Consider the following 57,671-nt stretch of genomic DNA (forward strand, 5'->3'; position numbering starts at 1 on the left):
TGGATTGAAGTACATCTGTATGTTATAAATACTCTTTTAACTCATTCGCTAAAAATGGTGTTGCATTCAATAATTTTAAGAAGGCATCATAGCTGGCACGTTGCTCTTCATTTGGTTTTTTACCTGTTTGATAGGCTCGAATTAATATGTTTTTAGGTGTATTCTCCATATCGATAAACTCTAAAAGCTGTGCCTCATAGCCAACAAGCGATAAAATTTCAGCTCGAATAGCATCTGTAGCAAGTGCCGCAAATCGCTCTCGAACAAGTCCATGTTGCAACATAATATCGAGAGCAGGTGTATTTAGTTGACGATTTAACTCATGCTGACAGCAAGGCACACTTAGAATGACACTTGCTCCCCATTTCACAGCACGAGCCAAGGCCATATCTGTCGCTACATCACATGCATGGAGTGTCACCACCATATCCACAGCACTTTCATCATTATAATCATTGATATCTCCTACAAGAAATTCTAGCTGATCATAGCCTAGATCCTGTGCTATTCTTGAGCACTCTTCAATAACCTCTTTTTTTAAATCTAAACCAGTAACACGAATGTCTAAGCCTTTTTCAATTTTTAAATAATGATACAAAGCAAAGGTTAAGTAGGATTTTCCTGAACCAAAATCTAAAATCCTCACCTGTCGATCCTGAGGTAAATAGGTTAAGGCATCATCTATAAATTCAATGAAGCGGTTAATCTGTTTAAATTTATCATACTTTTGTTTCTTAACCTTTCCTTCTTCTGTTTGTACCCCCAGTCGAATTAAAAATGGATAGGGTTGATCATCAGATAGTAAATAATTTTTTTTACGATTATGGCTTAGATGGACTTGTTTAGGTGAAGCTGTTTTATCTGATTTCCAAAGGACTTTGTTCTTTTTTGATAATTGTACTTGTACCGTTTCATCTACGAAATCAATATGAGCTTGACGATACTCCTCAAAAAACGCGTCAAGCTTGGAAGGTAAATGAGCCAATAGAATATTTTCATGTTTTAAAATCCGTTCATATTGGTATTCAATTTGTATATGGTACTGATTTTTTAACATTAATGGTTTTAATTTTATACGTTTTATTTCATTTGATTTCATACGTGGTTGACTGATTGTAGCTGTCACAAGCTTTTGTTGCAAAATTTGCTCAGTGAGCAGAGCTTTCATTTCTTCAAATGTCATACATTTTCGCCTACTTTATTGTGTTATAGATGGCACTAGTTTAACACATTTTATAAAAGACAATGGCATCTTTGGTATTCGGAATAAATTTAATAAAAATTCCGAGTATTTATAGGTGGAATTGTATATTCGTGGTATCTTAAATACAGTAATTCTTTTTAAATTGGTGATACTAAGGATTAATAAGGAGGAGAAAATATGTCGGATAACATGTATCAATTATTAGCGATTGTTATTTATATGATCGCCATGCTAGCAATTGGCTGGTATGCATTTGTTAAAACATCTAATTTAACAGATTATATGCTTGGCGGTCGTTCCTTAGGTCCAGCGGTTACTGCGCTAAGTGCGGGTGCTGCGGATATGTCTGGCTGGCTCCTAATGGGCTTACCAGGTGCGATATTTTTATCAGGTCTTGTGGAGGCTTGGATTGCAATTGGATTAACAATAGGAGCTTACCTAAACTGGCTACTTGTGGCACCACGTTTACGGGTATATACACAGGTTACAAATGATTCCATTACTATTCCAAGTTATTTGGATAATCGATTACGTGATCATACGAAGCTTATTAGAATTGCTTCAGGTATCATCATCCTCATATTCTTTACATTTTATGTATCGTCAGGAATGGTAGCAGGGGGCAAGTTTTTCGATAGTTCATTTGGTTATGAATACCATACAGGCTTATTAATTGTGTCAGCTGTAGTTGTAGCATACACTCTTTTTGGCGGATTTTTAGCGGTAAGTTATACAGACTTCTTACAAGGTCTTATTATGTTTTTAGCACTTATTATGGTACCGCTATTTGGTTTATTTGTAACAGGTGGTATAGGTGAAACCATTTCATCTATTAAATCTGTTGATCCAGATCTTCTAAATTTATTACCAGCCACTGCGACAGCAGCAGGGATCATTTCTTCAGTTGCTTGGGGATTAGGCTATTTTGGACAGCCTCATATTATCGTCCGCTTTATGGCGATTAGTTCCGTTAAAGAAACGAAGCAAGCACGACGCATTGGTATTGGCTGGATGATGTTAAGCTTATTTGGAGCTATTGGAACTGCCTTGGTTGGTGTAGCCTATTATCAGCAAAATGCTGGTGAGCTAAAAGACGCTGAAACAGTATTTATTGTACTTGGTCAGATTTTATTCCATCCATTTATAGCAGGTATTATGCTGGCGGCTATTTTAGCAGCTGTTATGAGTACAATCTCTTCTCAATTAATCGTAACTTCTTCAGCACTTGTAGAGGATATTTATAAAGCATTATTTAATAAAACAGCAGACGATAAGCATTACGTTTTTGTTGGGCGTATGGCTGTATTAGTTGTTGCAATTATTGCAGCAATCCTAGCGTGGAATCCAGATAGTTCTATCTTAAGCTTAGTTGGCTTTGCTTGGGCAGGATTCGGTGCAGCCTTCGGACCTGTTATTTTACTTTCTTTATATTGGAGAAAGTTAACAAACTACGGAGCACTTAGCGGAATGGTAACAGGGGCTGCAACTGCGTTTATTTGGGGTAAAGTAGATGCTTTATCAAGTGCGTTGTACGAAATTGTTCCTGGCTTCATTGTTTGTTTAATTGTTGCGGTTGTTGTCAGTATACTGACATATAAACCAAATAAAGAAATTGAAGAAGAGTTCACACGCTCAGAAGCCCTGCTAAAAGAAGAAAGAAAATAGTTGAGATGCGCCTTTCCATGAGGCGCATTTTTTAGGAAAGTTAACGATGATCTTCAAATACGAAAAAGGGTATATTATGGTAAGATGAAGAAAATTTGTCGTAGCGACACCAAGCTTTGGTGGGAGGTTTCTAATGGATAGAATTAAGGAAGTTGATGTATTAATTGAAAAGGCCATACTAGTTGGCGTGAATTTACGAAATGATGAGCACTTTGACTATTCTATGGAAGAGTTACAAAATTTAGCTGAGGCCTTGCATGTAGAAGTGGTTGGGACTGTCACGCAAAATTTGGAACGTGTGACACCTTCCCATTATGTGGGTACAGGTAAAATAGAAGAAATCAAAAATTTTTATGAAGAAGCACAAGCAAACCTCGTGATTTTTAATGATGAACTGTCTCCTTCGCAAATCCGTAATTTGGAGCGTGATTTAGCAACGAAGGTCATTGATCGAACAATGCTTATTTTAGATATTTTTGGAAGGCGCGCAAAAACACGTGAAGCCCAAATGCAGGTGGAATTAGCACAGCTTCAATATATGCTACCTCGTTTAGTGGGTTTGCATGCCTCTTTAAGCCGTCAGGGTGGAGGTACTGGGGGAGGCTTTAAAAACCGTGGTGCTGGTGAGACAAAGCTGGAATTGGATCGACGAAAAATTGAAGATCAAATTGCTAAAATTAAAAAGGATCTAGAGCACGTTAAGGAGCAGAGAGAAACGCAGCGTAAACAGCGTCGTAAAAATGCTCTTCCGGTTGTATCGATTGTAGGCTATACAAATGCTGGGAAATCAACGATTATGAATCAACTGCTTACACAAATAGGACAAGAAGAGCACAAACAAGTCTTTGAGAAGGATATGCTTTTTGCTACCCTTGAAACTTCTGTTCGTCAGATTGAACTACCTGATAAGAAGACCTTTTTACTGACAGACACTGTAGGCTTTGTTAGTAAATTACCTCACCATTTAGTGAAGGCATTTCGCTCCACTTTGGAAGAGGCGCGAGATGCGGATCTTTTACTCCACGTGGTGGATGTTTCGAATACAGAGCACGGATTTATGATGGATGTGACGAACGAAACACTTAAAGCAGTTGGTGTTGAGGACATTCCTACAATCTATGTATACAATAAAGCAGATATAGCAGATGTTCCATATCCTGTGGTAAGTGGAGATAATATTTGGATTTCAGCAAAGCAGGGGGTTGGTTTAGAAGAATTAGTAAAGCTAATTCGTCAACACATCTTCTCGCATTACGTAACGTGTGAAATGTTAATACCTTATGATCATGGGAACGTTGTTTCTTATTTAAATGAGAATGCCTCTGTTTTTAATACAGCCTATGAAGAGGGTGGGACATTATTGTCTCTTGAAGTAAAAGCAGCAGATTACGCAAAGTATCAGCACTATGTTATTAATTAAAAAATGTACTTCCCAAAGCATGCCAAAAGATTTTTGGCATGCTTTTTGTGATTAGAGGGAATAGTAGAATCTAGAACAAAGGTAAAACATGTAGTCAAGAAATTGTATTAATTTTCAAGTAAAGTAAGAAATCTGAATTTTAAATATTTTAGAATAATTCATTGTAAATTTAAAAATCTTTTAGGTATAAAGTGTGAGAAAACTTAGATATATCAAAGGATTTAATAATTTATCTAATAATCAATCAGAATTTATAGAAAAATGACAAATTTTCAACATTTTTTAAAACTCTTGCTAAAGTGTATAAAACGCTTTAGTATGATGAAACAAAGTTTTTTTATCCTTATATTAGGGTAGTTGTGTTTTTGTAGAATAATTTTTTATTGGGAGAGGGTATTGTATGTCTAGTAAAGATGAAGTTGTAAAATCTGTCCCTCAAAATGGTTTTGTTGGACACCCTAAAGGGCTCTTTACTTTGTTTTTCACAGAATTTTGGGAACGTTTCTCGTACTATGGTATGCGAGCAATTCTTATCTTCTTTATGTATTACGAATTACATGACGGGGGCTTAGGTCTAGACCGCGGAACAGCAAACTCTATTATGGCCATCTACGGCTCACTTGTTTATATGTCTGGAATTATAGGTGGATGGATTGCCGACCGAGTTTTAGGAACACGAAAAACCATTTTTTATGGTGGCGTGTTAATTATGATTGGTCATTTACTGCTAGCATTGCCTGGTGGTGTGAGCATGTTATTTGCTTCCATGGCATTTATCGTTATGGGTACTGGTTTATTAAAACCGAACGTTTCAAGTATTGTTGGGGACATTTATGCTGAAACAGATAGCCGTCGTGATGCAGGTTTTTCTATTTTCTATATGGGTATTAATATGGGAGCATTTATTGCACCTTTTATTGTCGGAACAATTGGACAAAAATATAGCTTCCACCTTGGCTTTGGTTTAGCGGGTCTGGGTATGTTTATTGGTTTAATTGTTTATAAATTAACAGAGAAAAAATATTTAGGCTTAGCGGGCTTACAAGTAAACAACCCATTAAAGCCTGAAGAACGTAAAAAAGTCTTTACGCAATTCGGAGTTGCAGCTTTACTTATTATCATCTTGGGTGCTATCGGTATTAAAACTGGTACTTTAACAATGAATGTATTTAGTTTAATCATCACAGCTCTAGGTGTATTAATTCCAACTGCATTCTTTATTTATATGTATCGCAGTAAAAAAACAACAAAGGATGAAAAGTCTCGTCTACTTGCTTATATTCCTTTATTTTTATCAGCTGTAATGTTCTGGGCTATTCAAGAACAAGGAGCAACTATTTTAGCGACTTATGCAGATGAGCGTACACAGCTAAGTTTTGGTGGTATTCAGCTTCAATCTTCTTGGTTCCAGTCATTGAACCCATTATTTGTTATTACAATGGCTCCATTATTTGCGATGCTATGGCTTAAATGGGGAGACAAGCAGCCAACAACACCACGTAAGTTCTCATATGCATTGTTCTTTGCGGGTCTATCATTCTTAGTGATGATGATTCCAGCACACCTGTCTGGTGGGGATACATTAGTGAGTCCTTTATGGTTAGTATTGTCATTCTTCTTAGTGGTTGTTGGTGAGTTATTATTATCACCAGTTGGTCTATCTGCCACAACGAAATTGGCACCACAGGCATTCGCAGCGCAAACGATGTCTTTATGGTTTTTAACAAGTGCAGCAGCACAAGCAATTAATGCGCAATTAGTTAAGGTCTATGAAGTTGTAAGCGAATTCACATACTTTGGTTTCTTAGGTACCTTATCTATTGTAGTCGGGATTATTATATTGGTGCTTTCACCAATTATTTCAAAAGCGATGAAGGGTATTAATTAAATGAAAGATGCAAGTACAGTTATTAAAAAACTGTGCTTGCATCTTTTTTTGTATCTAAATAAAAGTCTATCTAAGAGGCTGAGAGCGAAATATATTATCGTAAGTAGTTATTTTGTTGAATGTGGGTATAAGTTTCTATGTAGAAAATTATCATTTTCGTTATAATAATTTTAATAATATGAAAATTTAAGGGGTTGGAATCTATGAAGGAAGAGTTAGATTATTTGAGGCCAAGATTAATGGAGATTTTTACGTATTTACATGCAAATCCAGAAATCAGCTGGCATGAAGTAGAAACCACCAATTATATAGTGGAGCTATTAACGCAGGAAGGCTTTTCCCCTAAACGATTTAAAAATTCCACAGGATTATATGTTGATGTAGGCAAAGGTAACCCCAAAGTAGGACTAAGAACAGACATAGATGCCTTATGGCAAGAAGTAGATGGTCATTTCCGTGCGAATCATTCATGTGGACATGACGGTCATATGACGATGGCCATTGGTACACTATTACTTTTAAAAGAACTACAGCAATCTATTAATGGTACAATCCGCGTTATTTTCCAACCTGCTGAAGAAAAAGGAACTGGAGCGTTATCTGTATTAGAAGAAGGTGTTATTGATGACTTAGATTATTTATTTGGTGTCCATGTAAGACCTGTTCATGAGCTAGAGGACGGCACTTATTGTGCAGCCTTATATCATGGTGCCTCTCGTTTACTTGAAGGCGAAATTATCGGAGAGGATGCTCATGCTGCAAGGCCGCACCTTGGTATTAATGCCATTGAAGTAGGTGCAACAATCATCGAAGATTTGCGAACCATTCATACAGATCCTATGGTTCCTGTATCTGTAAAGATGACGAAATTCCATGCTGGGGGAGATTCGGGCAATATTATCCCAGGTAATGCCTCATTTACGATTGATATTCGTGCACAGCAAAACAAGGTGATGGACGATTTAGCACAAGGCGTAAAGCGTGTGATCGATTCCTCTAAATTGTTGCATAAAGTACAAATTGAATTACGTACGGTGGCCAATATCGTAGCTGCTGAAGTTGATACAAGTGCTCAATATTTAATGGAGCAGGCAATTATACAGGCTGCTGGATTATCAAATTTAAGAAAGCCTGTTCATACACCTGGAGGAGAGGATTTTCACCATTATGCTGTACAACGGCCGCATTTAAAAACAACCATGCTGGGCTTGGGTTGTGGATTAACACCAGGCTTGCATCATCCGAAAATGAAATTTAAACAAGCAAGACTTGTCACGGGAGTGGAGATACTTACAAGAGCAGTTTTATTAGCTTTGGAGTCAGGGCATAAAAAGGAGGCGTCAGCGTAATGTTAGAGCAAGTGCGAATTCACAAAGTAACGACACCGAAAGAAATTGCAGAGATCCAAAAATTAAATGCTGAAATATGGGGCAGTCAAGCAATCCCCTCCCATCAATTACTAGCTGCTGTACAAAATGGGGGAATCGTATTAGGAGCGTATTTAGATGAAAAGCTAATTGGCTTTAACTATTGCTTCGTTGGCTATCGGAATAGAGAAATGTACTTACATTCGCACATGATTGGTGTAGAAAAAGCATATCGTGAACAAGGTGTGGGTGAATTATTGAAGCATGCCCAACAAGAATATGCAAAAGAGCATGGTTTTCAACTTGTCCGCTGGTTAATTGACCCATTAGAGGCGCGTTTAGCGAATCTAGCATTTCTAAAACTGAACGCCACTAGTTATCAATATGAAAATGATTATTATGGTCCACTTCGAGATGACTTTAATGAAGGACTACCTTCAGATAGACTTGTCGTTGAATGGTGGATCGAGCGTGATCAAATGGCAGATAGCCTTGATGAATTAGAAGAAGTAGCACAGGAAATTGTACCTTGGACATTAACAGTAGACGGATTACCAGTTCTAGATGTAGAAAATACATTTCAGTTAAATCAATCCTTTTATAAAGATGCCTATTTTTTACCGATCCCTCAATCTCTACAGAAAATGAAAGTGGAAAGTCCAAAACTTGCAGAGGACTGGCGTTATAAAATTCGCACAATCTTAACAACATTATTTAACCAAGATTATGCCATCGTACGCATGAAGAAACATCCAGAATATGTTCATAGCTATCTGTTAGTCAGACGCTCCTTATTAGCTTTATAATAATGATAAGGAGTGAACAATGTGAGATTAGAAAAGATTACATTAAGGCATTTAAAAATGCCTATGAAAGCACCATTTACTACGAGTTTTGGCACAGTTGATGAAAAGGAAATGTTACTGATAGAAGCAAAAGATGAATCAGGGACGACGGGGTGGGGAGAAACTGTTGCTTTTGTAGCACCATGGTATACGGAAGAAACATTAAAGACAACATGGCATATGCTACAAGATTTTTTGATACCCATCTTGTTACATAAAAAGATTGGGCATCCAGATGAGGTAACCTCATTATTTGCACCTATTCGGCGAAACTGCATGGCGAAAGCTTCAATTGAGGGTGCTGTATGGGATATCTATGCTCAGCAAACAAAGCAATCACTTGCACAGGCGTTAGGTGGTCAAAAACAACGTATTGAAGTAGGAGTCAGTGTGGGTATTCAACCCTCTATTGCTCAGTTAATTGCATTAATAAAAGGTCATATTGAAGAAGGCTACAAAAGGGTGAAGATCAAGATAAAGCCTGGAGAGGATGTAGAGATAGTACAGGCAATTCGTGCGGAATTTCCAAATTTACCCTTGATGGTTGATGCAAACTCTGCTTATACATTAGAGGATATAGAAATACTACAGCAGCTTGATGATTTTAATTTATTAATGATCGAACAACCATTAGCTACTGATGATATTGTCGATCATGCAGCATTACAGAAAAAGTTAAAAACGCCTATTTGCTTAGATGAAAGCATCACATCATATGAGGATGCCAGACGAGCAATTGAACTTGGAAGCTGTGGTGTCATAAACATCAAGATTGGACGAGTAGGTGGTTTAACGGAAGCAATACGAATCCATGACCTATGTAAAGCAAACCATATTCCAGTTTGGTGTGGTGGTATGTTAGAGGCTGGAATTGGACGAGCACATAATGTTGCCTTAACGTCTCTTAGTCAATTTATTTTACCTGGCGATACAGCAGGTTCTAGTCATTATTGGTACGAGGATATCATTGATCCTGAAGTAAAAGTTAAAGATGGTTATATTGAGGTACCCCAGTCGGTAGGTATTGGTTATAAGCCTAATATGGCTGTGATTGATAAATTAACAATTAGCAAAGAAATCTATCAATAAGGGAGTACTTAGTCGATCATTTAGTATAAGGAAAACGAGGAGAGAACTGATTGAAAAAAAGCTTGCAAATCGGTGGTGCCTATGTGGGGATTATCGTTGGAGCAGGATTTGCATCAGGGCAGGAAATTGTCCTTTATTTTACAAGCTATGGCTTTAAAGGAATATATGGAGCATTGTTAGCTATGGTTGGTTTCTCAATTGTTGGAATGTGTGTTGCTCAAGTGAGCTCTAAGCTTCGCACATCGTCCCATAAGGATTTGATTTATCAAATTTCAGGGAATACTATGGGCTTTGTCTTGGATTTAGTGCTATCACTCTTTTTATTTGGTGTAGCTGTCATCATGTTTGCTGGCGCTGGTGCAACATTTCAGCAAATGTTTGGACTGCCTATTTGGCTAGGGAGTATTTGTATGATCTTGCTTACAGTAGCCACTGTCATGATGGATGTGAAAAGCATCATTAATATCATTGCACTAGCAACCCCCTATCTACTAACCGTTGTCTCCATCATCGCTATCTATGCTATTGCAACGATGGATTTTACCTTTGCAGAGCAAGCTGTTATTGCTCAACAGGCTCAAATAAGTGAGAAAAGTTGGTGGGTAACGGCTTTATTGTACATGTCGTTCAATGTAGGGGTTAGCTTCTCTTTACTGACTGTTATGTGTGGATCCATACGCAATCATAAGGTAGCTGGCATGGGTGGTATAATTGGTGGGATTTTGTTAGGTGCTTTAATCTTACTTGTGAATTTCTCCCTTTTAGCAAAGATGAATATCATTGTTGGATTAGACATTCCGATGCTAGCGTTAGCGAATGAAATTCATCCGATTGTTGGAGTATTAATGACTATTTCTCTTTTGGGAATGATTTATAATACGGCAGTAGGGATGCTATATTCCTTTATGGTAAGGTTTTTCGAGCCTAGTAGAGCAAGCTTTAGGATTGCAGTTATATTTATAGGTGGTCTTGGTTTTCTAGCAAGTCTTGTAGGGTTTACAACGCTAGTAGCTAAACTATATGCAGTGATGGGCTATGTTGGGTTAGTATTAATCATATTCATTATTTCTGCATGGTTAAGAGGCACTAAAAAAATTATCTAATATAGAAATGGTAATTGAGGGATAGATTTTATTCTCAATTACCTTTTTATTTGGATAAAAATATTGTAGAAATAGTGAATTATTTCTGTTGATTAATTTACGGTAATGCTGATATTTCGTTAATTTGGCATATTTTTTAGTTAATCATTAATAAAACGAGAATAATTCTCATTTGCTGGTTGACTGAGAATAAAATCATGCTTATAATGGAAATCGTGAGTAATGATAATCATTTTCACTAATAAGTGAGTTACACACAAAAATGAAATCTACCGGGGATTACTATGAAAATAAGATATCTTTTAACAGCAACTGTTTTGCTGTCTATTGTGTCGCTCTTTATCGGAGTAGTAGATATTAAGCCTAGCGACCTATTAGACTTCCAATCAGAAGAAGCTAGACTATTTTTAATTAGTCGTGTACCTAGACTTGTTGCAATCTTGCTAGCGGGTGCAGGTATGAGTATTGCTGGTTTAATTATGCAAAGCTTAAGTAGGAATAAATTCGTTTCACCAACAACAGCTGGTACATTAGATGCCACACGGTTGGGTGTATTGATTTCCATGATGTTCTTTACGAACGTTACGTATTTCCAAAAAATTTCCTTCGCTTTCATATTTGCTTTAGCCGGCACATTACTATTTATGCAAATATTAAACCGAATTAAGTTTAAAGATGCGATTTTTATACCGCTTATTGGCTTAATGTTTGGGAATATTTTGTCCTCTGTTACAACATTCTTTGCATATAAGGCGAATATTATCCAAAACATTTCTGCATGGTTACAAGGAGATTTCTCATTAATCATGAAAGGCCGTTACGAACTGTTATACGTAAGTTTACCAATACTCATTTTAGCTTACATTTACGCAAATCGTTTTACAGTAGCTGGGATGGGAGAGGATTTTGCAAAAAATCTTGGTCTATCCTATAAATTTGTAGTCAATTTAGGCTTGGTGTTGGTAGCTCTTATCTCCACGACAGTGGTGTTAACAGTCGGTATCATTCCATTTCTTGGTTTGATTATTCCGAACATTATTTCTCTGTTTAAAGGTGATAATTTGGCAAAAACCTTGCCGCACACAGCATTACTTGGTATGTCATTCTTGTTATTCTGTGATATTTTAGGACGAGTACTGATTTTCCCTTATGAAATACCAATAAGTATGACTGTTGGTGTAATTGGAAGTGCCATCTTCCTATTCATGTTGTTTAGGGGGAGAGCATATGCGTAATCGTACAAAAATGTTCATTTTACTAGGTCTCGCTGTTATAGCAGTTGTCCTATATTTATTTTGGGAACTCAATGGTAATTATCACTATGCTTTTCCACGCCGTGTCATAAAGGTTGTGGCAATGGCATTAACGGGTATAGCGATTGCCTATTCAACAGTAGTTTTCCAAACAATTACACATAATCGAATTTTAACGCCAAGTGTCATGGGTTTAGATGCTTTGTATATGTTAATTCAAACATGCATCTACTTCTTCTTTGGCTCTACATCCATATTAGTTATTAATATCTACTATAATTTTACGCTTGCAATTGGAGCGATGATTCTATTCGCTTTAATTTTTTACCGAGTATTGTTTAAAGAAGGAAAGCGACCGATTTATTTTTTACTGCTTGTTGGGATGATTGTTGGTACGTTCTTAGGAAGTATTACAACGTTCTTCCAAGTATTAATAGATCCGAATGAGTTTTTAGGCTTACAAAGTAAAATGTTTGCAAGTTTCAATAATGTTAATTCAGATTTAGTTTGGCTAGCAGGCGTTATCATTTTAATAACATTTATCTACGGTGCTCGTCATATGAATCAATTAGACGTCATGTCTTTAGGACGAGACACAGCTATAAATTTAGGTGTACCTTACGATAAGCTGGTACAACGTATGTTAATTTTAGCTTCAATTTTGATTGCTGTTTCAACAGCGCTTGTTGGTCCGATCACGTTCTTTGGTTTAATCGTTGCAAATTTATCATATCAGTATTTCAGAACATACAAGCATTCCATCTTAATTACTGGCTCCTGTGTAATGAGTGTTGTAGCTTTAGTCGGTGGACAGTGGATGGTTGAACGTTTATTTAGTTTCACTACTACACTTAGTGTCATTATTAATTTTGTGGGTGGGGTTTACTTCATCTACTTATTATTAAGAGAAAGTAGGTCAGCAGGATGATACAAGTCAAAGAAATTACAAAGTTTTTTGGTAAAAAACCTGTCGTTCAAGATGTAAGTGTTGATATTGTTTCAGGAAAAATCACATCGTTTATTGGACCGAATGGTGCAGGGAAGTCCACGCTACTTTCTATGGTGAGTCGTTTACTGAATGCAGATACTGGCGAAGTACTACTCGATAAGGCAGATGTACGTAGCTGGAAATCAGATGATTTCGCTAAACGTGTATCTATTTTAAAGCAATCAAACTTTATGAATGTTCGTCTAACGATTCGTGAGCTTGTATCTTTTGGCCGTTTCCCTTACTCAAAAGGACACTTAAAACCTGAAGACGAAGAAAAAGTGGATGAAGCTATTCGCTATATGAATTTAGAAGATATGCAACATAATTATTTAGATGAGCTTTCAGGTGGTCAACGTCAGCGTGCATTTATCGCAATGGTTATTGCCCAAGATACTGAATATATCTTACTGGACGAACCATTAAATAATTTAGATATGAAGCATTCTGTCCAGATTATGAAGATTTTACGTAAGTTGGTTGATGAGTTAGGCAAAACAGTGGTTATCGTTTTACACGATATTAATTTTGCTTCTGTTTACTCTGACCATATTGTTGCATTAAAAGATGGCCGTGTTGTTAAAAATGGTCCTACAAATGACATTATTAACTCACATGCATTGAAGGAAATTTATGATATGGATATTCCTGTTCAAGAGCAGGATGGCTGTCGAATTTGTGTTTATTTTAATTCGTAAAAATAGTTCCAGATGATGAACATCTAACTATCAAATCATTTAATTAAAGGAGAAATTTCACAATGAAAAAATGGAAATTACTTACGGTATTAATGGCAATGATGCTATTAGTATTAGCTGCTTGCGGTTCGAAAGATGAAGCAAAAGAAGATGATAAAGGTACTTCAACTGACAAACCAGCTGAGGAACAAAATGGAGAATCATCAGTATATCCACTAACAATTCCAGGTAGCACAGTTGAAGGTCGTGACGGTAGTACAACATTTGAAGAAGTAACACTTGATAAAATGCCAGAAAAAGTTGTCGTTTTTGATAATGGTTTCTTAGATACATTAGATGCTTTAGGCGTTAATCCTACAGCAGTGGTACAAGACTCATTACCAGCATATTTAAGCAAGTTTAAAGATAGTACTTATGTAAACGCAGGTACATTATTCGAGCCTGATTATGAAAAATTATCTGAAATTAACCCAGATATTATTTTCATCTCTGGCCGTGCTTCAGCAGCTTATGCTGAATTATCTAAAATTGCTCCTACAGTATACATTGGTGTAGATAATACTAACTTCTTAGAGTCATTCAAAGCTAATACAGAATTAGCTGGTAAAATCTTTGGTAAAGAAAAAGAAGCGGCAGATGCAATTGCTGCATATGAAGCAAAAGTAGAAGAAGTAAAAGCTAAGGCTACTGCAACAGAAGAAAAAGCGTTAATCGTTTTAGGTAGTGAAGGTTCATTATCAGTATTCGGTCCTGGTTCACGTTTCGGTGTGATTCATGATGTATATGGTGTAAAAGCTGTAGCTGAAGCTAGTGGCTTCAAAATCGAATCACATGGTGATAATGCAAGCTTTGAATTTGTACGTGAGAAAAATCCAGATATCTTATTCGTTATTGACCGTGACGCTGTTGTAAATGAAAACGGTGAATCAGGTACAAAAGCTGCAATTGAAAACGAAATTGTAAGTGCAACAAACGCTGTGAAAAACGGTAAAGTATTCTACTTAGATCCAGAAATTTGGTACCTTTCAGGTGGCGGTTTACAATCAGAAACACAAAAAGCTGAAGATGTATTAAAGGCGTTCAACTAATATGTTTGTACAAATTAAACGTATTGTTGTGACAGAAGGGAATTCGGATAAGGTTGTGGAACGTTTTGGTGCTAAGCCAAATGGTCCCTCATTACTTGAACAACAACCTGGCTACATTGATAAGCAGGTACTTGTAAAGAAAGTTCGCCGCGGTGATGAAGAAGTGCTAGTGATGGTTCGTTGGGAATCAGAAGAAGCATGGAAAAATTGGGAGAAGAGTCCTGAGCATATTGCAGGCCATAAGGCAAGTGCAGGTAAACCGAAGCCTGATCATATCATTGAAAGCGGACAAGAAGTTTATTATGTAAAAGGTTAATCATCTAAAGGTGTCTCAAGGGATTGAGACACCTTTTCTTGTTGTTGAAAAAAGAATGTCACTAGCAGAAAAAGCCCTTTTAGCAAGGTGAGGGGTTGATTTCCGTTCCGCCAGCGTCCTTCCAGGGGGCGTCCGATGAGCCGCTTCACTCACTTGCGCTCGCTCCAGGGTCTCCTCAGTGACGCTAAATCCCCTAGGAGTGACGTTGGCTCCACTCCAATCAACCATTCTGCAAAGTGTCTTTACTTTTTTCATAGTAGCATAACAATCAAATAGCCCATTATCTGTATTCTTAGAGGGGATAAGCTCTTATTTTCAATGTGGAGAAGTGATGCGTGACAACACCTCTTCATAAAGAGTAATGAACACCTTCACTTTATTTGAATACCTTTGCTAAAAAGCGGTTTATAGTGGTGGGCTACTGGACTACCATGGAATAGTGAGACAGGCAAAACTTTAAACGGAGCAGTAGCGGAGGAAGCGATTCGGCGCTCGCCTACAGGAAAGCAAGTAGCCTGCAACGGAAATTCATTTTCATCTTTTATAAAAATGCTATTGATTGCTTTGTTTATCAACACTATGTAGAGATGTCGTTTTATTACTCAAAAAGCAGGTCACAATCAGTGTGACCTGCTTAGCTAGGGGTATAGGTTAATGTGTAATAGATGGTTTTCTCCATTTACTAAATGTCGAATCCATATTAAAGGATATGGTGTTCTCATTAATGGACAAGCCTGAGATACTGGTATTACAGAGCTCATCCAAACTATCAGAATGATTGTTATTATTAGATGCATTAGCCGCTATTACTAGCCCTCTTGCATTAATAATTGTGTCATGTGGCGTTACATACACTATAGGGGAATCTATATTTAATCCAAAAGTGAAAGGATTGACTAATGACATAGTAGAAATACTTTCGTTTGATATTCTAATAATGCCATATTGCTCAATATAATAATCTCTTTTTTGTTGAAATGTATCCTCAAATCCAGGAATATCACTAATATATTTTGAATAGGGTGAAATATTTTTATATGCAGCCAGTGTATCTTGATAGGCTTTTACTTCAGATTGAATAATAATTTGTTCAATTCGTCGTTGATCATTGCTAGGCTGTTTAATTGTAATTTCTTCAGCTGAGACAGAGATATTACATGAAAAAGTAGCCGTAAGTATGAAAACAGTTTCATTCAATTTTAAGTCACTCCCAGTACAAAAAGATTTCATGTTCATCAATCTATCCTGACTTTATAAATATATTTTATTGCTAATCTAAGCGTAACATCTGTTAGAGCGCCATTTCAATGGTAAGTTTACGCCACTTTAATGGCGGTACTTGGTTCTCTACCGCCATTTTTTTAGTAATAATTAGCAAAAATCTGGCGTGATTTGCATGAATAACGCCATTTTTTGGCGGTCTCTCTCTTTATAAAGGAATTAATGGTATTTAATGTATTATAAAACGCTGTGACTAGTATTAATTCCCACTAATCTATATAATATCTAGTAATACACCAGATAGGAGAGAGGACTATTGAAGGATTTAGATGTACACATCAATGAATCATTAGACATCCTTATAGAAAATGAACTATTACTTGGACCAGAGCTAAAATTAATGCTAAAAAGCTTTAAAGAAGAAAAAACAACAGTAGGTTTTTCCTTTGGTAAAATGTGTTTTTGGCATTATGAAGCATTTTCAAGTAGTATAAATCCAGATATCTACAAGGTAGCTGCTGCAATTGAACTTTTAATACTGTCTTTTGATATTATTGATGATCTGCAGGATAAAGATTCAGACTATAGTTGGAACAAAACACCTGAATTATCATTAAATGTTGCTTTAGCTATGCTGGTCATGGCATCTAAAACAATAGATGAAACCTCTTTTGAACATAAAAGAGCGGCTATAAAGCTAGTTGATGAATACGCATTAAAAAGTATAAATGGACAGCAATTAGACTTATTAAATAGTTGTCGCGATGAAGATTCCTATGTAAAAATGATTACCTTGAAATCCGGCTCATTAACAGCGATGGGTTGCTTGGTTGGCGAAGTACTTGCAAAAGGAGAAATATCTCAAGAAGTAGAGGAATATGGGAAATACATAGGGATCATCCAACAAATTAAAAATGATATTCAAAGCTTAAAGGAGTGGGGTCCTAAAAATGATCTGCTAAATAAAAGGTATTCTCTTCCTATTATTTATCTATTATCACAGAAAAATGATGTTTCAAAATCTGTTTCTAGCTATTATAATAATGATATAGTTACAGATTTGGATAATAATGCAACAGAAGACGCGTTGACAAATGGTGGGGCGATACGTTATGCCATTACCATAAAAAACGTCTATAAATTTAAAGCATTGAATTACCTGGAAAATGTAGCTATAAATCAGGTAGGTAGAGAATACCTACAAAAACTATTGAAATGAGGAGAGATAAGAATGATTAATGTAATCCAATATTTAGAGCAAAATCCAAGCCTAGTTGCACTATTAAAAGATCAAAAAGCCTCATTAGTTGGAATTTCATCTGTAGAGCAAACAGCAATTTTAGAAGCGTTTAACGGTGAAATGAATACAGAAAGTGATATTTGGAACTAAGAAAGTTGCGAAGTAAGTTGTTTTGGCCCGCTATAATTCTCTATTTAATTATTGGTTTTTATTTAAATTATGTGAATTATAGCGAGCCTTATATACAGATTGGGGTAGAAGAAGAGAATGACAAATGGGTCATTTCTCAACTTTATTATAAAGACTGGGCAGAGGGTCAAAATATTTCTGTTGGTGATGCAATTTTAACTGTAGATCATGAACCCATCAATGAATTAAATCAACTGAGATATAAATCTAAAATTTTATCAGCTAATGAAATAACAATACTGAAGCCCGATGGAGATCTAATCAATATACATATTAAGCATTTGGATATCCCTCAACAATTTATCTATGTATTAATCATTCCAGCTTGTTATTATTTATTAACATTATTTATAGCGTTTTATTTACATTTCAAACAAAGGAATACAAAATTAGCTGACTTACTAATTCTTTTTATGTTAACGGTTTCTTTGGCCTATGTAAGTAGTGGTGTCTCTGGTAGAATGGATACGATTGGCATTATCGTAAATCGAAGTAGTATGCTGTTATGTTTAGTTATACTGTTACATTTTTTGAGAAATTATTATTCATTTGTGAAAACAAATTGGGTGTTTACAAATAATATCAAGCTCTTTTATATACTTCCTTTCATAGCTTTTGTATTAGGATGTATGGGTACTATTTATCCTGCTTCAAATGATATTCTTTCCAATGTTATATTGGCTATTTTCTTTATTCTCCTAGTGATCATCCTTAGTATTTTATTAATAAGCTATTTTAAGTACAGCTCACCTCAGTTGAAGATTTTATTAAATAGTATATTAATTCCGTTTCTACCATTTCTTTTTTTATATGCACTCCCTAAAATTTTTTTTCATACGTATATACTTTCATCTGAGATAAGCTCATTATTTTTATTGCTTATACCCTTTAGCTTTATTTTTACGCAATTAGCAGAGAGATTATTTGATATTGAGTACCATATTACAAGATTACGTTATTATGTTATATTCTCTTTAATCTTTACTGTATGGTTTACAGTGGGACTATATTTTATTGCAGGGCGTTATTTAACCATGACGGTTATGTCAGGGGTATCTTTCTTTACATTTTCTTCATTAGTCATACTTTTTTACGTAAAAGAGAAGGTCGATTATCGCAAGCGGAAAATATTATTTTCCACAAAGGGTGACTATATTCATCAGCTATATACAGCCGTAGATAAAATTGGGAAAACAATTAAAATTGACGAACTTTTAGAAAAGTTTGCTTATGAGGTTTCCATGCATCTGGAGTTAGAGGATGTTTTTGTCTTAACATATAACTATGACAAAAATGAATTCATACCAATAGCTGGTGAAAGTATTACGATAGATCCTGACATAATGGAAGATATCAGATTAGGTGAAATACGCAAAATTGACAAAGTTTATATAGCATTCCTCCATCAGGATGCACATTTTAAAAGAGCTTTAGTGCTAGGGCATAATAATACGATTCATTTAAAAGATGAGGAGCTTTTATGGCTTGAACTGCTCTTATTATATGTAAATAATTTTATTGAAAATACCAAGATGGTGGAAGAACTGCTAGAGGAACTAAAGCATATGAAGCAAGCTGATGATGGTCAGTTACCATGGCTGAATAAGCTATTATGGCTAAGATTTGAAGAAGAAAAATACCAGTTAGCTCAAGAGTTACATGACACCAATTTACAGGAGCAACTTCATATAGCCCGCGAGGTGGATGTCCTAGTAAATGCAAAAAATACAACGGATATTCAAGAAAAGCTTGCGAAAATTCATAAACAAATGGTTGCATCCTTACATGAATTACGTACTTATTGTGAAAACCTAAAACCACCGTTATTAGATACATTAGGTTTAAATGCAGCTTTGGAAAAATTGATTCGGAAAGTTCAAGAAAGAGCTAACTTCGTGCTTATTTACACCATTGACCGCCTTTATTTAGAGGATGAGCGTATGAATTTAATGATTTATCGTTTATTCCAAGAGTTACTTAATAATGCGTTGAAGCATTCTTATGCAGCATCAGTTGAAATTCATTTAAAAGAAATGAACGATGGTTTCGAAATCATTTATAAAGATGATGGTGTAGGCTGTAATGTAGAGGACATTATAGTAGCCGAATCAATGGGCATTCAAGGTATGCAGGAGCGTGTAAAAGCGTTTAACGGACAATTTACTATTGACTCGAATATCAATGAAGGGATGTTTATTAGAATCATGGTGAAAGAAGGGAGTGAAACACTTGATTACGATGCTCATAGTGGATGATCACCCTATAGTGTTAGAGGGAACTAAAAATTTATTTCAAGAGAATGAAGATATTATCATCGATACGGAAAGTGATGCAACTTGTGTCATTCAAAGGATAAAGAATAAACCGTACGATATCTATCTAATAGATATCAATATGCCATTAGAAAATGGAATTAACCTAGCCCGTAATATCAAGGCTATTCAGTCAAATGCTTCAGTTATTCTTTACACAGGTGATGATATTACGGATTATTATCCACTCATTTTAGAAAGAAAAATAGAAGGTATTTTAGCTAAAACAGCTTCGAAAGAGCAAATATTAAGAACAGTAAGGGCAATTGCAAACGGTGAAATTGTTTTACCTAAAAATTTCTTAGATTTTCTGGATGATAAATTTAAACTGCAAGGTGCTAAAGATATTCACTTAAATGAAAAGGAAAAGAAAATTCTAAGACTCATTGCAGAGGGCCATACAAATAAAGCTATCGCTATTGAATTAAATATTCCTCAACGTACAACGGAAAGATATTTAACTCAACTCTTTTCTTTGTTAAATGTAGATTCACGAACAGAAGCTGTAAATCTTGCAGAGAGAATGAATTTACTCTAAACTATTTCTATGTTATACTGTTGGTATATTTTTCAATTAATAGGGGGCATTATGGGAATTAAATATCCTATATATTTCCTTAGTAAAATAAAACCATATCCCTGTACTAAATTACCTATAAAATATGATAGACACCGCCAAAAAAGTGGCGGTGTTTTTTTGTAACCGCCAAATCACGCCAAAAACTTGTCTGAATCACGCCAGAAAATTGGCGTAAACCCGAAGTTGAAATAACGGTATAACAACTGGTACGCTTAAATTAACAGTGGTTAAGTAGATTTGCTTTAGTGAGTAATATATAAATCATTTTATTAAATAAGCAGCCTGACTATCTATGAATAAAGTAGCGTTAGTAGATTGTAGAATGTTACTAGCTAGTCAATATACTTCACCATAAAACTTTATAAAGGTAGGCGTGTATTGTGAAAGTAGAACTTGAAAATTTGTTTTCCATAGATGAAACTAGTCAAGATCAAGTTATTAACGTTTATAATCGTCATGGTATTGCTATTGGTGCGCCTGAATTGAGAAAAAGAAACTTAAAAACTAAATTTAATCCTATTTTTACATTAAATGAAGATGTAACATACGAGCAGGTAACAGCTTTATATGAGTCATTAGAGCGTGAATTTGGAATCGTTTCAATTGGAGAACGTTTTTATTTTGAATTTTCAGATTTAGAGTATGAACGAGCACCATTATTTACTTTAAATTCAACAGGTAATTCACCAGAAATGTTCTTAGAAGATAAGGGGACACTATTTTCTTTGAGTACACATTGTAAGTGTTGTGGGCTCATGGATAAAGAGCAGTTATCACCAATAGTTATCGATACTACGCAGATGAAAGATCGTCATTTAGTGCATGTAAATGGTTATTGGGTAGCTTCTGAGGAACTAGTATCATTAATGAAAAGAGAAAAACTAGAAGGCTATGAGCTTTTAGAGGTGATCCATCAAGGTCCGGAAGAAGGCAAACAGCCAGCTTATCAAATTATTCCTATACAAATGCTCCCTGAGTGTAGTAAGGACAGGGTTAAATTATACTTTGCAACTGAGCAACCTCCGTGCAGTTGTGGTTTAAATGGTGTCATTAATGGTCCTGATATTTATCATCATGAAGATTTGGAAAACTTAAAAGGGGATGTTTTCTACTCAGCCGAGTGTAGTCATGATGGAAGATATCTATATAGAAAGACTTTGTTTAGTAAAAGATTTAGAGAAACTATTATAAAATATGGTATTTCACGTGAGGTTAGAGGAGAAAAGGATGCAAACTTTGGTCCAAAAGATTGGCTTTTTGATCCAGTGCTAATTAAGTAGTCAAATTTGGACTAGTAAAAGAATAAGGGAGTGTTTAGGATGTTTAGAAGAATACTACCTATAGTAGCCATTTTATTCATTGTTGCATTGGCCGTCTCCAATTACTTTAACAAACCAGAAGAAGAATCAGTCACTATTTATCAAGAGGTCAATGGTGTATACCTTTCTTAAAATGATGGCCTATATTTCATTCAGAAAAGATTTATTTGTGTTATGATGTGAAGGACATAGCATGAATGTTTTTTGAGGTGAAAAAATGAAAAAATGGGCATATCCATTAGCAGTCTTAACGTTAATTGTCTTTATTGTATTAAGAGCCACCTATCAAAGTCAGCTGATGAATACATTTGATGCAAAGATGGCAGAGCTTTTTTTTGGTAATCGATTTATTGAGATTTTTCATTATATAGGTGAGCCTAAATTTGTTGTTGCTGTTGCAGTAGTTTTAATGGTGTATTTAGCTTGGAAGGAAAAAAATTATCGAGGTATGCTATTTGTTGTCCTAACTTTTGCGGCAGGCAATGTTCTGAACCAATTGCTAAAAAAATGGGAGCAGCGTCCACGACCTGAAATTGAGGATCAACTGACATCCTTTAGTTTTCCATCTGGACATTCGATGACTGGTATACTTTATTTATTTACACTTGCTTATATTTTAGCGGAGAATAGTAGTAAAGGACGTAAAATCCTTCTGTGGCTTGGGGCAACAATTTTAATGGTGCTTATTGGTTTATCACGTATTGCAGGAGCTCGACATTTTGCTACAGATGTACTTGCTGGTTGGAGCATCGGCTATACTTGGTTTATCATCTGTGTCATTTGGTACGAACGTCGTAAACGTTTATTTCAATCTAATCATAAATAAAAAGACAGGCAGTATCTATTTCTATGATAGATACTGCTTTTTTACATTTTACCGAGACATTGTAAAGAATGATATTTGCCTCATAAAAAAGAATTGCGTATAGGAAACTTCTACGTTAAGATGAGTACAATAAGAAAAAGAGCAAAGGAAGAAGGGTATGGACGGAAATGTTTTACTGGCATTAGGATTAACTCTGTTTGCTGGACTTGCAACAGGTGTAGGTAGTTTAATAGCATTTTTTACATCAAGAACAAATACAAAATTTTTATCATTAGCATTGGGGTTTTCAGCAGGGGTGATGATTTATGTATCCCTTGTAGAAATATTTGTGAAAGCTAAAGATGCTTTAACCAATGCATTAGGTACAACTAATGGCTATTGGATGACAATCCTTGGATTTTTCGGTGGGATGTTGTTTATTGCCTTAATTGATAAATTCATTCCGAAGGCAACTAATCCTCATGAAGTAAAGCTGGTAGAGGATGTTAATGCCATCAAACCACAGGTTAATGAAGAACATTTGATGAAGATGGGCGTTTTTACAGCCCTGGCGATTGGCATTCATAATTTTCCTGAGGGGATCGCTACATTTATGTCAGCTATTAATGATCCGAATGTAGGAATTGCTATTGCCATTGCAGTTGCTATTCATAATATTCCAGAAGGCATTGCTGTATCTGTTCCTATTTTCTTTGCAACAGGTAATCGAAGGAAAGCCTTTAAATTATCCTTTTTATCAGGATTGGCAGAGCCTGTAGGTGCATTAGTAGCTTTTTTGCTTCTTATGCCCTTTTTAACAGATGTCATGTTTGGGATCGTTTTCGCTGGGGTTGCAGGGATAATGGTCTTTATTTCACTAGATGAATTGCTACCGGCTGCACAAAGATATGATGAAACACATTTGTCGATGTATGGTCTAGTAGGGGGAATGGCAGTCATGGCCATTAGCTTAGTATTATTAGCATAAGTAAGTAGGAAAAGGGAGACATCTTTGTAAAAGTGGCTCCTTTTTCTTTTTTCTATTAGCGTGTAACAACAGCTTCTTTTGACTCCACTAGCTCTTGTACTATTTTTAGACAATCATGAAATGTGGTAAAAGGTCTATATGGAACATGAAGCTCTTCACAGCGTTGGATAAGATGATCTCTAGCTAAAACAATATCTGCTAGTTTAGCTGCCTCAAAATCTGATAGAGAATCACCAATTACAATTTTATAATGATCCTCCTTGGCAACCTTCCGCATTACGCTTGGTTTACAGCAGCCGCATCCTTGTGTGTTGTATTTAGCGCATTCCTCATCGCAGCTATTTGGGTAGATCAATTCTATTTGTTTACCAGAGAAATCTGCTCTATTACAGTAAATGCCTGAAAAAGGACCAAATTTTTCAACTAAAGGCTCGATGAAAAAATCAACTCCGCCACTTACAATATAAAATGGAATATCGTTGTTTTGAGCATAGCGGGCAAAATCACCAAATCCCTCACGTATGACTGCCGACTCCATCAGGTATTGAATGACTTCATCTTTTTGATGAGTAGAAAGTAGGTGAAACATTGCTGATAGCCCATCTTTAAATGAAATGGTTTGTTCCATCATCGCTTGAGCAATTTTCTCAGATTCTTCTGGTACAAATTCAGTCATAAGTGAAAAGATGTTATCTGTTTCTGTTATCGTGCCATCGAAATCACAGAATATAATGGGTTTCAAAATAATTCCTCCTTAGGAAAGCGCGTATAAAAAGTTTAATTCTATACTTCTATAATATTAGTTTTATCCAATCTTGCTTTCAAGAAAAAACGCCTACTATTAAAGTAGACGTTTCACACATTCATTGACTTGTACACCATGTTCATCAGCATTTGTTAAAATAATTTGATGCTCTGGGAATTGCTTTTTCATTAATTCAACGAAGTCAGAGGCAATAGCAGAAGGAATAATAGAAATCATTGTTGGTCCAGCGCCACTTAGAGCAGTACCGTATGCACCGTTCGATTTTGCAGCCATACGAATTTCTTCATAAGCAGGAATTAGCTTTGCACGAAACGGTTCATGAAATAAATCTTCCTCCATATAACGCCCAGCACGTTCAAAATCTCGCGTCATTAAAGAAGCGGCTAACATATTTGCATTTGCTGAGGCATGAACAGCATAGGAACGGTTAAATTGCTCTGGTAAAACAGAACGGGATTCGCTTGTTTTTAATTCAACATCTGGTACATATACCACAAAGGAGGCATCGATATCATTGATGTGGAATGTATCGACTATGCCATTGTCATCCATCGAAGAAATCGTTAATCCTCCTAAAACTGAAGCAGTTGCGTTATCTGGATGTCCTTCAATTTGTGAAGATAGATTGAGTTTATCTTGAATTGTTAATTCCAGCTCGCAGACTTGGTTAGCAAGCTCAATACCTGCAACAATAACTGCTGCACTGCTGCCAAGTCCACGTGCCAATGGAAGTTCACTAGCCATCTCCACACGACAAGCCGGTAGCTGTTGACCATATAGATCTGCAGTTTTTTTAGCAATGACGTATAGTAAGTGTTCTTCAAGCTCAAACTCTTTAGGACCATTATCATCAAGATGAATAATTTCCCATTGTTCTTGCAAGGTAACAGAAAGCTGTAAGTAAAGAGACAAGCCAAGTCCTATTGAATCAAAGCCTGGACCTAAGTTGGCTGTGCTTCCAGGAACTGAGATTTGCCACATTTTACTCATAGTACACCCTCAATATATGCACGAATTTCTTCTTCATCGTTTTTAAGGGATACGACCTCTACAGTGGATACATTCATGGCTGTATCAGGATCTTTCAGGCCATTCCCTGTAAAGATTGTTACAACTTTGGCGCCTTGAGGGATTTTTCCATTTGCAACAGATTTCATAACACCAGCTAAAGAAGCAGCAGAGCCAGGCTCAACAAAAATGCCTTCTGTACTTGCGATTAATTTGTAGGCTGCTACAATTTCTTCATCTGTAACAGAATCAATGATACCACCAGATTCATCTCGAGCAGCTTCTGCCAATGTCCAGCTCGCAGGATTGCCAATACGAATGGCAGTTGCCACTGTCTCAGGATTAGCAATTGGCTCACCTTTAACGATTGCTGCAGCACCTTCAGCTTCAAAGCCATACATTTTTGGTAGACCACAATTTTTTGCAGCGTGATATTCTTTAAACCCTTTCCAATATGCAGTAATATTACCTGCGTTCCCAACTGGAATACACAAATAATCAGGTGCTGAACCTAAGGCATCTACGATTTCAAACGAAGCCGTTTTTTGACCTTCGATACGGTATGGGTTTACAGAGTTAACAAGTGCAACTGGTGTCGTTTCACTTACTTGGCGAACGATATTGAGTGCATCATCAAAGTTTCCATCAATTTCAATGATCTTTGCCCCATACATTGTTGCCTGTGCTAGCTTTCCAAGAGCAACTTTACCTTTTGGAATAACAACGATTGATTGGATGCCTGCACGAGTTGCATAGGCAGCCGCAGCAGCGGAAGTGTTTCCTGTAGAAGCGCAAATAACGCATTGACTTCCATCCTCGATAGCTTTTGCAACAGCAAATACCATTCCTCGGTCTTTAAATGAGCCAGTTGGATTTGCACCCTCAATTTTTCCGTAAAGCTCAATGCCTAGTTTCTTAGATAAATTCACTAAATGTATAAGAGGCGTATTGCCTTCGTTTAAAGTTAAAGCAGGTGTATTTTCAGTTACGGGTAAAAATTGTTTATATTCTTCAATAAGGCCTTTCCACATAACGTAACGATCTCCTTTTGTTCTTATAGAAAGAACAGTTGTTTTTGTATAAAAGACATTTTAACGCAAATAGCACTATTATTTCAATACCATTTCATTAATTGTCGAAACAATTCGGTAATTTGAATAGTACTTGTCACTTTCTTGAAACAACTGTATAGTAATCTTGTAATGTAAAGTCATGTGTAAAGACAGGTGGTTAGAATGACAATAAATACAGTAGTAACAAAGAAACCTCAGCAATCCATTTCCAGAAATAAGTTATTGGGTGTAGCGGGGGTTGGGTGGCTCTTCGATGCAATGGACGTTGGTATATTATCCTTTGTCATTGCAGCATTGGCCGCTGAGTGGGGACTATCACCAAGTCAATCTGGTTGGATTGGTAGTATAAATTCTATCGGGATGGCTGTAGGAGCTCTGTTTTTTGGTGTGTTTGCTGATAAAGTAGGTCGCAAGCAAATATTTATGTGGACACTTGTCCTTTTTTCTATTGCAAGTGGTTTATCCGCTTTTACAACAACATTAACTGCATTTTTAATTTTACGGTTTTTAGTAGGGATGGGGCTAGGAGGAGAATTGCCTGTAGCTTCAACACTTGTATCTGAAAGTGTGGCTGCCAAAGAAAGAGGTCGTGTGGTTGTATTACTTGAAAGCTTTTGGGCAGCAGGTTGGTTAATAGCGGCACTTATTTCGTATTTTGTTATTCCCACATGGGGATGGCGAGTAGCCCTTATACTAACAGCACTTCCAGCGTTTTATGCTATTTATCTTCGTTGGCATTTGCCAGATTCACCTCAATTTACGGTGAAGGAAGAAGCGAAAAAACGGAGCATTGGTCAAAATATGAAAGAGGTTTGGTCAAAAAAGTATGCTCGTTCTACATTTATGCTGTGGCTATTATGGTTTACGGTTGTATTTTCGTATTATGGCATGTTTTTATGGTTGCCAAGTGTGATGGTAGGGAAGGGCTTTGACATGATTACAAGCTTTAAATATGTTTTGATCATGACTTTAGCTCAATTACCAGGTTACTTTACAGCCGCTTGGTTTATAGAAAAGTTTGGGCGTAAGTTTGTCCTTGTTTCCTATCTAATTGGTACAGCAGCGAGTGCTTATATTTTTGGAAATGCAGATACTTTAGCCGTATTGTTAACTTCAGGGATGCTTTTATCTTTCTTTAACTTGGGGGCTTGGGGAGCATTATATGCTTATACACCCGAACAATATCCATCGGTTATACGTGGAACAGGTGCAGGTATGGCAGCAGCGGTTGGACGAATTGGTGGTATTTTTGGGCCGTTGCTCGTTGGGTTTTTATTAACGGCAGGCTATGATATAGGTTTTATCTTTGCCATTTTCTGTGGAGCGATTATTATCGGTGTTGTAGGGGTCATCTTCCTTGGTAAGGAAACGAAGCAGCTTGAATTAGAATAGTATGAAATGAATGTCCTGGATCAAAGAATTGATCTAGGACATTTTTGTCTGATTTCGCTTAAATAATACATAAAAATTAGCTTTTATTAATTTTTATTCGATTTTACTGATTTATTTGTTAAAATGACAAATCAATATAAAATGGTTAAAGAGTAAATCAAATTGTTTTATTAGCAGGTTAATGCGATGAAGATTTTTCAGAAAAGTCATTGTATTCAAATTGTAATCGTGATACTGTATTTTTAATCGAATTTTGAGTCAGTAGGAAACAATCTCCCGTTCGTGATAAGGTCATTGAAAGAAAGGTTGTTAGGAATGAGTATTCATGAAGATATAAAGAAAAGGTTTGTAAGGCTGTCAAAGGGCCAGCGTAAAGTAGCACAATTTGTAATGGATAATCCCACAACAGTAATTGCTAATGGAGCAGCAGAGGTTGGCAGATTGGCTAATGTAAGTGAATCAACCGTGATTCGATTTTGTTATGCTATGGATTTGTCAGGGTATGTAGAACTACAAGAGGAAGTTAGAGGCTTTATAATGTCTCAAGATGTAGGTGCAAATCTACAGCCTACATATACTGCTAAGAAGCTGACTAATTCTAGCTTTGGTAAGGTGATGCAACGAGATAGCCAAAATATTCAAGAAACAATTCATTTGATTAACGATCAGCAGATCCAAAAATGCTCAAAATGGATGCATGAAGCAGACAATATATATATTCTAGGTACTCGTCACAATGCATCTGTTGCAAATTGGCTATCTAATACATTGAAAACACTTCGTGCTAATATTAAGCAGCTTCGTTTAGACTCAGATGATTTAGTGAATCAAATAAACAGTATGGGCGAACATACGACTTTAATTGTACTATCTTTTGATAAACAGATTGTGGATATTAAAACGATTGTTGAAATTGCAAAGGTAAAGAAAGTGAAAATTATTGCCATTACAGGTTCTGCATTTTCGCCTATTCGAGAATATGCCAGTGCATTATTTACCCTCGGTACCAAGAATCATTCTTCTCTAGACATTGCCCCAGTCTTGATTTCATTTTTGCATGCGTTGATAGAGGAAATGATAAGCCAGGATAAAGACCACTATGATAAATATCAGCAATTGTATGAGCAAGTTGAAAGTAATGTATTATTCTTAGATGCTATTAGAGAAAAGCAGGTATTTTAATGTAACTACGTATAGATAGTTGTTGAAACACACTATCTATGCGTATTTTTTTGAAATTTTCTATATAAAAAGATGTCCAAATAGTATTTAGACATCTAGGAAAAGTGAATTATAGAATTTTACTCAAGCTATATTCATTAATATAAGTATCATTTAATTTAATGGCATTTTTTCGAATGCCCTCCTGATGAAATCCTAGCTTTGTAAAGAGGTGTAAAGCTACATTGTTATGCTCCATAACAGATAACTCTAAACGAGAAATATCATGTTGTTTAGACCAACTTTCAACAGCTTTCATCAGTGCGGAGCCAATACCTTTTTGCTGATACTCTTCTTTCACAGCTAAACGAATAGAGGCAACATGTCTAGCTTTTGATTGTTTATATCCATGAATAACCGCATAACCGGCAAAAATTCCGTTTAGTACACAAAGTAGTATAGTACGGTTTTTTAATTGCTTCCAATAGGTTAAATTTTTACGAAGTTGTTGGACAGTGAGATCTAGCTCGTTTTGAACATTATACATGAAGTCAGTTTCTTGAAAAATCTCCTCTTGCAAATGAATGAATGATCTAGCATCAGATGCTTCAATTCCTCGTATTATGTATGCAGATGAATTCTCCTCACTATTAGAAGTGTTGTTTTCGGTAGACTTCATTTGCGTACGTGAGAAAGATACACTAGAACCTAGTTTAACATCAATGACATAATAGCCTGCATTTGTCCATGATAAATAATGTGAGAGAGGGGGCTTAGTTTTTTTCCACCAGCTTTTATTTAAGTAGGCGGCGTTCGGTAATGCTTGTCCCATAATGTTTTCTAATTCACCAAAGGATAAAGTAATTTCTTGTTGTAAAGCTACATCAAAATAGTTAGCTAAAGGAATGTACTTTTTTTCTATCTTCTTCGTCATCGTAATCCCCATTTCCTGAATATCCAAAAATATAGACTACCTGATGATAGCATAAAATTATGATGACTTAAATATGAAAACCCAACTAAATATCTATATAAACTAATTATTTTATAAAAAAGAGGCATTTTTACTATTGAATGTTAAAAATAGGTTGGTAAAAATAGAGAATTTTATAGAAGTAATTAGACCTATTAAAAGTATACATAGCAACTTAAGCTAGTTATAATATAGATATCTTATTTGAAAAGTATGTATTTAGAGCGCTATCATTATATTTGCATAATACAGGTTAACCGCAATTAAGCCTGTATGTTATTTCGAGAGTGAAGGTCAATGGCAAATACGCTGAGGCGAAATTGTTCCAAAGTTTCACTTTATCACTTGTCAGGCTATAAGGTATGATAAAATAAAATATAAATGTAAGTGCCATTTTAGGAGGAATTAATTCAATGAGTAAAGTATTAGTTTTTGGACATAAAAACCCAGATACAGACACAATCACGTCTGCAATTGTATATGCCTATTTAAAACAGCAAATTGGTGAAGAAGCTGAGGCTGTACGTCTTGGAGATGTTAATAATGAAACTCAATTTGCATTAGATAAATTTGGCTTTGAAGCGCCTCGTTTAATCTCTTCTGTAGTTGGTGAAGCGGACAAAGTTATTCTAGTAGACCACAATGAATTCCAACAATCCGCTGACGGTATTGAGGAAGTGCAAATTGCAGAGGTAATTGATCACCACCGCATCGCCAACTTCCAAACAGCTGATCCACTATATTATCGTGCAGAACCAGTAGGCTGTACGGCTACTATTCTTAAGAAAATTTTTAGCGAAAACGGTTTAGATATTCCTGCGAACATTGCTGGTCTAATGTTATCTGCAATTGTTTCAGATACATTACTATTCAAATCACCGACTTGCACAGAGCAAGATGTAAAAGCTGGTGAAGAGCTAGCAAAAATTGCTGGTGTGGAAATTGCAGAGTATGGCTTAGCAATGCTAAAAGCAGGTGCTGATTTATCTGATAAATCATTAGAAGATTTATTATCATTAGATGCAAAAGAGTTCCAATTTGGTGAGTACAAATCTGTTGTAGCTCAAGTTAATGCAGTTGATGTTAATGATGTTCTTAATCGTCAAGAGGAGTTAGAAATCCTACTCAATAAAAATGTTGCAGAAAATGGCTTAGATCTATTCTTCTTCGTTGTGACTGACATTTTAAATAATGATTCAACAGCTGTTGCAATAGGGCAAGTAGCAGAAGCAGCAGCAAAAGGATTCGGTGCTGATCTTATCAATAACCGTGTTGTATTACCAGGTGTTGTTTCTCGTAAGAAACAAATTGTTCCAGTATTAACAGAAGCTCTAAAATAAAAAATACAAAAGAGGTTGTCTATTTAGACAGCCTCTTTTTTTAATCAAGTTTTAATGGCTGTACAGCAGGGCCTTCAAGCACCTCACCCTTAGCGTTAAAACGAGAACCATGGCAAGGACAATCCCATGTTTCATCAGCTTCATTCCATTTTGTTTTGCAGCCTAAATGAGTACAGGTTGGAGCAGTGGCATTCCTCATATACCCAGCTATATATTCCTTGGCAACAAAGCCTCCTACTTTCAGCATTTGCATGAATTGGGCACCGAATTTAGTACGTGATGGTGAATAAAGAGCGATAGCACCTTCTTCAATCTTTGAGCCTGTTAAAAGAGACGATAAGATATCACCTGCGACAAAGGAATTGGAGATTCCCCATTTTCGATAGCCAGTGGCAATTAATACGTTAGGTAAGGAGTTTGTAATTCTCCCAACATAAGGGACAATATCAGGTGTTTCTATATCCTGGGCTGACCATCGATAAAGTGGCTGTTGTTCAAAATGCTCCTTCATTTCATTGGAAATGGCCTCATAATATGGCTCAGTATGAACGGTTTCGCCAGCGATATGATTCGCCCCTCCTAAGACTAAATAATTTTCCTGATTGATCGTGGCAGTCCGTATCGAACGGGAAGGAAAATCAACTGATAAATATTGACCTTGCATAGTCTCAGAGGTTTTACTTGCAACCATATAGGAGCGACTATTGGATAATTTAAAAAGTTTAAGCCCTTTAAATGCTTCAATGGGATAATGTGAACATAAAATAAGTTTATTATATTGAACCGACATATTTTTTTCGGTATATAAGTTATTCTGTGGTATGTTTAATTGCTGAACACGGGTATTTGCATAAAGCTTTGCGCCCATCTTCTGCGCCTCTTTCGCAAGAAAATTACTTACTTCAACAGGATTTATTTGTGCTTGTTGTGTCATACATAAAGCTTTTGTAATAGGGAATGGGAGCTCTGTGTCAGAGGTAAGGTTAGACTTAATGTTTAAAACCTTATAGGCATTCCATTCTTTTAATAATTGTGCATAGCCTTCTTTTGTTTGACAGTATAACAGTGAATCCACCGAACGAACCCTGTCTGGTGGGAGTATTTGTCTAGCTTTATCAATGGCTTGTTGATTCAGTTGATAATAAAGCTGTGCCTCTTCCAAAGATAATTTTTCTAAAAGATTTGCATAGACAATGCTATGTTGGGCTGTTAATTTTCCTGTTGAATGCCCTGTCGTACCGTGACCAAAATGGGTATTTGCTTCGAGAAGAACTACATCCACACCTGCTTTTGCTAAAGTATAGGCAGTATATAAACCAGTTAAGCCACCACCGATTATACATACATCGCATGTTGTTGAGGAAGTAAGAGAAGATAAGGAGACAGACTCAGTTGTAGCAAGCCAAAGAGATTGTGTCATATAGAAACCTCACATTGTTTTTGTGTTCAGTATGTAGAAGAACTTGAAAATTTATGCAGTGAGGCATTAAAATTGCCTTGTGATTTCAACTATCGCTACAATGTAGCAAAAGGAGTGAGTATGAAATGAAAATTGAAATTTGGTCTGACTATGTATGCCCATTTTGTTATATTGGTAAAAAACAATTAGAGAAAGCGATTGAGGATACTGGCTATTCGGGGCAGGTGGAGCTTGTCTATAAAAGCTACCAACTAGATCCAACTACTCCAATAGATTCGCATAGTACTGTCTATGAATCATTGGCAAAGAAATATGGAATGTCCTTAGAGAAGGCAAAGGAAATGACAGTGGGTGTAACAGAGCGTGCGAAAGAAGTAGGGCTAAACTACGATTTTAGCAATTTGATGGAAGAGAATACGCTAAAAGCACATCGGCTTGTAAAATGGGCTGAACAACAGGGAGATGTTACAGCTCTAGTGGAGTCACTTTTAAACAGTCATTTTATTGAAGGAAAGCGTATCGGTCAAGATGATGTTTTATTAGAGATAGCTGAGAAAGTGGGCCTAGAGCGTGAAGAAGTTGCAAAGGTTCTTGCTGATGATGTTTATAAAAATGAGGTAGAAGCGGATATTCAAGAAGGTCTCCAGCTTGGTGTACGAGGGGTACCGTTCTTTGTCTTAAACCGTAAATATGGTATTTCAGGTGCACAACCGCAGGAGGTATTTGAGGATACATTGCGTAAAGTTGCTGAAGAAGAGGGCTTACAACCATCGCTAAAGATGGCTGGCACAGGTGATGCGGGTATTTGTACTGACGATAACTGTAAATTTTAGCTTACTAGAGAGAGGAGTAAGGCTTTCAACTCCTCTTGTTAGAATGGATGAAAGATAGAATATTTCAGTCAAAAGTCTGAGGCAAGTAGCATTGACATTTTAGATGAAATTTTTTAAGATAAACACATATCTTGAATTCGAGATATTAGATTTTGAAATTTAAGGGAGATTTTATATAATGAACGTTTTAGTAGTAAAAGCTAACAACCGTCCAGACGGTATTTCAACAAAAATGTATGATACTTTCATGGAAAATGTACAAGGTGCCAACGTAACAACTTTTGATGTATTTGCAGAAGATATGCCTTATTTTGGCCAAGATCTTTTCAATGCTTTTGGTAAAGTACAAAATGGTGGAGAGTTAACAGACATTGAATCACGTCTATTAGCTGCAAAACAAAAAGCAATGGATGTATTAACTGCTGCTGATTTAGTTGTATTTGCATTCCCACTATGGAACTTAACAATTCCAGCACCTTTACAAACATTTATTGACTATGTATACCAAGCAGGATTCACATTCAAATATGGCGAAAATGGTCAATTAATTAGCTTAATGACTGACAAAAAAGCGATTATTTTAAATGCTCGTGGTGGCTACTATTCATCACCTGAAGCTCAACCAATGGAAATGTCAGTAAACTACATTAAAAACGTAGTAGGTGGCGTATTCGGGATGGAAGTTATTGAAGAAGTGATTATTGAAGGTCACAATGCTTCACCAGATAAAGCGCAAGAAATTATTGCAAATGGCCTAGAAGAAGTGAAAAAGGTTGCTCAATCACTACAAACTGTGAATGCATAAAAATTATTTTTTATTAAAAGTCCTCTCAATTTTGGGAGGACTTTTTTTATTTTGTCAACAGATGTATGGTGTGGTATGGAGGTCGGACATATTGACAGTAACTAATTATTTTGAATTTACATTTACTAACATCCTATTTAATAGAAAAATAAAGAATGGTAGAAATCTGTGATTCGGAGGGAAAGTAATTAACCATTCTTTTAAAAATACATATAATTAGGACTATATATTCAGTAAAAATTAGAATGGTTTTAATATAATAGAATTTGTAGGAAAATACTAGATTATTAAGGAGGTTGTTGTATGAATAAGAAATTAATAACTAATTTCTTGGCGACGTTACTAGTCCTTTTCGCGTTTATACCATTTGGAATTTCTGCTGATGCTGCTTCCAATGATGTAACACGCGCAGATTATGTAAAAGAATTAGTAGAAAATTTAGATGTAGAGATGGGTGACGGCTCTTCGCTTGCCTTTAACGATGTCTCTAAGGATTTAGCACCTTATGTAGAAAAAGCTGTTCAATTAAAACTTATTAAAGGGAAAACAGCAACGACATTTGGCCCAGATGACAAATTAACACGTCAGCAAGCATTTGTTATCTCTGCTCGTGGACTTGTTAGTGAAAACGCTTCCCTCAAAGTTTTAGAGCAATTTAAGGATGCAGATCAAATTGCAACGGCATATAAACAAGATTTAGCGAATGCTGTTGCAGCAAACATTTTACAAGCATTTGAGGATAATACTATTCGTCCTCGTGACTATGTGACAAAGGAACAGATGGAGAGTATTGTGGAGCGCTTTGTAGCAGAATACAAAGCACCTTCAACTGGCGTATCAGTTGATCTTCAGATTTTAGGGACAACAGATATTCATACCAATTTAGCTAATTACAATTACTATTTAGATGCTCCATCATCAGAGCTTGGGTTAGCTAATACAGCAACACTAATTGAGCAAGCAAGAGCTAAAAATCCAAACACATTACTATTTGATAATGGTGATTTAATTCAAGGCACACCACTTGGCTCATATAAAGCATTAGAAAGTGTTTTAAAGCCAGGTGAAGTTCATCCAGCTATTGCTGCACTTAATGCATTGAAATACGATGGTGGAACTTTAGGGAATCATGAATTTAACTATGGTCTAGACTTTTTAGATGAAGTATTAAACGATGCAAAGTATCCAGTCGTAAATGCTAATACCTATGATGCAAAAACAAAAGAGCGTATGTTTACACCTTATGTCATTCTTGATAAAGAAGTGGTAGATAGTTCAGGCAAAAAACATACACTTAAAGTTGGTGTAACAGGGATTGTTCCAACGAAAATTGTTGAATGGGATGCCATTCATTTAGCAGGTAAAGTTGAAATGCAAGAGCCAGTCGAAGCTGTGAAAGAGGTAGTACCAGAAATGCAAAAGGCTGGAGCAGACGTGATTGTCGTTCTGTCACATTCAGGTATCGGTGAAGATACTTATGTGAAGGGTGCTGAAAATGTTGGTTACCAATTAGCAGAAATTGATGGTATTGATGCTTTAATTACAGGACACTCTCATTTAACATTCCCTGGTGACTATAAGGATTTGAAAGATGTTGACCAAGAAAAGGGTACAATTCATGGTGTTCCTACTGTTATGGCAGGTAGCTATGGTAGTCATCTTGGTGTAATTGATTTAAAACTAGAACAACAAGGATCTGAGTGGGTAGTGGTAGATGGTAAAGGTTCATTGCAATCGATCAAGCAAGAAGGTTTACAACCATCCACAACGGTTTTAGAGGCTATTAAAGAGGCACATGATGGCACATTAACGTATATCCGTCAGCCTGTTGGAGAAACAACTGCACCAATCCATAGTTATTTTTCAATGGTGCAAGATGATCCATCCATTCAAATCGTAACACAAGCTCAAAAATGGTTTATCGAACAAGAGCTAAAGGGTACGGCTGATGAAAAGACACCAATTCTTTCAGCAGGAGCACCTTTCAAAGCAGGATCACGTAATAATCCATTAGATTATACAAATATTCCTGTAGGACCGCTTGCTATTAAAAATATGGCCGACATTTATCATTATGACAATACTGTTGCTACGATTAAAGTGACAGGCGCACAAGCAATCGAGTGGTTAGAGATGGCTGCTGGTATTTTCGCAACAATTGATCCGACTAAAACAGAAGAGCAAAATATTATCGATGCAGAAGCACGTTCTTATAACTTTGATGTGTTAGATGGCTTAACATATCAAATTGATGTCACATCGCCAGCAAAATATGACCGCCGCGGTAATCTTACTGATGAAAAGGCAAATCGTATTAAGAATGTACAATATAATGGTAAACCAATCGATTTAAAACAAGAATTCATCATCATTACAAACAATTATCGTGTTGGTGGATCATATGGGGCGACATTTAAAAATGCAGAAGGCTCTAACATAACTAACTATGCTTATGAAAATCGACAAGCTGTTGTAGATTATATTATGGCGAATAAAACAATTAACCCAGCTGCGGATAATAACTGGTCATTTGTACCGTTCCCAGCCAATACAAAGGTTATCTACCTATCTGCAAAAGATGCACAAAAGTTCATACCAGCAGGTAGTGGTATTGAATATTTAGAAGATACAGAAGCTGGATTTGCTAAATATTTAATTAAATAAAAGAATAGGAAAAGGAGAGTAACGATAATCGCTACTCTCCTTTTTTATGTCTGTTGAATGAATGATACCGTGTACCTTGATAGGTTAAAATGCCAAGATCACCTTCTACAAGCTGACCATAATCGTAGCCATTCATCTTTAGTTCATGCCGTTCTCCGTTTTGCTCTTCAAACGTAACGTAGTAGGACGTAGATGCCCCAGTATTGTTAGATCCCCCACGTATATTCGTACGCTTTGTCACAACCTTAGCGGGTACCGTTAATATTGGTGAACGGTTGTTTTTAGACCAAGTGATAATACCGTTTACAATCATAAAGGCTATGCTCCCAAAAACAATAAAGAAGATGATGGTAATAAAAGCAGAGCCAAATAAAAAATCATTATCAAACCAAAACATAAATTCCTCCCTTTCTTTAAGGTAGAAACAATACTTAAAGAGGATTTAATTCAAGATCTACTATCACGTCTATTTCATCGCTAATCAATACACCACCTGTTTCTAAAAAGGTATTGTAGACTAGATTAAAATCACGACGATCAATTTGGGCTTTAGCTTGGAAGCCAAAAACTTCTTGTGCCCATGGATTCACACCTTTTCCTGTATATACTGTTGTAAATACGATAGGTCTTGTTATGTTTTTGATGGTTAAATCCCCATGAATAGCAAAATTTTTATCATCAAGTTTATCAATATATGTAGAGGTAAATACTATTTTTGGATAGACGTCTGCATCAAAAAAGTCAGGAGACACAAGGTGGACATCACGATCATGATTCTTGGTGGAGACACTAGCCACTGTAATCGTGATAGAAATGTTTGCATCCTGCATTTGTTCGATATTGGATGTAACTATTTCACCGCTGTACGATTCAAACGTACCATGAATACGAGAAATCATCATATGTCTTACGGAAAACCCGATCGTTGAATGACTGAAATCAATAGCATATTTTTTCATTTGAAAACCTCCTAAAACAGCATTCTACAACGAATGATAAAGTAAACAAATCGCATATTCAATGAGTTTTTTATAAATGTGGAAGTATTTCCCTCTATAAAAGTGTAATCTGTGAACATGAAACAGAACATATTTAAAATCGAATAGGCATATTATTGGAAATATGTGCATTTTATTAAGATAGCGTTTAGTCTAAGACATTTTATGTTCCCTTGTTAGATATGTCCAACATTGAAATTGTGAGTTACTATTTGTAATTAAATATATAAAAGTTAATAGATTATTTTACGTAAATAAGTTACTTCAAATTTACATTTAGTGCATTAATCGTTACAATAGTTACATAGAGGTGAAAAATTATGAATGAGACAACTTTGTGTCCTCGTTTAGCTAAAGCAATGGATTTAATCGGAAAACGATGGACAGGGTTAATATTATATCAATTACTAGATGGACCACAGCGCTTTAATGAAATCGAATCTGCACTACCTGTCAGTGGACGTTTATTATCAGAACGTTTAAAGGAGCTTGAAAAAGAGGGGCTTGTTGAACGTAAAGTATATTCAGAAGTACCGGTACGCGTTGAGTATTCATTAACAGATAAAGGTCAGGCACTTGAAGGTGCTATCCGCAATATCGAAACATGGGCAAGTAGTTGGCTCTAGGGTGAATGGATTATTTTACTAGATAATACAATGAAATAGTGTCCTAAAAACGACACTTGGAATGACTGTCAATTTTCTTTATAATATTCATCATCTCTGCACAGGTCTTACCTGTCTTTTAATATGAGATAAAAATACCCTTCATTTTACTTGTCAAATTGGGGTTGTAAATCCATACTGGTGTAGAGTAAGAAGGACGTTAGAAAGGAATTAGCTCTCATGACAAAAGAACAATGGGCGATGGATTTAGCAAAAAGTATTAATCCTGCCAATATTAAGTTAAATGAATCATTACAGCAATACACAATGACAAAATTAGGTGGCAAAGCAGATGTTTTTGTTCTTCCTGAAACAGAAGAAGAGGCGGCATCCGTTATTCGCTATGCATATATAAATAATATTCCTTTATTAATGTTAGGTAACGGATCTAATATGGTTGTTCGAGATGGCGGTCATAGAGGAATCGTTGTAACATTTTCACGCTTAGATGAGATTCGTATTACTGGTGAGCATGTGTATGCTCAAAGTGGTGCACTGATCAAAGATGTATCAAAGCTATCAGCGCAAGCATCCTTAACAGGTTTTGAATTTGCATGTGGTATTCCTGGATCAATTGGCGGAGCAATGGCTATGAACGCAGGTGCCTATGGCGGTGAGATTAAAGATATTATTGTTTCATCGAAGGTGTTAACAAAAGAAGGGGACATTTTAATACTAGGTAAAGAAGACCTTGAGCTAGGATACCGACAAAGCATTATTGCCAAAAAGGGTTATTATGTGCTGTCCTCTGAATTTCAATTAGCGGTTGGCGTACAGGAGGAAATTGATGCGAAGATAGCTGATTTAACCTTCCAACGTGAATCAAAACAGCCTTTAGAATATCCATCTGCTGGAAGTGTATTTAAACGCCCACCTGGTCATTTTGCTGGAAAACTTATTCAAGATAGTGGCCTACAAGGTAAAGGTGTTGGTGATGCTGAAGTCTCTACCAAGCATGCAGGATTTATTGTCAACAAAGGAAATGCTACTGCTTCAGACTATATTAAGACAATCCAAATGGTTCAACGTGTAGTGAAAGAAAAATTTGGCGTTGAATTAGAGACGGAAGTCAAAATTGTTGGTGACGATCTATAATAGGATGCCCTTCGCATAAGCCGAAGGGCGTTTTTTTAGGAGTGTGGATAAAATGAAATTTATATCATGGAATGTTAATGGGATACGAGCATGTCTAGGTAAAGGCTTTTTAGAGTTCTTTCATCAAATAGATGCAGATTTCTTTTGTATCCAAGAAACAAAATGTCAGGCTGGACAAGTTGAGCTCTCTATCGAAGGTTATGAGCAGTATTGGAATTACGCGCAGAAAAAAGGGTATTCTGGAACAGCAATTTTCACGAAACACACGCCATTGTCTGTTAAGTATGGGGTGGGCGCCGAAGATTCTCAGGATGAAGGCAGAATTATAACATTAGAATATAAGAATTTCTATTTAGTAAATGTTTATACTCCAAATGCACAGCGTGATTTAGCGCGGTTACCATTACGTTTACAATGGGAGGATCGTTTAGCTAGCTATTTACAAGAACTAAATAGTCAGAAGCCAGTGGTTTATTGTGGTGATCTAAATGTTGCACACACGGAAATTGATTTAAAAAATGCAAAATCTAATATTGGAAATTCGGGCTTTACATATGAAGAGAGAGCAAAATTTTCAGCGTTATTGGAAAGCGGTTTTGTAGATTCTTTTAGATACAAGCATCCCGAGGAAACTGACCACTACACATGGTGGTCCTATATGAATAAAGTGCGTGAACGTAATATTGGTTGGCGTATCGATTATTTTGTTGTATCCAATCAATTGAAGGAACAAATTGAAAGCGCAACAATTCACCCACACATTATGGGCAGTGATCATTGTCCAATTGAATTGCAATTACAATGCTAGTACTTAAATCGTATTTTCTAAATGGAAATACGATTTTTTGTATTTGTAACTTAATAAGGTGACTTTTAAAAATGTGAGATTTGGCAATGCCAGGGGGTACCTTCAAAGTGAGGAGTAGACGCTACAATCACATGGGAACTCGCCCTAAAGTAGGGAAGAACGCTCCAATCATGTGGGAATCCGCTTCCACCATATAAGTCCGCTCCACGAGAGAAGATAAAAGAAAATATACTCTATAGAATCATTATACCTCTATGAACATACGAATTTTTAACATTACTCAGTAGCCTTCATAATTCCTATTGATTATACTATTCTAATAGCGGATAAATATAAAATTTTGTATTTAGAGACAATTTTATATACATAAAATAAGAAATTTCGCTAAAAAATTTTGCGTTTCAAAGCGGGTTTGGGAAGGTAGTACGGGAATATAGTGCAAAAAGGGGGTTATTCAGTGGGGAAGAGAAAGTTTAATTGGAAAAAGTGGCTCATTGTCATAGCTGGGATAATAGCTGCTTTGGCTCTTGTGGCTTTTATTGGATTTACATGGTTTATGAATAAATCTAAGCCGGTGATTGATGGTGAATTAGCTGTTACTATTCTGGATCAGGATGTGACAGTCACGAGAGATGAAAAAGGGGTTCCGCATATTTTTGCCAAAACAGATGCTGATTTGTATCGTGCACAAGGTTATGTCCAAGCACAGGATAGACTATTTCAAATGGACTTAGCACGAAGGCAGGCAAGTGGTCGACTATCTGAAATTATTGGAGAAGCAACGATTAATACCGACAAACATTTCCGTACATTTAGCTTACGAGATGCTGCAGAGAAATCATTAGCTGCCTATGATGACGAAAGCAAACAAGTACTTGAATGGTATGCCGAAGGAGTAAATGCTTTTATTGCACAGGCAAAGGAAAGCAATACACTAAGCTATGAATTCGCTTTGTTAGGCTATGAACCTGAGGAGTGGACAGTTGTTGATTCCTTAACCATTGGAAAATATATGGCCTATGATCTGGGGGGAAATTGGAATACGTTAGCTTTTCGTCATTGGGCACTACAGAATTTTGATGAAGAAAAGGCAAAAGAATTATTTATTAAATATCCAGAAAATGCTTCGGCGATTATCGAGGCCAATATCCAAAATCCTGTAGCAGTAGCTGGGCAATTCAGTGCGGAAATGCTACCAAACGAATTTAACGGAAGTAATAACTGGGTAGTTTCAGGTGATAAAACGAAATCAGGAATGCCTATTTTAGCAGATGACCCACATTTAGGGTTAAGCACCCCTTCTATTTGGTATCAAATGCATCTGCAATCACCACAGCAAAACGTTAGTGGCGTTATCTTTGCAGGGATTCCAGGTATTATTTTAGGCCATAATGATGAAATTGCTTGGGGGGTAACCAATGTGGGTCCAGATGTACAGGATTTATATATTGAAATACCAAATCCAGATAATCCAACACAATTTCGATACGATGGAAAGTGGGAACAAGCAGAGGTGCGCGACGAATCAATTAAGGTAAAAGATGGAGAAACGGTAGATTTTGAAGTCGTTGTTACACGTCACGGCCCTATAATGACAGATTTAGCTTTTAAAGATACAGAGCCAACCGCACAATTTTCGATGCAGTGGACAGCACTACAACCGACAGCTGAACTAAGAGCAGTGCTTGGTTTTAATAAGGCAAAAACTTGGAGTGATTTCGAAAAAGCATTAGAAGACTTTAAAGCGCCAGCACAAAATTTTGTATTTGCATCAAAAGACGGTACGATTGCCTATAAAGCTAATGGTCAAATACCTATTCGTAAGCAAGGTGAGGGCCAATTACCAGTTCCAGGTGATTCGAGTGACTATGGCTGGGAGGGCTTTATCCCATGGGATGAATTACCAACTCTAGTAAATCCAAAAGAAGGTTTTATTGCAACGGCAAATAACCAAGTAATAGGAGAGGACTACCCTTATCACATAACTGATTTCTGGGCGCAACCTTATCGTTTCGAAAGAATTAAAGAAGTGTTAGAGGCAAATGATGCGATTACAGTAGAAGATATGATGGCTTTGCAAATGGATCAGCACAACCTCTATGCAAGAGAATTTCTGCCTGATTTATTAACATCTTTAAAAGAAAAAGATCAGGATGGGAAGTATGCCGAGATTATTGCCATGCTAGAGAAGTGGGATATGGTAGACGCAAAGGAATCAGGTGCACCACTTGTGTTCCATACATTAATGATTAAGCTACAGGAAGTTTTGTTTAAAGATCAAATGCCTGAAGATATGTATGGCATCATGTATGGGAAGTTTAATATTACAGACCAGCTCTTACGTACAGCCTATTCAGGAGAGAAAAGCATTTGGATTGAGGAGCAGGGTGGCATTGATGAAACCATATACAAGGCATTTGAGCTAACAATTGCACAATTAGAAGATCAATTCGGAAAAAATTCCTCGAAATGGCAATGGGGTGATTACCATCAGCTTACTTTTGACCATACACTAGGAAGTGCATCGCCTATTCTTGCAGCCTATTTTAATGCTAAAAAGGTTCCTATTGGTGGATCAAAAGTTACCGTACAAGCAGCAGATAATGATTTAGCTGGTAATGTAGATCACGGTGCATCTTGGCGTTTTGTGGTGGATGTAGGTGATTTAAGCTCAGCCTATCATATTGTTGGTCCTGGTCAAAGTGGTCATGTAAAATCTGATTGGTATCAAGATCAGGTGCTGGATTGGGCAAATGGTGATTACCATCAAACATTTATTAAACAGGAAGAGATAAAAGGGAAAACATTACAATTAATAGCGAAGTAATAAAAGAGTTAGCGTACAGAAAGTGCGCTAACTTTTTTATTTAAGGATATACATCCTAACATTCAAATATTCGTTTGAATATGATGGAATAATATGTTACATTGAATACAATCAAACGAATATTTGAATGAGGTGAGAAAAATGCCGAAAGAAATATGTGAGGTGACGCATGTACATGAAGAGGCAGTCACAAAGGTGAAACAACAAATGCCTGATTTATCAGGTGTAGCCAAATTTTTAAAAGCGTTAGCTGATGAAACTAGACTTAAAATTGCCTATGCTTTAACGGTGGAAGATGAACTATGTGTTTGTGATGTTGCAACTATTATTGGTTCTTCAGTTGCTACAGCATCCCATCATTTACGATATTTGAAAGATAATAATTTAGCGAGATCACACCGCAAAGGTAAGCAAATGTATTACTCTTTAGCGGATGAGCATGTATATCAAATTGTAACAATTGCCTACGAACATGCGAAAGAGGGGATTGCGAATGGCAACGACACCAATTAAACAAGAATACAGATTGCAAAATTTATCTTGCGCTAGTTGTGCTGCAAAGTTTGAGAAAAACGTAAAGGCTATACCAGAAGTACAGGATGCACAAGTGAACTTTGGTGCTTCTAAAATTACAGTAATCGGTGCTATTAGTGTAGACCAAATTGAAGAAGCAGGTGCCTTTGATGGCATTAGGGTTACACAATCGGCAGCAAAAGCACTTGAAAATACTACACCTTTTTATCGTAAAAAGGAAAACGTTTTAGCAGGAATTTCATTGCTTTTTGTCATTCTAGGTTATCTATTTGCGGGTATGAATGGGGAATCGAGCCCGCTACCGATTTCCATGTTCATTATAGCTATCCTTGTGGGTGGAGTGGGTATTTTTAAAATAGGCTTCCGTAATTTAGTTCGCTTTGAATTTGATATGAAGACGCTTATGACAATCGCCATCATTGGAGCTGCTATTATCGGTGAATGGGAAGAAGCGGCAGTTGTCGTATTTTTATTTGCTGTGAGTGAGGCACTTGAAGCGTATTCAATGGATAAGGCACGTCAATCTATTCGTCAATTAATGGATATTGCTCCACCAACAGCGATTATCAAAAGAGCCCACGGTGAACACTACCATGAGGTTGAGTTACCTACTGAGGATATAGAAATAGGAGATATTTTGATTGTAAAGCCTGGGCAAAAGATTGCGATGGATGGCATAGTCATTAGTGGGTTGTCTGCAGTCAATCAGGCAGCTATTACAGGTGAGTCGATTCCCGTAAATAAAACAGTAAATGATGAAGTATTTGCTGGGACTTTAAATGAAGAGGGTGCTCTTGAAGTACGTGTGACAAAGCGTGTAGAAGATACTACTATCGCTAAAATAATTCATCTAGTGGAAGAAGCACAAGCAGAAAAGGCACCTTCTCAGCAATTTGTAGATCGCTTTGCAAAGTATTATACACCAGCGATTATGGTTATTGCTTTTTTAGTAGCTGTAATTCCACCTTTAATAGTAGGTGATTGGCAGCATTGGATTTACCAAGGGCTAGCTGTTTTAGTAGTAGGATGTCCTTGCGCACTGGTCGTCTCTACGCCCGTCGCCATTGTTACAGCCATTGGTAATGCAGCAAGGCAAGGTGTACTGATCAAAGGTGGTGTTCATTTAGAGCAGCTAGGACATATTGAAGCTGTTGCCTTTGACAAAACAGGAACATTAACGAAGGGGCAGCCAGCAGTAACAGATATCGTAACGACTGAAAACTGGTCAGAGGACTATGTGTTACAACTAGTGGCAGCGGTAGAAAAACAGTCACAGCACCCTTTAGCTAAAGCAATTTTAAATAGATTACACGATAAAAAATTATCTGAGCTAATACCAACAAATTTCCAATCAGTAACAGGAAAAGGTGCCTATGCTACCGTTGATAATCAGATTATTTATGTAGGTAGCATGAAATGGGCTACTTCATTAACTTCTGTAGATCAAAACATAGAAAGTCAGGTTAAGAATCTGCAAGAACAGGGTAAAACAGTAGTAGCAGCTGTTTCGAATAATCAACTTATTGGACTGGTTGCAATTGCTGATCAATTACGTCATGAAAGCAAGGATGTATTGAACAAATTAAATGCCTTAAAAGTAAAGCATATGGTGATGTTAACAGGCGATGCAGAGCCTACTGCGCAAGCCATTGCTACTTCATTAAAGATGACAGATGTGCGCGCTGGCTTGTTACCAGAAGAAAAATTAAAGGCGATTAAGGATTTACGTAAACAATTTGGTGCTGTAGCAATGGTTGGAGATGGTGTAAACGATGCACCAGCATTGGCCACTGCAAATGTAGGAATTGCCATGGGTGGAGCAGGAACAGATGCAGCTCTTGAGACAGCAGATATTGCCTTAATGGGTGATGATTTAACAAAGCTTCCTTACACTATTGGATTGAGCAGAAAAACATTACGTATCATTAAAGAGAATATTATATTTGCCCTAGTTTTAAAATTAATTGCATTGCTACTTGTCATACCTGGTTGGTTAACATTATGGATAGCAATTTTTGCCGATATGGGTGCGACACTATTAGTTGTGTTTAATTCATTAAGACTAATTAGAGCAAAAAAGTAGTAAGTAAGGTGTAGAACAATCTGAAAAGGTAGGAAATTAATCTTGCTTTGACACAAGGGATTTTATGTGAATAGATGCTACTTGTGATTCTTGAAAAAGACTTTTTTTAAGGCTATTATAGTTTCAGGAGTAATGTAACAATTAAATATAAATGAGGCGAAAGTTTGAATATGTCAGATCCTATTTTAGTAAATGTTACAGAAGAAATTGTGCGTGGTTTAGTAAGCTTTTTACTACGAGGACCAGAATATCAAACATTTTGTAAATGCGAAATCTGTGAATTAGACACGGTGGCACTTACACTAAATGCATTGCCAAGTAAGTATGTTACATCTATGGAAGCTAGAGATGAGGCATTTAAAGAAATGAATACTCCTGGAAACATTGAGCGTATTAATAAAGAGATTATTCATGCGTTACATGTGGTAAATAAGTATCCTCGACACAAAATAGAGCCTACTTCTTAATAGAAGAGGCTCTATTTAAGTTGTATAGGAAGTGTTTTTCTAGGCAATGTATTTTCAGTTAACTTTTAAGCCAAGCTTGTAGTAAACTAGAGAGTAAGAAAAGGAAAGAGAGGGAAAAGGATATGCCAACACCTAGTATGGAGGACCATATCGAACAAATATATTTATTAATTGCCAACAAGGGATATGCGAGAGTGTCTGACATTGCTGAAGCATTATCTGTTCTTCCTTCTTCTGTTACAAAAATGGTTCAAAAATTAGATAAAGATGGTTATTTAGTTTATGAAAAGTACCGTGGACTGACATTGACGCCTAAAGGGGATAAGCTCGGAAAGCGTCTTGTGCAGCGTCATGAATTGCTCGAGCAGTTTTTACGAATGATTGGTGTGGATGAAGAACGTATTTATGATGATGTAGAGGGAATTGAACATCATTTAAGTTGGAATTCAATCGATCGTATTGCAGATCTTGTGCAAGTAATGGAAGAAAATCCAGACATCGTGAAAAAATTAGAGGCATCTAAGACACAGCACAATCTTTAAAATGATGGTGTGAAGGAAAGGGAGACAATATGAACGCATTAAAATCAGGTGAAGTCGTTACATTAACGGTATTAGAGCAACAAGCATCAAAATGGATTTTAACAAATGGAGTTGAAGAACTACCTTTAAATGCTTCAGAGGTAACAGAGCCACTAACAGTAGGTGACCGCCTTGAAGTATTTTTATTTGCAGACCGTCGTGGAGATTTGGCTGCAACAACGGCTATTCCAGCTTTTACACAAGGTGAATATGGCTGGGCACGTGTCTTGAAAGTAGTGGAACGTGAAGGTGCTTTTGTGGATATTGGTACATCTCGTGAAGTATTAGTAAGAGCAGAAGATTTACCTGCATTAAAAGAGGTATGGCCAGAACCAGGCGATCATTTATTTATGACACTACGTACAGATCGTAACGGTGATTTATTTGGTCGTTTAGCCACAGAGGAAAAAATTTCGGAGCTATATGAAGGTGCATTTGAAGATATGCACAATAAGAATATCCAAGCACGCCCATATCGTTTGTTACCGATCGGGACATTTTTGCTAGGTGTAGAGGTTCCTTACCGTATTTTTGTGCATGAGTCTGAGCGAAATAATGAGCCTCGATTAGGACAAGATGTAGTTGTACGTATTATTGATGTAAAAGACGATGGTTCCATGAATGGCTCACTTTTACCAAGAAAACATGAGCGTCTTTCAAATGATGCGCAACAAATATTAAAGTATATACAGGATGTGGGCGGTAAAATGCCATTTGGTGATAAATCGTCTCCTGAAGAGATTCAAGAAATGTTTAATATGAGTAAAGGGGCATTTAAACGTGCCTTAGGAACGTTAATGAAAGCTGGTAAAGTGAAACAACAGGACGGTTGGACTGAAGAAATTTAAAGGATGGTTTGTTTGACTAGCTAGCAAAACATTTACAACAGGAAAAGTGACGAGAGACATCCTTGAAACCTTCTCGTCTTTTTTTCGTACTAATTATTGTATAGTGGCATACATTATACTTGCTAATTATGAAGTTTTAGCGAAAGGGGTCACACGATTTGAAAAAAACATGGATTAAAATACTAACTGCTACAATGTTAGTATTTGGAGTGATGGCACCAGCAACAGGATTTGCATCTGACAATACGCCTCCAAAAGCAATTGATGAAAAACTAGGCGTACCGATCGTCGTGTATGGAGCAAATTTATCTGAGGCTGAAAAAGAGTCTGTAAAAAAATCATTAAAAGTAAGCGAAGAACCTGAAATTGAAGAAATTACTGTGTCTGGTGAGGATCTAGTAAAATACATTAAAGATAGTAATTCAAGCTCACGTATGTACTCTTCTGCAAAGATTACACGCAGAGAAGCAGGAGAGGGTCTAGTAATACAAATTGTCACACCATCAAATATAACGCAGGTAACTTCAGAGATGTATGCAAATGCGATGTTAACAGCAGGAATTCAGGATGCATCCGTACAAGTAGCTGCACCGAAAGCCGTTACAGGGCATTCAGCATTAGTAGGTATTTACAAGGCATATGAGGTCACTACAGGGGAAACACTGGATATTGATCGTACAGATGTAGCAAACGAAGAATTATCAGTAGCAACATCCATTGCAGAATCTGCAGGGGTAGACGATGCAAAGGTTGCGGAATTACTGACAGAAATTAAAAAGCAAATTGCAGAGTTAAAGCCAGCAACACGTGAAGATGTGGAGAAAATTGTAGAAGAGCAATTAAGTAAGCTTGAAATTAATTTAAGTGAAAAGGACCGTCAATTGCTAGTGGATCTAATGGATAAAATAAGCAAGTTGGACATTGATTTTAGTAAATGGTCTGATCAATTAAATGATATCAGTAATACAATCCAAGAAAAATTCGGCTCACTTATGGAAGATAAAGGTTTCTGGGAAAGCGTAAAAAGCTTTTTTGCTAATTTAAAAGATACTATTTCTTCATGGTTTAACTAAATTTATAGTTGATAGAAAGGAATCTGTTATACCTTCTCACTTTGCTAGAGAAGGTGTACAGATTTTTTTTGATTCAACAAGTGAAAGATTTTGAAGTGTGATGTTTTCGACATAGGAAAGCTAACCGAATATCTGGACATAGCTTCGCTGATTTGATAAAAGAAACGTACACAAATTTTGTGAAAATATAAAAAGCTATGGTACTATGAATAAAAGGAGTGGTGAGAAATGGAATTCCAATTACAACAATTAGCAGAAAATAAGTTTGCATTTTTGAATGAGCAAGCAGGGGAAAAACTAGCAGAAATTACTTGGCAGCAAAATGGCTCAGTAATGGTAATGGATCACACATATGTATCTGATAAGCTCCGTGGTCAAGGTGTGGCCAAACAATTACTCGATCAAGCAGCATCGTATGCACGCGAAAATGGTTATAAAATGAAGGCCGTTTGTTCCTATGTGGTGGCAGCATTTGAAAAGTCAGATGCATACAATGATGTAAAACAATAAAAAATAAGGCAATCTGCTTTTAATTAAGCGGATTGCCTTTTAATTGCTAGAGCAAATCATGTAAATAGCTCCTTATAATAGAATGACACTATAAATTAGTACTGTTAAGAAGCCAGCCCCGCCAATTAATGAAGCCATATCTATCCAATCATATGCTAAATCGAAATCTTTCATTTTAACCACTCTCCTATTTTAGTATTAATTCATTAATTCCCTTTACTTGCCTTTTATAATCATAAATAGTTACAAAATTTTGACGAATGCTAAAAATAAGGGTACGATAACTGGGCTTTAATAGGAAATAGAGTGTGATTGTCTGCATTAAAAACTAGACGAACTACAATGGATTGACGGGGTTTTTACTAGATAAAAGGGCAAGTATTTATCCATACATTAATATATATGCTAGAGGGTATAAAAAAATAATGTTTATTCTTTTAAGAATAGGGAAAAACTATACTACAGAGCTAGTTTCTATATTTTTAGGAGGTTATAAACTATGGCAAAACGAAAAGGAACAGGTGTTGTCGTTGCAGGATTAGCAGGACTAGCAGCATCTTATTTCAGTAAAAAAGAGAATCGTGATAAAGCACTAACAATGTTTAATAGTATGAAAGCAAAATTAGAGTCGTATCTTACTACAGGTCCTGATATGCATGACAATATTGCAGAACGTGTAGCTACAGAGGTAGCAACAGAGGCTGGTACTTCACCAACTAAAATTGCCTCGAATGAAATGGTAGCTGAAGGTGGAGGACATACTGGTGTCCATTTCTATAATGAAGAAATTCAAGAAAAGGAAAAGTAAACAAAAAACCTTCTCATCTAAGCATGAGAAGGTCTTTTGTGTGGGATAAGAATTGCGCCTGCAAAGAGCAATAATACAAAGCCAGTAAATGCAAAGCCACTGACAGTACCAAGTGATAGCCAACCTAATAAAGAAGAGCCTATAACTACACCTAGAGAGAAAAACGCGTAGAAATAGCCGTAAGCTTTTCCTCGTACTTCAGCAGTTGTAGAGTCAATTAGCAGCGAATTTACCGAAGGGAATAGGAAACCGAATCCGATCCCATAGCAAGCCATTGCTGTATAGAGTAAAGAGCTAGAATTTGCTTGGCTAATTAATAGCTGGCTTATTCCCATTAAACCTATACCAAAAGACAATGTTTTGAGTGGATTAACCTTATCAAAAATACGATTAGTAGGTAATAGGAAAACAAGAACTGCAATAATACCAAATGTACTCATTAAAGTGCCGCTTAAACGAGAGTCGAAGCCTAAGGAATGTACTTTAAGAGGGAGTAGATACGCAATAACCCCTTGAGAAAACATTAAGAAAAAGGCTCCTAAAAAGGCTTTTAATGTTCCTGTATTATTAAAAAAGACACTGATCGGAATGTAATTACTTGGTTTAGCCTTCTCTTTTTTTACTTGATTTGCTTTCAATATAAAGAACGCAAGGATACCTAGCAGAAGCATAAAGCTTGCTGTGATATTGAAAACAAATGGTACACTTGTCCGGCTAGCTAAAATACCACTAAATGCAGGGCCTATAATGGCTGCAATACCAACAAAGGCGCCAGAAATAGCACTGCCCTTACCTCTTTTTTCCTGCTCTGTAGCGTTCGCTAGAAATGTAAAGGCAGCAGGAACAATGAAGCCTGCAACAAGGCCATGGATAAAACGTACAATTAATAGAGCAATGGGCTCTTCTACTAAATTATAAAATGTTAATGATAGACCTGTTGTTAGAAGACCTATTATGAGTATGATGAAAGGTCCTTTGCGATCCGTTAAGAAGCCAGAAATGATATTACCGAATGTATTGGAAAGCGAATACATGCCCACTGCAAGACCAGTGAGGAATGCCGATGCACCTAAAGACTCAGCATAAGTACTCATAACAGGAAGCTGGGTAAAAAGGTCGAAAAACGAAAAGAAAATAATAGCATAGATAAATTTCTTCATGGTTCCTCCGATGAAATAGAACATTATAGTCAATAAGATTAATATAGTCCTATTATAGCATCTTCCAATCGATAATACTTCTCACTTGTTTTTTGCTTTCACGTATAAAAAAACGTCTAATAAGTATTAACTTATTAGACGTAGAGAATGTAATAATTAAGCTTTTGCAACTTCTTTTTTCATTGTTTTGTTTTTAGCAAGATTTACATGCCAAGAAAGTGCTTCCTCTAACAGATGAGGAGTTTGGTGGTTGCCAGTTGCTTCAACTGCACGGTTATAGTAATCCCATAATTGTTCTTTGTAATCTGGGTGTGCACAGTTTTCAATAATTAAAGGTACACGTTCTTTTGGTGCAAGACCACGTAAGTCAGCAATACCTTGTTCTGTAACGATAACATCAACGTCATGCTCTGTATGGTCAACGTGAGATACCATTGGCACGATAGAAGAAATTGCTCCACCTTTTGCGTATGATTTTGTAACAAAAATACCAAGGCGTGCGTTACGTGCGAAGTCACCTGAACCACCGATACCGTTCATCATACGAGTACCAGAAACATGTGTCGAATTAACGTTACCATAGATATCTAACTCAAGAGCTGTGTTGATTGAGATTAGACCCAAACGACGGATAAGCTCAGGGTGGTTAGAAATTTCTTGTGGACGTAAGCAAATTTTATCAGCATACTTTTCTAAATTACCATAAACTTTTTGCTGTAATTCTTCAGTAAGTGTGATTGAAGTTGCAGCAGCGAATTTAACTTTACCAGCATCGATTAAGTTAAATACAGCATCTTGAAGTACTTCAGATGCAACAATTAAATCTTCAAATTCTGAATCTGCAAAGCCATCAAGTACAGCGTTTGCTACAGAACCTACACCAGATTGCAATGGCATTAATTGATTTGTTAAACGACCCGCTTTAATTTCATCACGGAAGAAGTCTAATAAAATGTTTGCCATCGTTTGTGTTTCTTCATCTGGAGGTACGATTAATGAAGGAGCATCTGGCTCTTCAGAAATAACAATTGCTTTAATTTTAGCTGGATCTACTTTGATACCAATATCACCAAGGCGTTGCATAGCATCTGTCATTGGAATAGCTTCACGTTTACCTTGTTCTCCAGGTACATAAATATCATGGATACCGATTAAAGCTTCTGGATGAGAGATATTTAACTCGATAATAATATTTTCTGCATATTCTGCAAAGATAGGTGAGTTACCTACAGAGTTTGTTGGAATGATTAAACCATCTTCAGTAATAGCAACCGCTTCAAGAATTAAATACTTGATTGGTCCGATAATTCCTTGGCGCACTAGCTCAGCATTATGAGAAAGATGAGCATCTACATATAAGATATCCCCAGAATTAATTAAATTACGGATACCCGCATCACCCTGGAATGGTCCACGTTTACGAATGGCACCAGCTTCTGCTAAGTACTTATCTACTTCTGGTCCTAATGATGCACCTGTATATACATCAATTTTGAATTCTTCATTTTTTGCGCGCTCAACTAATGCCATTGGAACAACTTTTGCATCCCCAGCACGAGTAAAACCACTCATCCCAACTACATCACCATTAGAAATAAGTGCTGCTGCTTCTTCAGCAGTTACAATTTTACTCTCAAGTTCTTTTAAACCTAGGCGTTTTTGAACATTTGCATCCATAAAAAAATCCTCCCCTAAATAATTTTGATGGAAACCGATTACAAAACTAGAAAAAACATTTAAGAATTTTCTGTTTATTCAGTTGTAGTATGACTCCAACCATTTGAATAATACTATCACCAAATTGTCACAAAAACTTTAGAATTAGCATTAAATTGAGTAAAAAAAGGAAAATCGAGCATTAAGATGATTTTTCGACAGAGAAAACGTTTTATTGTAGAGCTGTATAAATTTAGTTGTTTTCTATATTAAAAATAGTGCAAAAATAGTTAAATGTTGAGGTAAATGAGGCGGATTTGTGCGCAAAAAAGAACAGCGAGCAATTATAAAAATTGCTCGCTGTTCATACAAATTAGAAACCTAAAGAACGACGGAAATAGCTTGCATAGCGTTGGCTAACAGGAATACGTGTACCATCTTTCATAATTAATAAAAACGTTGAGTGTGAATCTGGTTGAATTTCATCGATGTAGTCAATGTTAACGATATAAGAGCGGTGACAACGAATAAATGAGTCAGGTGCTAAAAATAGCTCTAGATCACTTAAGTTTAAACGGTGATAACCTTCACGTGTCATTGTTTTAACAAATGTTTTACGGAGTTGTGTTTCTAAATAAATAACTTGATCATGTTTGATTGGGTACCAGCAATCATCAATTTTGATTGTAATGTAGTTAGTTAAGAATGCTGATGGTTTTTGCGGGAAGATAGCAGTAATAGCTCCTTTTGTTTCGCCTTCCTCCATTAAAGGAATACTCATGCCATAATAAGCGACACCGAAGACATCAGGTTCGATATAAGAGCTGATTTTTTGACCATAGCTTAATGCTTTGTGTGCGGCTGAACCTTCTTTGATAGGGTCACCAGGTTTAATTTTTAAATCAACTTTCTTGCTTGGTTGGTAATACAAATATTCATTTGTATCAGAGATAGCGATGGACGTATTTTCAGGGAAGAATTCCTTAATAATTTCCATGATCTCTTCTATTTGTTTTGGATCCACTTTAAACACCTCGTCTAAACTTTTAAAAATAGTATTATCATCTATTTTACTACATATTCATATAAATTATATAGAGAAGATTTAGGAATAAAATAGAAAAATGTCGAATGATCCATTAGAATGATGTAAGTTGTTTTGTATAATTTGTAAATAAATTTATAAAATGACTAATTTATTTTGATATGTATATGGTAAAATTTAATTGTTAGGAATAAGTTTACGAGGTTTCTACTATGCATATGTGATAAATTAGAACTAGAGTAGCAATTAAAATGTGGTTGAAAGGAAATCGCAGAATATGGTAAAATTCACTGTATAGTCTATTTTTTTTATATCTGGTGTTTTAGTAGGGTTATTTTTGATTTATTTGTTAATAAAATTTGTGAAATAGGACTCAGTTCTTATATTGAATAAGTAAATACTATTTTCTTATTTTTAATTCGTCGGGATTGGTGTCAAATATTGTCATGCAATTCGTGCACTCTGAGGAAAGATGGGGAAGATTATGCAACTACATCAACATTCTATGTCAGAAACGATATCCAAAAGATACTTCCAAGAAATCGATAATATTAATCAATATATCGGTGTCGAAGAATTTTTTAATATTGAGTCGAAATTAATTTTTGAAATTTACCATTTAGAATCTGCAAAAGCGAAAAAATCTTTGCATGAGTTAATTGATATTCTCTCAATTCGTTTTGGCAAACAGGTCATTAAAATCGTTCGAAGTTATTTTTCTGTTTTGTCATCAATTGTTGCTCGTAAATTGCTGGACAATCAAGTACCTTCGAAAAAAGCATTTGCTTTCAATATTGCGTGTAACGATATGATAGAAAATCAAATGAAAGACGCAGAGTTTTTACAATTTGCTGATGATTTAATTGATTTCTTTGTTTACTTTATTGCAGATCGCAAACAACCGACTTTCCGACATCAAACTGTTAACAAAGTGATAATGTATATAAATGACGAGCTTGAAAATGATTTAACTGTTGAAAGTATAGCAAATAACTTTCATATAAGTACTAGTCACTTATCACGTATTTTTAGAGAACATGTGGGCATTACATTGGTTGAGTATTTAAATGTTAGACGTGTAGAAGAATCACAATACTACTTACGACATACAAACAAAAGTATTACTTCTATCTCAGATCAATTCCATTTCTGTAATCAAAGTTATTTTACTCGTATTTTCAAAAAATATACTGGAGTTACGCCAAAACATTTTAGAGACGAGCTTCATCATGAATTTTATCGTTTTGAAATGGCAGAAGCTGAATTACAAAATGTGTAGATTTTGAGCATAGAAAATGAGAAGGTGCGAACATATTAGCGTTGCTAAAGCTCGCATCTTTTTTGATGAATCATCTGAGGAACCAGCTTAAGGAATAAGTAGCACTTGCTATTTGATAAAGAGAGACCCTATAAGGTATACTTCACAGTAGTTGATAAATAATAGTAGGTGGAAAAATGAAAAATTTGAAGCTATTTTCAATGCTTGGTATTGCCGTTTTTGTTCTTAGTGGCTGTCAAGCTGTGCAAAACAAAGAAGGTTTTTTCTATAGTATCTTTGTAAAACCTATGGAATTTTTATTGGAGTTTTTCGGGAATGATATCTTTTCAGGGAGCTATGGTTTAGCAATCATTGCGATTACTGTTCTAATTCGTTTAGTATTAATGCCGATTATGCTAAAAAACTATCGTCAACAGCAATTAATGAAAACGAAGATGGATGCTTTTAAACCTGAAATGGAAGCCGTTCAGAAAAAAATGAAGGAAGCTAAGACAAAAGAAGAGCAAACGCAATATCAACAAGAAATGATGGCTCTATATCAAAAGCATGGCATTAATCCACTTAATATGGGTTGTTTACCGATGTTAATTCAAATGCCGATTATTATGGGTCTGTATTTTTCGATCTTGTATTCTGCCGATGTTAAATCCCATGAGTTTTTATGGTTTAGCTTAGGTTCACCTGATATCGTGATGACTATTGTTGCAGGGATTGTTTACCTAATCCAGGCTCGTGTATCTTTATGGACGGTACCAGAGCAACAAAAAGCGCAGATGAAAATGTTTATTTATATTTCACCAATTATGATTGTCTTTATCTCCATGTCTTCTATGGCAGCACTGCCTTTGTATTGGTCTGTCAGTGGTGCATTGTTGATTATTCAAACATATATTGGGCGTAAATATTATTCGGAACATCCTGAGAAAGCAAAAAAATAAATTGATTGATGTCGAGGCGCCTTTGCTGCCTCGATTTTTTTAGGAGGACAGCAAGATGAACAAAAAATGGCTATCATCTATTCTTGTCGCAATTTTTAGTATTGCAGCACTTGTATTTATTATTATGGGGAAATTTAATTTTGCCGTACTTGCAATGACGATCATGTTTGCCCTCTCAAATGGGTTTAGAGCAAAAAGCTTTAAAGAGCAAGGTTATGTAAAAGAAGCAAAATGGATGCAGTATATGGCAGTTTTTTTCGCAATTGCATCTATAGTAGTATTTGTCATCGTTCTAACAGATTAATTGAATATTTACGTAGGAAATTTACACCTGAAAATGTGAACAGTGCTAAAATAAGATTATAACTAGTAATACAATAAAATAGGTATTTTCAAGGTGAAATGCTTTAAATATCCTTTTAGATACCTGATATTTTAAAAGGGGTATAAAGAGTGAAAAACAATCGTCTTCCGCTTATCGTTGGTGCTTTCATATCTATCGCGTTAATTGTAGCAATTTTTGTAGTCTATAACTATAAAAATAATCAAGTAAATAGTGCATCTGATGAGCAGCCAAAAACAACAGAAACAAACAAAACAACTGAACAAGATTCTACTGCAACAGAGAAACTAGACAATACTGAAACTCCTGCAAAGCCAGAGCAACAACCAGACGAAAATGGGTATCTTCCAAATCAAACATTACCTACGGAACCAACCTATATCAATGGTATTCTGTTAGCTAATAAAATTTATCCGCTTCCATCTACCTTTGCACCTGAAGAAAATCCAGAAGCACGAGAAGCGTTAAATCAAATGTTAGCAGCTGCCAAGCAGCAAGGATTTGATTTAGTTGCATTTAGTGGCTATCGATCTTTTGAATATCAAACAACCCTTTATGATAACTATGTTAAGCGTGATGGACAGGCAGCGGCAGATCGATATAGTGCTCGTCCTGGCTACTCAGAACATCAAACAGGCTTAGCGTTTGATATAGGAGAGCGTGGAAAAGAAGATGTGTGGCTGACAGAAGAGTTTGGGGAAACTCCAGCAGGGCAATGGCTATTTGCACATGCCCAGGAGTACGGCTTTATTTTGCGTTTCCCTCAAAACAAAGAAGAGATAACAGGTTATATGTATGAGTCATGGCACTATCGTTATGTGGGCAAAGAGATTGCAAAAGAGATAACAAAGAAAAACATTACGTTGGAAGAATATTTAGGCGTAAAATAATAAAAGGAAGAGAAGCCATTCTGTGAACAGGCTCTCTTCCTTTTTATTTT

General features: G+C 36.1%; 55 protein-coding genes (1 of these 55 running past the window's edge). 42 read left to right on the plus strand and 13 right to left on the minus strand.

Features of this window, described 5'->3' with window-relative positions; genetic code table 11:
• Positions 1 to 22: 22 nt before the first annotated feature.
• Positions 23 to 1,183 (minus strand): class I SAM-dependent methyltransferase, encoded by a 1,161-nt coding sequence (locus AC1RFD_RS20530; RefSeq protein ID WP_048394183.1) that lies wholly within the window; start codon positions 1,181 to 1,183, stop codon positions 23 to 25.
• A 198-nt stretch (positions 1,184 to 1,381) separates the two neighbouring features.
• On the opposite strand from AC1RFD_RS20530, the gene putP reads away from it, so the two are divergent.
• From putP to AC1RFD_RS20590, 12 genes are all read left to right on the plus strand, one after another.
• Positions 1,382 to 2,869: a sodium/proline symporter PutP gene (putP, locus tag AC1RFD_RS20535; RefSeq protein ID WP_066038005.1), complete on the plus strand. Its 1,488-nt coding sequence runs from the start codon at positions 1,382 to 1,384 to the stop codon at positions 2,867 to 2,869.
• 133 nt (positions 2,870 to 3,002) lie between these two features.
• The gene (hflX, locus tag AC1RFD_RS20540) at positions 3,003 to 4,289 is read left to right on the plus strand and encodes a GTPase HflX (RefSeq protein WP_404803557.1); all 1,287 of its coding nucleotides are present in this window, start codon (positions 3,003 to 3,005) and stop codon (positions 4,287 to 4,289) included.
• A 400-nt stretch (positions 4,290 to 4,689) separates the two neighbouring features.
• A complete protein-coding gene (locus tag AC1RFD_RS20545) occupies positions 4,690 to 6,177 on the plus strand; it encodes a peptide MFS transporter (protein ID WP_048394189.1) in 1,488 nt (495 codons plus the stop codon).
• Positions 6,178 to 6,380: 203 nt separating this feature from the next.
• Positions 6,381 to 7,526, plus strand: a complete 1,146-nt coding sequence (locus tag AC1RFD_RS20550) for a M20 peptidase aminoacylase family protein (protein WP_048394190.1) — start codon at positions 6,381 to 6,383, stop codon at positions 7,524 to 7,526.
• Positions 7,526 to 8,350, plus strand: coding sequence for a GNAT family N-acetyltransferase (locus tag AC1RFD_RS20555; protein ID WP_054549618.1), 825 nt, complete (start codon positions 7,526 to 7,528; stop codon positions 8,348 to 8,350). The genes AC1RFD_RS20550 and AC1RFD_RS20555 overlap by 1 nt, the downstream gene beginning before the upstream one ends.
• Before the next feature lie 21 nt (positions 8,351 to 8,371).
• Positions 8,372 to 9,478, plus strand: a complete 1,107-nt coding sequence (menC, locus tag AC1RFD_RS20560) for an o-succinylbenzoate synthase (RefSeq protein WP_054549617.1) — start codon at positions 8,372 to 8,374, stop codon at positions 9,476 to 9,478.
• A gap of 50 nt (positions 9,479 to 9,528) precedes the next feature.
• Positions 9,529 to 10,581 carry a YkvI family membrane protein gene (locus AC1RFD_RS20565; RefSeq protein ID WP_054549616.1) on the plus strand — a complete coding sequence of 351 codons (1,053 nt, stop codon included), beginning with the start codon at positions 9,529 to 9,531 and terminating at the stop codon, positions 10,579 to 10,581.
• Positions 10,582 to 10,865: 284 nt separating this feature from the next.
• Complete coding sequence (locus AC1RFD_RS20570; RefSeq protein WP_492475230.1) at positions 10,866 to 11,816, plus strand: ABC transporter permease; 951 nt, start codon at positions 10,866 to 10,868, stop codon at positions 11,814 to 11,816.
• On the plus strand, positions 11,809 to 12,762 hold the full coding sequence (locus AC1RFD_RS20575) for an iron chelate uptake ABC transporter family permease subunit (RefSeq protein WP_004231949.1): 954 nt from the start codon (positions 11,809 to 11,811) through the stop codon (positions 12,760 to 12,762). Before AC1RFD_RS20570 ends, AC1RFD_RS20575 begins: the two co-directional genes overlap by 8 nt.
• A complete protein-coding gene (locus AC1RFD_RS20580; RefSeq protein WP_048394201.1) occupies positions 12,759 to 13,520 on the plus strand; it encodes an iron ABC transporter ATP-binding protein in 762 nt (253 codons plus the stop codon). The genes AC1RFD_RS20575 and AC1RFD_RS20580 overlap by 4 nt, the downstream gene beginning before the upstream one ends.
• Positions 13,521 to 13,582: 62 nt before the next feature.
• The gene (locus tag AC1RFD_RS20585) at positions 13,583 to 14,608 is read left to right on the plus strand and encodes a siderophore ABC transporter substrate-binding protein (protein WP_048394203.1); all 1,026 of its coding nucleotides are present in this window, start codon (positions 13,583 to 13,585) and stop codon (positions 14,606 to 14,608) included.
• A 1-nt stretch (position 14,609) separates the two neighbouring features.
• On the plus strand, positions 14,610 to 14,924 hold the full coding sequence (locus tag AC1RFD_RS20590) for an antibiotic biosynthesis monooxygenase family protein (protein WP_048394205.1): 315 nt from the start codon (positions 14,610 to 14,612) through the stop codon (positions 14,922 to 14,924).
• A gap of 651 nt (positions 14,925 to 15,575) precedes the next feature.
• On the opposite strand, the gene AC1RFD_RS20595 is transcribed toward AC1RFD_RS20590, so the two are convergent.
• The gene (locus AC1RFD_RS20595; protein WP_103118905.1) at positions 15,576 to 16,121 is read right to left on the minus strand and encodes a hypothetical protein; all 546 of its coding nucleotides are present in this window, start codon (positions 16,119 to 16,121) and stop codon (positions 15,576 to 15,578) included.
• Between the two features lie 340 nt (positions 16,122 to 16,461).
• Here AC1RFD_RS20595 and AC1RFD_RS20600 point away from each other — a divergent pair, with 340 nt between their 5' ends.
• From AC1RFD_RS20600 to zupT, 8 genes are all read left to right on the plus strand, one after another.
• Entirely contained in the window at positions 16,462 to 17,364 is a 903-nt protein-coding gene (locus tag AC1RFD_RS20600) for a polyprenyl synthetase family protein (RefSeq protein ID WP_048394209.1), read from the plus strand.
• Positions 17,365 to 17,376: 12 nt separating this feature from the next.
• Positions 17,377 to 17,535: a competence pheromone ComX gene (comX, locus tag AC1RFD_RS20605; RefSeq protein WP_048394211.1), complete on the plus strand. Its 159-nt coding sequence runs from the start codon at positions 17,377 to 17,379 to the stop codon at positions 17,533 to 17,535.
• Positions 17,526 to 19,829, plus strand: coding sequence for a sensor histidine kinase (locus tag AC1RFD_RS20610; RefSeq protein WP_233436267.1), 2,304 nt, complete (start codon positions 17,526 to 17,528; stop codon positions 19,827 to 19,829). Before comX ends, AC1RFD_RS20610 begins: the two co-directional genes overlap by 10 nt.
• Positions 19,813 to 20,424, plus strand: coding sequence for a response regulator transcription factor (locus tag AC1RFD_RS20615; protein WP_225341057.1), 612 nt, complete (start codon positions 19,813 to 19,815; stop codon positions 20,422 to 20,424). Before AC1RFD_RS20610 ends, AC1RFD_RS20615 begins: the two co-directional genes overlap by 17 nt.
• A 422-nt stretch (positions 20,425 to 20,846) precedes the next feature.
• Positions 20,847 to 21,746, plus strand: coding sequence for a hypothetical protein (locus tag AC1RFD_RS20620; protein ID WP_048394215.1), 900 nt, complete (start codon positions 20,847 to 20,849; stop codon positions 21,744 to 21,746).
• 39 nt (positions 21,747 to 21,785) lie between these two features.
• The gene (locus tag AC1RFD_RS20625) at positions 21,786 to 21,917 is read left to right on the plus strand and encodes a hypothetical protein (protein WP_255349868.1); all 132 of its coding nucleotides are present in this window, start codon (positions 21,786 to 21,788) and stop codon (positions 21,915 to 21,917) included.
• 85 nt (positions 21,918 to 22,002) lie between these two features.
• On the plus strand, positions 22,003 to 22,611 hold the full coding sequence (locus AC1RFD_RS20630; protein WP_048394216.1) for a phosphatase PAP2 family protein: 609 nt from the start codon (positions 22,003 to 22,005) through the stop codon (positions 22,609 to 22,611).
• Positions 22,612 to 22,768: 157 nt separating this feature from the next.
• Positions 22,769 to 23,578, plus strand: a complete 810-nt coding sequence (zupT, locus tag AC1RFD_RS20635) for a zinc transporter ZupT (RefSeq protein WP_016992734.1) — start codon at positions 22,769 to 22,771, stop codon at positions 23,576 to 23,578.
• A gap of 55 nt (positions 23,579 to 23,633) precedes the next feature.
• Here the strand turns inward: zupT and AC1RFD_RS20640 are convergent, their stop codons facing one another.
• The 3 genes from AC1RFD_RS20640 to thrC all read right to left on the minus strand — a co-directional run bounded on the left by AC1RFD_RS20640 (position 23,634) and on the right by thrC (position 26,383).
• The gene (locus AC1RFD_RS20640) at positions 23,634 to 24,320 is read right to left on the minus strand and encodes an MtnX-like HAD-IB family phosphatase (protein ID WP_048394218.1); all 687 of its coding nucleotides are present in this window, start codon (positions 24,318 to 24,320) and stop codon (positions 23,634 to 23,636) included.
• 99 nt (positions 24,321 to 24,419) lie between these two features.
• Positions 24,420 to 25,334 (minus strand): homoserine kinase, encoded by a 915-nt coding sequence (gene thrB / locus AC1RFD_RS20645; RefSeq protein WP_288585270.1) that lies wholly within the window; start codon positions 25,332 to 25,334, stop codon positions 24,420 to 24,422.
• Positions 25,331 to 26,383, minus strand: a complete 1,053-nt coding sequence (gene thrC, locus AC1RFD_RS20650; RefSeq protein ID WP_004231969.1) for a threonine synthase — start codon at positions 26,381 to 26,383, stop codon at positions 25,331 to 25,333. Before thrC ends, thrB begins: the two co-directional genes overlap by 4 nt.
• A gap of 204 nt (positions 26,384 to 26,587) precedes the next feature.
• On the opposite strand from thrC, the gene AC1RFD_RS20655 reads away from it, so the two are divergent.
• Together AC1RFD_RS20655 and AC1RFD_RS20660 are read left to right on the plus strand one after the other, a co-directional pair.
• Positions 26,588 to 27,817: an MFS transporter gene (locus AC1RFD_RS20655; protein WP_115673157.1), complete on the plus strand. Its 1,230-nt coding sequence runs from the start codon at positions 26,588 to 26,590 to the stop codon at positions 27,815 to 27,817.
• Positions 27,818 to 28,132: 315 nt separating this feature from the next.
• Positions 28,133 to 28,999 (plus strand): MurR/RpiR family transcriptional regulator, encoded by an 867-nt coding sequence (locus tag AC1RFD_RS20660; RefSeq protein ID WP_066038016.1) that lies wholly within the window; start codon positions 28,133 to 28,135, stop codon positions 28,997 to 28,999.
• A gap of 109 nt (positions 29,000 to 29,108) precedes the next feature.
• Here the strand turns inward: AC1RFD_RS20660 and AC1RFD_RS20665 are convergent, their stop codons facing one another.
• Positions 29,109 to 29,912, minus strand: a complete 804-nt coding sequence (locus AC1RFD_RS20665; protein WP_048394306.1) for a GNAT family N-acetyltransferase — start codon at positions 29,910 to 29,912, stop codon at positions 29,109 to 29,111.
• A gap of 452 nt (positions 29,913 to 30,364) precedes the next feature.
• On the opposite strand from AC1RFD_RS20665, the gene AC1RFD_RS20670 reads away from it, so the two are divergent.
• Positions 30,365 to 31,291: a manganese-dependent inorganic pyrophosphatase gene (locus tag AC1RFD_RS20670; RefSeq protein ID WP_054549605.1), complete on the plus strand. Its 927-nt coding sequence runs from the start codon at positions 30,365 to 30,367 to the stop codon at positions 31,289 to 31,291.
• 40 nt (positions 31,292 to 31,331) lie between these two features.
• Here the strand turns inward: AC1RFD_RS20670 and AC1RFD_RS20675 are convergent, their stop codons facing one another.
• On the minus strand, positions 31,332 to 32,711 hold the full coding sequence (locus tag AC1RFD_RS20675) for an FAD-dependent oxidoreductase (RefSeq protein ID WP_066038018.1): 1,380 nt from the start codon (positions 32,709 to 32,711) through the stop codon (positions 31,332 to 31,334).
• Between the two features lie 125 nt (positions 32,712 to 32,836).
• Here AC1RFD_RS20675 and AC1RFD_RS20680 point away from each other — a divergent pair, with 125 nt between their 5' ends.
• The 3 genes from AC1RFD_RS20680 to AC1RFD_RS20690 all read left to right on the plus strand — a co-directional run bounded on the left by AC1RFD_RS20680 (position 32,837) and on the right by AC1RFD_RS20690 (position 37,013).
• Positions 32,837 to 33,544 carry a DsbA family oxidoreductase gene (locus tag AC1RFD_RS20680; protein WP_115673159.1) on the plus strand — a complete coding sequence of 236 codons (708 nt, stop codon included), beginning with the start codon at positions 32,837 to 32,839 and terminating at the stop codon, positions 33,542 to 33,544.
• A 178-nt stretch (positions 33,545 to 33,722) separates the two neighbouring features.
• On the plus strand, positions 33,723 to 34,349 hold the full coding sequence (locus AC1RFD_RS20685) for an FMN-dependent NADH-azoreductase (RefSeq protein WP_492475231.1): 627 nt from the start codon (positions 33,723 to 33,725) through the stop codon (positions 34,347 to 34,349).
• Positions 34,350 to 34,652: 303 nt separating this feature from the next.
• The gene (locus AC1RFD_RS20690) at positions 34,653 to 37,013 is read left to right on the plus strand and encodes a bifunctional 2',3'-cyclic-nucleotide 2'-phosphodiesterase/3'-nucleotidase (protein WP_112116763.1); all 2,361 of its coding nucleotides are present in this window, start codon (positions 34,653 to 34,655) and stop codon (positions 37,011 to 37,013) included.
• Between the two features lie 31 nt (positions 37,014 to 37,044).
• Here AC1RFD_RS20690 and AC1RFD_RS20695 read toward each other — a convergent pair whose 3' ends face one another.
• Complete coding sequence (locus tag AC1RFD_RS20695) at positions 37,045 to 37,410, minus strand: DUF2500 domain-containing protein (RefSeq protein WP_004231978.1); 366 nt, start codon at positions 37,408 to 37,410, stop codon at positions 37,045 to 37,047.
• 34 nt (positions 37,411 to 37,444) lie between these two features.
• On the minus strand, positions 37,445 to 37,972 hold the full coding sequence (locus AC1RFD_RS20700; RefSeq protein WP_048394236.1) for a YceI family protein: 528 nt from the start codon (positions 37,970 to 37,972) through the stop codon (positions 37,445 to 37,447).
• 359 nt (positions 37,973 to 38,331) lie between these two features.
• Here AC1RFD_RS20700 and AC1RFD_RS20705 point away from each other — a divergent pair, with 359 nt between their 5' ends.
• The 12 genes from AC1RFD_RS20705 (at position 38,332) to AC1RFD_RS20760 (ending at position 50,310) form a co-directional block, all read left to right on the plus strand.
• Entirely contained in the window at positions 38,332 to 38,637 is a 306-nt protein-coding gene (locus AC1RFD_RS20705; RefSeq protein WP_004231981.1) for a winged helix-turn-helix transcriptional regulator, read from the plus strand.
• A gap of 219 nt (positions 38,638 to 38,856) precedes the next feature.
• Positions 38,857 to 39,771: a UDP-N-acetylmuramate dehydrogenase gene (gene murB / locus AC1RFD_RS20710; protein WP_048394238.1), complete on the plus strand. Its 915-nt coding sequence runs from the start codon at positions 38,857 to 38,859 to the stop codon at positions 39,769 to 39,771.
• A gap of 52 nt (positions 39,772 to 39,823) precedes the next feature.
• Positions 39,824 to 40,579 (plus strand): exodeoxyribonuclease III, encoded by a 756-nt coding sequence (locus tag AC1RFD_RS20715; RefSeq protein ID WP_048394240.1) that lies wholly within the window; start codon positions 39,824 to 39,826, stop codon positions 40,577 to 40,579.
• Between the two features lie 457 nt (positions 40,580 to 41,036).
• Positions 41,037 to 43,406: a penicillin acylase family protein gene (locus AC1RFD_RS20720; protein ID WP_492475232.1), complete on the plus strand. Its 2,370-nt coding sequence runs from the start codon at positions 41,037 to 41,039 to the stop codon at positions 43,404 to 43,406.
• A gap of 141 nt (positions 43,407 to 43,547) precedes the next feature.
• Positions 43,548 to 43,919 carry an ArsR/SmtB family transcription factor gene (locus tag AC1RFD_RS20725; protein WP_048394243.1) on the plus strand — a complete coding sequence of 124 codons (372 nt, stop codon included), beginning with the start codon at positions 43,548 to 43,550 and terminating at the stop codon, positions 43,917 to 43,919.
• Positions 43,900 to 46,023 (plus strand): heavy metal translocating P-type ATPase, encoded by a 2,124-nt coding sequence (locus AC1RFD_RS20730; protein WP_403020440.1) that lies wholly within the window; start codon positions 43,900 to 43,902, stop codon positions 46,021 to 46,023. The genes AC1RFD_RS20725 and AC1RFD_RS20730 overlap by 20 nt, the downstream gene beginning before the upstream one ends.
• A 170-nt stretch (positions 46,024 to 46,193) precedes the next feature.
• The gene (locus AC1RFD_RS20735) at positions 46,194 to 46,490 is read left to right on the plus strand and encodes a late competence development ComFB family protein (protein WP_369700627.1); all 297 of its coding nucleotides are present in this window, start codon (positions 46,194 to 46,196) and stop codon (positions 46,488 to 46,490) included.
• Between the two features lie 122 nt (positions 46,491 to 46,612).
• Positions 46,613 to 47,032 (plus strand): transcriptional regulator MntR, encoded by a 420-nt coding sequence (mntR, locus tag AC1RFD_RS20740; protein ID WP_004231993.1) that lies wholly within the window; start codon positions 46,613 to 46,615, stop codon positions 47,030 to 47,032.
• Positions 47,033 to 47,061: 29 nt separating this feature from the next.
• Entirely contained in the window at positions 47,062 to 47,919 is an 858-nt protein-coding gene (locus tag AC1RFD_RS20745; RefSeq protein WP_048394250.1) for a CvfB family protein, read from the plus strand.
• A gap of 158 nt (positions 47,920 to 48,077) precedes the next feature.
• Positions 48,078 to 48,992, plus strand: a complete 915-nt coding sequence (locus AC1RFD_RS20750; protein WP_048394252.1) for a DUF1002 domain-containing protein — start codon at positions 48,078 to 48,080, stop codon at positions 48,990 to 48,992.
• A 228-nt stretch (positions 48,993 to 49,220) separates the two neighbouring features.
• Complete coding sequence (locus AC1RFD_RS20755; RefSeq protein WP_009370656.1) at positions 49,221 to 49,502, plus strand: GNAT family N-acetyltransferase; 282 nt, start codon at positions 49,221 to 49,223, stop codon at positions 49,500 to 49,502.
• 499 nt (positions 49,503 to 50,001) lie between these two features.
• Positions 50,002 to 50,310: a YbyB family protein gene (locus AC1RFD_RS20760; RefSeq protein ID WP_004232000.1), complete on the plus strand. Its 309-nt coding sequence runs from the start codon at positions 50,002 to 50,004 to the stop codon at positions 50,308 to 50,310.
• A gap of 17 nt (positions 50,311 to 50,327) precedes the next feature.
• On the opposite strand, the gene AC1RFD_RS20765 is transcribed toward AC1RFD_RS20760, so the two are convergent.
• The 3 genes from AC1RFD_RS20765 to AC1RFD_RS20775 all read right to left on the minus strand — a co-directional run bounded on the left by AC1RFD_RS20765 (position 50,328) and on the right by AC1RFD_RS20775 (position 54,150).
• Positions 50,328 to 51,470 carry an MFS transporter gene (locus AC1RFD_RS20765; protein WP_054549597.1) on the minus strand — a complete coding sequence of 381 codons (1,143 nt, stop codon included), beginning with the start codon at positions 51,468 to 51,470 and terminating at the stop codon, positions 50,328 to 50,330.
• Between the two features lie 156 nt (positions 51,471 to 51,626).
• On the minus strand, positions 51,627 to 53,147 hold the full coding sequence (scpC, locus tag AC1RFD_RS20770; RefSeq protein WP_004232003.1) for a succinyl-CoA:acetate CoA-transferase ScpC: 1,521 nt from the start codon (positions 53,145 to 53,147) through the stop codon (positions 51,627 to 51,629).
• A gap of 352 nt (positions 53,148 to 53,499) precedes the next feature.
• Positions 53,500 to 54,150: a LytTR family DNA-binding domain-containing protein gene (locus AC1RFD_RS20775; RefSeq protein WP_004232004.1), complete on the minus strand. Its 651-nt coding sequence runs from the start codon at positions 54,148 to 54,150 to the stop codon at positions 53,500 to 53,502.
• 505 nt (positions 54,151 to 54,655) lie between these two features.
• Here AC1RFD_RS20775 and AC1RFD_RS20780 point away from each other — a divergent pair.
• From AC1RFD_RS20780 to AC1RFD_RS20795, 4 genes are all read left to right on the plus strand, one after another.
• Complete coding sequence (locus AC1RFD_RS20780) at positions 54,656 to 55,450, plus strand: helix-turn-helix transcriptional regulator (RefSeq protein WP_048394255.1); 795 nt, start codon at positions 54,656 to 54,658, stop codon at positions 55,448 to 55,450.
• Between the two features lie 176 nt (positions 55,451 to 55,626).
• Positions 55,627 to 56,388, plus strand: coding sequence for a membrane protein insertase YidC (yidC, locus tag AC1RFD_RS20785; protein WP_004232011.1), 762 nt, complete (start codon positions 55,627 to 55,629; stop codon positions 56,386 to 56,388).
• 55 nt (positions 56,389 to 56,443) lie between these two features.
• A complete protein-coding gene (locus tag AC1RFD_RS20790; protein ID WP_048394257.1) occupies positions 56,444 to 56,692 on the plus strand; it encodes a hypothetical protein in 249 nt (82 codons plus the stop codon).
• A gap of 149 nt (positions 56,693 to 56,841) precedes the next feature.
• The gene (locus tag AC1RFD_RS20795) at positions 56,842 to 57,621 is read left to right on the plus strand and encodes a M15 family metallopeptidase (protein WP_054549595.1); all 780 of its coding nucleotides are present in this window, start codon (positions 56,842 to 56,844) and stop codon (positions 57,619 to 57,621) included.
• A 49-nt stretch (positions 57,622 to 57,670) separates the two neighbouring features.
• Here the strand turns inward: AC1RFD_RS20795 and cls are convergent, their stop codons facing one another.
• A protein-coding gene (cls, locus tag AC1RFD_RS20800; protein WP_103119112.1) for a cardiolipin synthase crosses the window boundary here: on the minus strand, position 57,671 shows a 1-nt sliver of it. Its footprint extends 1,457 nt past the window's final position; just 1 of its 1,458 coding nucleotides falls inside the window; its start codon lies beyond the right edge, outside the window; the stop codon is cut by the window's right edge — 1 of its three bases falls inside, at position 57,671.

Source organism: Lysinibacillus sp. GW823-FHT02G10, assembly GCF_058797135.1.

What these genes read in the sequence shown, in the direction of transcription:
- AC1RFD_RS20665 (WP_048394306.1), bottom strand. Translation starts at nt 29,912, where the DNA reads ATGACGAAGAAGATAGAAAAAAAGTACATTCCTTTAGCTAACTATTTT.
- AC1RFD_RS20680 (WP_115673159.1), top strand. Translation starts at nt 32,837, where the DNA reads ATGAAAATTGAAATTTGGTCTGACTATGTATGCCCATTTTGTTATATT.
- thrB (WP_288585270.1), bottom strand. Translation starts at nt 25,334, where the DNA reads ATGAGTAAAATGTGGCAAATCTCAGTTCCTGGAAGCACAGCCAACTTA.
- putP (WP_066038005.1), top strand. Translation starts at nt 1,382, where the DNA reads ATGTCGGATAACATGTATCAATTATTAGCGATTGTTATTTATATGATC.
- AC1RFD_RS20700 (WP_048394236.1), bottom strand. Translation starts at nt 37,972, where the DNA reads ATGAAAAAATATGCTATTGATTTCAGTCATTCAACGATCGGGTTTTCC.
- AC1RFD_RS20690 (WP_112116763.1), top strand. Translation starts at nt 34,653, where the DNA reads ATGAATAAGAAATTAATAACTAATTTCTTGGCGACGTTACTAGTCCTT.
- AC1RFD_RS20625 (WP_255349868.1), top strand. Translation starts at nt 21,786, where the DNA reads ATGTTTAGAAGAATACTACCTATAGTAGCCATTTTATTCATTGTTGCA.
- thrC (WP_004231969.1), bottom strand. Translation starts at nt 26,383, where the DNA reads ATGTGGAAAGGCCTTATTGAAGAATATAAACAATTTTTACCCGTAACT.
- zupT (WP_016992734.1), top strand. Translation starts at nt 22,769, where the DNA reads ATGGACGGAAATGTTTTACTGGCATTAGGATTAACTCTGTTTGCTGGA.
- AC1RFD_RS20730 (WP_403020440.1), top strand. Translation starts at nt 43,900, where the DNA reads ATGGCAACGACACCAATTAAACAAGAATACAGATTGCAAAATTTATCT.
- AC1RFD_RS20685 (WP_492475231.1), top strand. Translation starts at nt 33,723, where the DNA reads ATGAACGTTTTAGTAGTAAAAGCTAACAACCGTCCAGACGGTATTTCA.
- AC1RFD_RS20760 (WP_004232000.1), top strand. Translation starts at nt 50,002, where the DNA reads ATGGCAAAACGAAAAGGAACAGGTGTTGTCGTTGCAGGATTAGCAGGA.
- AC1RFD_RS20545 (WP_048394189.1), top strand. Translation starts at nt 4,690, where the DNA reads ATGTCTAGTAAAGATGAAGTTGTAAAATCTGTCCCTCAAAATGGTTTT.
- mntR (WP_004231993.1), top strand. Translation starts at nt 46,613, where the DNA reads ATGCCAACACCTAGTATGGAGGACCATATCGAACAAATATATTTATTA.
- AC1RFD_RS20550 (WP_048394190.1), top strand. Translation starts at nt 6,381, where the DNA reads ATGAAGGAAGAGTTAGATTATTTGAGGCCAAGATTAATGGAGATTTTT.
- AC1RFD_RS20765 (WP_054549597.1), bottom strand. Translation starts at nt 51,470, where the DNA reads ATGAAGAAATTTATCTATGCTATTATTTTCTTTTCGTTTTTCGACCTT.
- AC1RFD_RS20530 (WP_048394183.1), bottom strand. Translation starts at nt 1,183, where the DNA reads ATGACATTTGAAGAAATGAAAGCTCTGCTCACTGAGCAAATTTTGCAA.
- AC1RFD_RS20590 (WP_048394205.1), top strand. Translation starts at nt 14,610, where the DNA reads ATGTTTGTACAAATTAAACGTATTGTTGTGACAGAAGGGAATTCGGAT.
- yidC (WP_004232011.1), top strand. Translation starts at nt 55,627, where the DNA reads ATGAAAAATTTGAAGCTATTTTCAATGCTTGGTATTGCCGTTTTTGTT.
- AC1RFD_RS20715 (WP_048394240.1), top strand. Translation starts at nt 39,824, where the DNA reads ATGAAATTTATATCATGGAATGTTAATGGGATACGAGCATGTCTAGGT.
- AC1RFD_RS20780 (WP_048394255.1), top strand. Translation starts at nt 54,656, where the DNA reads ATGCAACTACATCAACATTCTATGTCAGAAACGATATCCAAAAGATAC.
- scpC (WP_004232003.1), bottom strand. Translation starts at nt 53,147, where the DNA reads ATGGATGCAAATGTTCAAAAACGCCTAGGTTTAAAAGAACTTGAGAGT.
- comX (WP_048394211.1), top strand. Translation starts at nt 17,377, where the DNA reads ATGATTAATGTAATCCAATATTTAGAGCAAAATCCAAGCCTAGTTGCA.
- AC1RFD_RS20660 (WP_066038016.1), top strand. Translation starts at nt 28,133, where the DNA reads ATGAGTATTCATGAAGATATAAAGAAAAGGTTTGTAAGGCTGTCAAAG.
- AC1RFD_RS20745 (WP_048394250.1), top strand. Translation starts at nt 47,062, where the DNA reads ATGAACGCATTAAAATCAGGTGAAGTCGTTACATTAACGGTATTAGAG.
- AC1RFD_RS20735 (WP_369700627.1), top strand. Translation starts at nt 46,194, where the DNA reads ATGTCAGATCCTATTTTAGTAAATGTTACAGAAGAAATTGTGCGTGGT.
- AC1RFD_RS20675 (WP_066038018.1), bottom strand. Translation starts at nt 32,711, where the DNA reads ATGACACAATCTCTTTGGCTTGCTACAACTGAGTCTGTCTCCTTATCT.
- AC1RFD_RS20725 (WP_048394243.1), top strand. Translation starts at nt 43,548, where the DNA reads ATGCCGAAAGAAATATGTGAGGTGACGCATGTACATGAAGAGGCAGTC.
- AC1RFD_RS20705 (WP_004231981.1), top strand. Translation starts at nt 38,332, where the DNA reads ATGAATGAGACAACTTTGTGTCCTCGTTTAGCTAAAGCAATGGATTTA.
- AC1RFD_RS20570 (WP_492475230.1), top strand. Translation starts at nt 10,866, where the DNA reads ATGAAAATAAGATATCTTTTAACAGCAACTGTTTTGCTGTCTATTGTG.
- AC1RFD_RS20695 (WP_004231978.1), bottom strand. Translation starts at nt 37,410, where the DNA reads ATGTTTTGGTTTGATAATGATTTTTTATTTGGCTCTGCTTTTATTACC.
- AC1RFD_RS20615 (WP_225341057.1), top strand. Translation starts at nt 19,813, where the DNA reads ATGCTCATAGTGGATGATCACCCTATAGTGTTAGAGGGAACTAAAAAT.
- murB (WP_048394238.1), top strand. Translation starts at nt 38,857, where the DNA reads ATGACAAAAGAACAATGGGCGATGGATTTAGCAAAAAGTATTAATCCT.
- AC1RFD_RS20580 (WP_048394201.1), top strand. Translation starts at nt 12,759, where the DNA reads ATGATACAAGTCAAAGAAATTACAAAGTTTTTTGGTAAAAAACCTGTC.
- AC1RFD_RS20670 (WP_054549605.1), top strand. Translation starts at nt 30,365, where the DNA reads ATGAGTAAAGTATTAGTTTTTGGACATAAAAACCCAGATACAGACACA.
- AC1RFD_RS20755 (WP_009370656.1), top strand. Translation starts at nt 49,221, where the DNA reads ATGGAATTCCAATTACAACAATTAGCAGAAAATAAGTTTGCATTTTTG.
- AC1RFD_RS20630 (WP_048394216.1), top strand. Translation starts at nt 22,003, where the DNA reads ATGAAAAAATGGGCATATCCATTAGCAGTCTTAACGTTAATTGTCTTT.
- AC1RFD_RS20555 (WP_054549618.1), top strand. Translation starts at nt 7,526, where the DNA reads ATGTTAGAGCAAGTGCGAATTCACAAAGTAACGACACCGAAAGAAATT.
- AC1RFD_RS20655 (WP_115673157.1), top strand. Translation starts at nt 26,588, where the DNA reads ATGACAATAAATACAGTAGTAACAAAGAAACCTCAGCAATCCATTTCC.
- AC1RFD_RS20585 (WP_048394203.1), top strand. Translation starts at nt 13,583, where the DNA reads ATGAAAAAATGGAAATTACTTACGGTATTAATGGCAATGATGCTATTA.
- AC1RFD_RS20575 (WP_004231949.1), top strand. Translation starts at nt 11,809, where the DNA reads ATGCGTAATCGTACAAAAATGTTCATTTTACTAGGTCTCGCTGTTATA.
- AC1RFD_RS20790 (WP_048394257.1), top strand. Translation starts at nt 56,444, where the DNA reads ATGAACAAAAAATGGCTATCATCTATTCTTGTCGCAATTTTTAGTATT.
- hflX (WP_404803557.1), top strand. Translation starts at nt 3,003, where the DNA reads ATGGATAGAATTAAGGAAGTTGATGTATTAATTGAAAAGGCCATACTA.